Genomic DNA, 47,629 nt, shown 5'->3' on the forward strand with positions numbered 1-47,629 from the left:
GGGGCGGGGTGGAGCCGGCGGGGGTGAAGGTCCAGTGCTTGCTCTTCACGGAGTCGCAGGAGTTCTGCTGGACCAGGGCGCCGGACGCGGTCGAGCCGTCCTTGACGTTGAGGCACTTGCCCCCGTTGCCGTTGACGACCTGGAAGCCGCCGCCGGTCTCGGTGAGCTTCCACACCTGCGTCGCGGTGCCGGAGCAGGACTGCTGCTCGACCGGCTTGCCCGCGCTGGTGGACGCGTCGCGGACGCCGGCGCACTTGCCGCTGTGGCCCGCGGTCAGCGTGTAGCCGCCGCCGGACGCGCTGAGCGTCCAGGTCTGCTCGGCCGCCCCGTTGCACGACGACTGTGCCAGCTGGACCCCGTTCCCGGTGCCGGCGCCCGGCACCTGGAGACACAGTCCGCTGCCGACGTTCTTCAGGCTGTACGAGCCCGGTGCAGGAGCGGCCGAGGCCGAGGTGGCCGTGGCGAGGGCGGCGATGCCGACGGCGATGACCGAGCCGGCTGTGGCGAAAACGGCCGCTGTGCGGCCCCTCACCCTTCTGACATGCTTGTTCTTGGTGCGCACAAGGATTCCTTTCCTCGCCTGCGACCCAGTGGCAGACGTCGGCGGGGGTGCTGGTGCGGTGCGGTGGCGGTCCCGCAGCCCAACGCGCGAGGAACCATGGTTCTGGACTGCGTTCTCATATATGAACATCGCAGAACGTAGAGCCACCACGCCCCCGGGTCAAGGCCCGCGGCAGCGAAACGAAAAAATCCCCACAGCCGAAGCTGTGGGGATCTCTCTGGTGTCCGAGGGGGGACTTGAACCCCCACGCCCGATAAAGGGCACTAGCACCTCAAGCTAGCGCGTCTGCCATTCCGCCACCCGGACAAGGTGTCTGTCTCGCGGCCCCGGGCCGTTCCGACGTGGAAAACCATAGCAAACATTCGGCCCTGCCCGATCACACCCCCGGCCGCCGTGAACACCGTGCGACGGCCTGGAGCCGCCCTTGGGCAACGGGGTGCGATGGCGAGAGGATGAAGGGAGGACCACCAGCAGCGACATCGGGAGGAATCAGCGTGAGCGAGTCCCATGCGGCCAGGACCGTCTCCGGGGAGGACGAGGTCGTCGACCTCTGCAGCGAGCTGATCCGGATCGACACCAGCAACTACGGCGACCACTCGGGCCCCGGCGAGCGCGCCGCCGCCGAATACGTCGCCGCGAAGCTCGCCGAGGTGGGCCTCGAACCGCGGATCATCGAGTCCCACAAGGGCCGCGCCTCCACCGTGGCCCGGATCGAGGGCGAGGACCCGTCCCGGCCCGCGCTGCTCATCCACGGGCACACCGACGTCGTCCCGGCCAACGCGGAGGACTGGACCCACCACCCGTTCTCCGGCGAGATCGCCGACGGCTGCGTGTGGGGCCGCGGCGCCGTGGACATGAAGGACATGGACGCGATGACCCTCGCCGTCGTCCGTGACCGGCTGCGCAGCGGGCGCAAGCCCCCGCGCGACATCGTGCTCGCCTTCCTCGCGGACGAGGAGGCGGGCGGCACCTACGGCGCCCGGTACCTCGTCGACAAGCACCCCGACCTCTTCGAAGGCGTGACCGAGGCCATCGGCGAGGTCGGGGGGTTCTCGTTCACCGTCAACGAGAACCTGCGCCTGTACCTCGTCGAGACCGCCCAGAAGGGCATGCACTGGATGCGGCTCACGGTCGACGGCACCGCCGGCCACGGCTCGATGACCAACAACGACAACGCGATCACCGAACTGTGCGAGGCGGTGGGCCGTCTCGGCCGCCACACCTGGCCGGTCAGGGTCACCAAGACCGTGCGCTCGTTCCTGGACGAGCTCTCCGACGCCCTCGGCACCCCCCTCGACCCCGAGGACATGGACGCCACCCTCGCCAAGCTCGGCGGCATCGCCAAGATGGTCGGCGCGACGCTCCGGAACTCCGCCGCCCCCACCATGCTCGGCGCGGGCTACAAGGTGAACGTCATCCCCGGCCAGGCGACCGCCCACGTCGACGGGCGCTTCCTGCCCGGTTACGAGCAGGAGTTCCTGGCCGACCTCGACCGGCTGCTCGGACCCCGGGTCCGGCGTGAGGACGTGCACGGCGACAAGGCCCTGGAGACCAGCTTCGACGGCGCGCTCGTCGACGCCATGCAGAGCGCGCTCAAGGCCGAGGACCCCATCGCCCGGGCGGTGCCGTACATGCTCTCCGGCGGCACCGACGCCAAGTCCTTCGACGACCTCGGCATCCGCTGCTTCGGCTTCGCGCCACTCAAGCTGCCCCCGGAGCTGGACTTCGCCGGCATGTTCCACGGCGTGGACGAGCGGGTCCCGGTCGACGGCCTGACCTTCGGCGTGCGCGTCCTCGACCGGTTCATCGACCAGTGCTGAACCGCCGCGCGCCGCGGGCGGACGGATCGGCCGCCAATCGACCGTCTGTCCCCGGCCCACCGGAAAGAGTGAATGGGGGTTTCGGCTCGTAGCCCCCGTGCGCCCTCCTCGTTACAGGTGGTGCGGTCCGCGGCTGGGACCGCTTGTGCCAACTAGGAGGAATAATGATCAAGAAGGTCGTCGCTGCTGCGGCTGCCACCGGTGGTCTGGTGCTCGCCGGCGCGGGTGTGGCCATGGCCGACGCCGGCGCCCAGGGTGCCGCTGTCGGTTCCCCCGGCGTGCTCTCGGGCAACGTCGTCCAGGCGCCGATCCACATCCCGGTGAACGTGTGCGGCAACACGGTCAACGTGATCGGCCTGCTGAACCCCGCCTTCGGCAACACCTGCGTCAACGCCTGACGTTCATGTGACGTGGTGACCCGGCCCCCAGGGACCGGGTCCGAATCCGGGCGGTTCCGGAGTGCGTGCCATGCACTCCGGGGCCGCCCGGTTCTTCCTTTCCCCGGGCAGTGGGCCGGGGCAACCTGACAGCTGGAAGGCAGGGCATCACACATGCGACAGGTCACGCGGAAGGGCCTCATCTCCGTCGCGGCAGCGGGCGGAGTCATCGCGCTCGGCGGGGGGTACGCGCAGGCGGACTCGCTGGCGGCCGGCGGAGCGTCGAACTCCCCGGGCGTACTGTCCGGGAACTCGGTGCAGGCGCCCGTCCACATCCCCGTGAACGCCTGCGGCAACACCGTGGACGTCGTGGGGCTCCTCAACCCCGCCATGGGCAACACGTGCGCCAACGTGTCCGGGTCGGGCGGCGGCTCGCAGCACGGCGGTGGCTCGCACGGCGGCGGTTCGCAGCACGGCGGTGGCCAGGGCGGCGGCTCGCAGCACGGCGGCGGTTCGCACGCCGGGGGCGGCTCGCACGCGGGAGGTGGCACCAGCAATTCGCCCGGTGTCGGCTCGGGCAACAACGTGCAGGCCCCGGTCGACGTACCGGTCAACGCCTGTGGGAACAGCATCACCATCGGCGGCCTGCTGAACCCCTCGTTCGGCAACGACTGTGCGAACGCTCCCGAGGTCCCGCACACCCCCGAGGTCCCGCAGACCCCCGAGCAGCCGAAGCCCGAGCAGCCGAAGCCCGAGCAGCCGCGGACGCCCCACACCCCGGGCGCCTGGCAGGAGCCGAACACCCCCGGTGCGCAGACGGTCACGCCGCCCCAGGGCGACGACCGGCTCGCGGCGACCGGCATGGACGCGCTCGACGTCCTCGCCCCCGCGGGCGTGGGACTGCTGCTGGCCGGTGCGGTGCTCTACCGCCGCGCACGCGCGGCCGCGTAGCGGGCCCGGCGCACGTCACCCGCACGGCGTGCGTACGCCGGGGAGCGGGCCCCCTCGACGAGGGTCCGCTCCCCGGCGTCGGCGATCACCAGGTGGCGCGTACCTGGCGGATGATCCGCCGGCGCAGACGCACCCGGCGGCTTCCGTCCCGGTGCAGCGTCAGTCGGTCCAACTCCCAGTGTCCGTACTCGGCGTGGTCGGTCAGCAGTCGTGTCGCCTCCTTGCGGGAGACCCCGCGCGGCACGTACACGTCGACAAATTCGTATTCCGGCATCGCATCTATTGTGCGGGCACCGGCCCGGTACGGATAGCGTCTGCACTATGTCTGATGCTGCGCAGCCCACCGCTGCCGAGGTACGTGCCGCCGCCGAGGCGGTCAAAGCCGCACTGGACCGTCACCTGGAGGCGGTCGAGAACCGCTCGGGCGAGGACGACCCGGCCGTCTACGAGGCCTTCAACGCCCTCGCCGCGGCGGCGGAGGCCTACGACGAGAGGCTCTACGACCGCTACGACGAGGTGACCCCCTTCGAGATCCCCGGCGCGGACGACTCCCTGCCGCCGTACGCGGGACCGGAGGAACCGAACGCGCTCAGCGTGCTGATCCGGCGCGACTACGCCGTGGTCGAGCCGCAGCGGCTGCTCGCCCAGACGCAGCGCATCGCCGACCTCGACCGGGGCGCGCAGGAGCGCCCGGGGAGTGCGCCGGTGGTGGGCGCCAGCGTCCACGCGGCGCTCGGTGTCCTCTTCGGTGAGTACGAACCGGACGAGATCGCCTCCCGGCACAAGGAGTTCGGCCTGGAGGAGGGCGACTCGACGCTGTGGGTGTCCGCCGCGGACGAGCTGCCCGAGCCGGGGGAGTGGCTGAGCATGCCCTTCGACCAGGCGGACCCCCAGCGCGTGGTCTGCCGCTTCGACGTCAGCTCCGTCTTCGACGAGGACGACCTCGGGGACTTCGAGGAGACCGGCGACCTGGAGGAATGACCTGAGGTGACACCTCGTCGCCGGGAGTGACGCCGGACACGGCGGCCCGGTACGAGGGGGACCGTCCCGGCACGGCCCCGGTCCCGGGAGCGGCGTCACGCCGCCCCCGGGCCGGGGCCGTCCCGTGTGCCCGGGATCACCCCGCGTCGGCCAGCAGACCTTCCAGCAGTCCGCGCAGCCGGGTGGTGCGCGGCTCTCCCGGCATCTCGGCCACGGCACGGGCGAGAGCCTGGTCGACGCCGTGGACCACCGAGACGTGCCGCTCGCCCCGGCCGAACGCCGTGTACACCCAGGGCCTGCTCAGCCCCTGCGCGGCGTCGCCCGGCAGCACGACGACGACCGCGGGCCAGCGCGTCCCGGCCGCCTGATGGGCCGTCACCGCCCAGCCGTGCCGCACCGCCTGCTCCACCCGCGCCCGGGGGACCAGCGTGCGGGTCCCGTCGCAGTCCAGGTGCAGGCCGTCGGCGTCGGCGGACACCACCGTGCCCGTCACCGTCCGGCCCAGTCCCTGCGCGTAGGCCACGCGGTCGCCCGGGTCGAAGCCGCCGAAGCGGCCGGGGCCCGGATTGAGCCGCTGCTTCAGCGCGGTGTTGAGCGCCCGGGTGCCGGCGGAGCCGCCGTGCCCCACGGTGATCACCTGCGTCTGCCCGGACGGTACGCCGATGGCCCGGGGCACCGAGTCGGCCACGAGCTGCACCGCCCGGTGCACCGCCTCCCCGGCGTCCCGCACCGGCACGATGACGATCTCCTTGCCGGGCGCCTCGACCTGGTTCAGCTCCCCGATGCCGATCCCGGAGACCAGCTCGCCGAGGGGGCCCGGGTCCGGCGTCCGGGAGGCCACCTGCGGGCACACCCGGGCGGCGAGCAGGTCCCCGAGGACCTGCCCGGCGCCCGCGGACGGGAGCACCCCCGGGTCGCCGCCGAGCACCAGGCGGCTGCCGTCCGGCATCGACTCCACCAGCACGGCCGCCGTCTCCACGTCCAGCTGCGGTGCGTCCAGCACCACCAGCAGGTCCAGGGCGAGCGCCCCGTCCTCGTCGCGCCCCGGACCGGCCGAGCCGTCCAGCAGCGCCGCGACGGTGACGGCCTCGGCCTGCGGGCCGAGCCTGCGGATCCCGTCGGCGCCGTGCACGGCCACCAGGGCGCGCATGCCGCGCGCGCGGGCTCCGGCCGCCAGGGCGGCCGGCTCGGCGCGCGCCGCCTCGCCGCCGGTGTGCACCACGACGCCGTGGGCGCCGGCGGCCCGCACCAGCTCGGTGCCCTCCCACTCCTCGGCCGTACAGGTCCGGATCAGCCGGGCCAGACCGTCCGCGAGACTCTCCTCCGCCATCGCGTACCGGTCGAGGCCCAGCAGCACCGTCACCGGGGCGGCGTCCTCCCCCTCCGTGCCCTCCCCGGCCTCCCCGGTCGGCCCCAGTCCCTCCTGGAAGACGAGCGCGACGCCCGACTCGACCGCCTGCTGCACGGCCTTGTCCGGGTCGGGCACCTGCCGCGCGGCCAGCGCCGCACGCACGTCGGAGGCGTCCTGTGCGGTGTCTCCCCGGAGGGCGGCCCGCTCCAGCACCCAGCCCACCAGCGCCGCCGCCCGCCGCTCGTCGTCCGGCCCGCACTCCTGACCCAGCAGGGCCCGCGCGAATCCGTCCGCCTGCTCGGGCCGCACGCCGGGCACGGCGAGCAGCTGCCACGGGTCCTCGGCGAGCCGGTCCCCGGCCGTCTCGCCGAGCGCGTCGACGACCTGTCCGGCGAGGGCCTCCGGGGCCCCGCCCCGGCCGAGCACCGACCGCACCGCCTCCAGCGTCTCCGGCGCCGCCTCGCGGGCCGGCGTGGGAGCCGCCGCCCTCACGGGGGCGGGGCTCAGCGGCACGGCCGCCGATCTGCTCGCCGCCGTGCGCGCCGTCGAGGGCGGTGCTCGGCCGGGGCGGGGGCCCGGGGTGTGCTCGGCCGGGGCGGGGGCCCGGGGTGCGCGCGGTCACAGCGTGCTCCAGTCCTGGTCGGGATAGCGGTGCACGGGCGCCGAGACATCGTCCAGCGCCCGGCGGATCTCGTCAGGAAGACTAAGCGCCTCCACCGACAACGCCGCCATGAGCTGCTGCGCGTTGCGCGCGCCGACGATCGGGGCCACCACCCCCGGCCGGTCGCGCACCCAGGCGAGCGCCACCTCCTGCGGGGTGGCCGCCAGACCGTCCGCCGCCGTCGCCACGGCGTCCACGATCCTGCTCGCGTCCTCGTCCAGGTACGGCTCGACGAACGGCGCCATGTGGTCGGACGCCCCCCGCGACCCGGTCGGCACGCCCGAGCGGTACTTGCCGGTCAGCACGCCTCTCCCCAGCGGGGAGGACGGGAGCAGGCCCACCCCCAGGTCCAGCGCCGCGGGCAGCACCTCGCGCTCGACGCCCCGCTGGAGCAGCGAGTACTCCATCTGCGTGCTCGCCAGCCGGGTCCGCGTGCCCGGCGCCGCGAGCTGCCAGGTCGCCGCCTTGGCAAGCTGCCAGCCGCAGAAGTTCGACACGCCGGCGTACCGCGCCCGCCCGCTGGCGACCGCGATGTCGAGCGCCTGGAGCGTCTCGTCCAGCGGGGTGTCCGGATCGAAGGCGTGGACCTGCCACAGGTCCACGTGGTCCGTCCCGAGGCGCGCCAGCGACGCGTCCAGCGCGGCGAGCAGATGCCCGCGCGACCCGTCGAACCGCCGGTCGGGGTCGCGCACGCTGCCGGCCTTGGTCGCGATGACGAGATCCTGGCGGGGCACCAGCCGCTCCACCAGCTGGCCGAGCACGTATTCGGCCTCCCCGCCGCTGTAGACGTCGGCGGTGTCGACGAGCGTCCCGCCCGCCTCCCAGAACGCCTTCAACTGCTCGGCCGCGTCGTGCTCGTCGGTGTCCCGGCCCCAGGTCAGGGTGCCGAGCCCGATCCGGGACACGCGCAGGCCGGTACGGCCGAGATGCCTCTGCTCCATGGGCGCTGAGATTACTGGCCGGGGGCACACGCGGAGAGAGGCTGTGGACAACCTTCCCCTGCCGCTCGCGCCCGCCCCGCGCTAGAGTCGCCGGAAAGGGACGTTACTGATCAGTAAGAGGGAGCGCTCATGCGGCTCGGCATCAACCTCGGTTACTGGGGTGCGGGGATGGACGGCGACAACCTCGCCGTCGCGCAGGAGGCCGACAGGCTCGGCTACGACGTCTGCTGGGCCGCGGAGGCGTACGGCTCCGACGCGCCCACCGTGCTCAGCTGGGTCGCCGCCCAGACCGAGCGGATCGACGTCGGTTCCGCGATCCTCCAGATCCCGGCGCGCCAGCCCGCCATGACGGCCATGACGGCGGCCACGCTCGACTCGCTGTCCGGCGGCCGTTTCCGCCTCGGCCTCGGCGTCTCCGGCCCCCAGGTCTCGGAGGGCTGGTACGGCGTCAAGTTCGACAAGCCCCTCGCCCGCACCCGCGAGTACGTCGAGATCGTCCGCAAGGCGATGACCCGCGAGCGGCTGTCCTACGAGGGCGAGCACTGGACGCTGCCGCTGCCGGACGGCCCCGGCAAGCCGATCAAGCTCACCGTGCACCCGCAGCGCGAGCACATCCCGCTCTACATCGCGGCCATCGGACCGAAGAACCTGGAGCAGACCGGCGAGATCGCCGACGGCGCCCTGCTGATCTTCCCCTCCGCCGAGCACTTGGAGGACACCGCGATCCGCCACATCCGCGCGGGCCGGGAGAAGGCCGGCCTGACGACGGAGGGCTTCGACGTCTGCCCGACCCTGCCGCTCGCCGTCGGCGACGACGTCCCCGGTCTCGCGGACATGTTCCGCCCGTACACCGCGCTGTACGTGGGCGGCATGGGCAGCCGCAAGCAGAACTTCTACAACCAGCTCGCCCAGCGCATGGGATACGAGAAGGAGGCCGCCGAGATCCAGGACAAGTACCTGGACGGCGACAAGGCGGGAGCCGCCGCGGCCGTCCCGCACCAGCTGATCGACCAGACCGCGCTGCTCGGGCCGGTGGCCCGGATCGCCGACCGGATGGCGGCCTACGCGGCGGCCGGGGTCACCACCCTCACCCTCGCCCCGGCGGGCTTCACCCTCGACGAGCGCCTGGCGGCCCTGCGCGCCGGCACCGAGGCCATGGAGCTCGCGGGCCTGGCCTGACAGGGCTCGAAGGACCAGCGCCCTCCGGGAAGGTCTGCGGCCGTGGTGGGGGCTCGGGGGTCTTCCCCGCCACGGCCGTCACGGGGTACAACGCGCGACGCCTCCGTCGGTTACTGCCCGGGCGCCACCTGGCACATCCCCCGTTCGGGTGAGCCGTTCCCCCTCCCGTGTTGCCCCGACCGGCGTCCCGCATTTGACTCGATGGCGGCGGACGCCTTGTAGGAGGTGGCAGACATGCTCTCGGCACGCAGCCTTTTCCAGGAGATCATCGACAGCGACGACAGCTACCGGCTGTTCTGTTCCATCGCGGCCAGCGGAGAGACGCAGGGGGGCTGGGAGAACGCCCGCATCGCCGCTCTCGTACCCGACGGCATGCGGGATCTCGCCCCCAAGATCACGCGGCACGGGGCCGACGAGGACAAGCACGGACGGATCTTCAACGGGCTGCTGCGCAAGCGGCACCTCGATCCCGTCCCGGTCCCGCCGGAGACCGACTACACGGCGCTGCTGGAACGGGAGGGCATCGGACTCGCGCACGACAAGCTGCGCGGGGACGAGCCGCTCACCGAGGAGGACATCGTCGTCTACCTGTCGCACAGCCGGGTCACCGAGCAGCGGGCCGCGGACCAGATGGAGATGCTGGTCACGAACTTCGGCGACCACCCCGAGGTCGGCAACGCGATCCGCCAGATCTCCGCCGACGAGGACAACCACCTGGCCTACTGCCACGAGGAGTTGCTCCGGCTCGCCGCCGAGGGGCACGGCCGCACCATCCAGCGCGTGCTGCGCGAGAGCGCCCTCACGGAGATCAGGGTCTACCGCGACGTCAGCCTTGCCGTCATGGGCCACATGGGCCGGCTGCTGCACTGGCCGAAGGCCAAGTCCGCCACGCTCGCCGCCGGCATCCACGCGATGTACGCGTACGAACGGCTCGGCGGCTGGCACCGCATGGTCTCCCTCACCATGCCCGAGCGCCGCGGCGCTCTCGACGGGCCGCCCACCCCGGCGCCCGCGTTCTGACGGCGGTACCCGCACGCCCCGGCACCGCGGCGGTCAGAGCCAGCCGCGGTGCTTGAACATCCGGTACAGGCCGAACACGGCGCCGGCCATCAGCAGCACCACCGCCGGGTAGGCCCACGGCCACCGCAGTTCGGGCATGTGGTCGAAGTTCATCCCGTAGACGCCGGCGACCATGGTGGGCACGGCGGCCATCGCCGCCCACGCCGAGATCTTGCGCATGTCGTCGTTCTGCCGCACCCCGGTCTGGGCGAGATGGGCGGACAGGATGTCGGAGACCAGCCGGTCGAGCCCCTCCACCTGCTCGTTGGCCCGGGTCAGGTGGTCGCTCACGTCCCGGAAGAACGGCTGCGAGTGCTCGTGCACGAACGGCACCCCGGTCCCCGTGAGCCGGGCCATCGGTGCCGCCAGCGGACCGGCCGCCCGGCGGAACTCCAGCACCTGCCGCTTGAAGGTGTAGATCCGGGCGGCCATGTTCCTGGTGTCCCGCGCCCCCGGCGCGAACACCTCCGTCTCCATCTCCTCCAGGTCCAGCTGGAGTTCGGCGGCGATCTCGATGTAGTGGTCGACCACCGCGTCGCTGATCGCGTACAGCACGGACGTCGGTCCGTGGCGCAGCACCGCGGGCTCGGCCTCCAGGCGCTGCCGCACGTCGTGCAGCGGGGCCCCCACGCCGTGGCGCACGGTCACCACGAACGAGTCCCCTATGAAGACCATCAGTTCACCGGCACTGACCGTGTCGCTGCGCGGCTCGTAGACCACGGGCTTGAGCACCACGAAGAGCGAGTCGTCGTAGACCTCCAGCTTGGGCCGCTGGTGGGCCTTCAGAGCGTCCTCGACCGCGAGGGGATGCAGTCCGAACTCCTCCGAGACATGCTCGAACTCCTCCTCCGTCGGCTCGTGCAGCCCGATCCAGAGGAACGCGTCCCCCGAGGCCCGGGCCTGCCCCAGGGCATCGGAGAAGTCCGACGGGCCCTCGGTGCGGCGTCCGTCGCGGTAGATGGCACAGTCCACGATCACGGCCAGCATCTTCCCTGAGGCCACGGTGCCCACACCACCCGTCGCGGGCCGTGAGACCGGGCTCACGGCCCGCGACGCGGACCCGGCCCACCATCGGGCGGCGGGGTCGTAGGCTTGCCGCCATGGCCACGCTGATCCTCGTACGGCACGGACGTTCCACCGCCAACACCGAGGGGGTGCTCGCCGGGTGGACGCCCGGTGTCCACCTCGACGAGCGGGGGAGCGCGCAGGCCGCGTCGCTGCCCGGCCGGCTCGCGCGGGTGCCCCTCGCGGCGGTCGTCAGCAGCCCGCTGGAGCGCTGCCGGGAGACCGTGGCGCCGCTGCTGGCCGCCCGTCCCGGGCTCACGCTGGAGACCGACGACCGCATCGGCGAATGCCACTACGGCGACTGGTCCGGGCGCAAGCTCGCCGAACTCGCCCAGGAACCGCTGATGGAAGTCGTCCAGCAGCATCCGTCGGCGGCCGTCTTCCCCGGCGGCGAGTCGATGCGCGCCATGCAGGCCAGGGCCGTCGACGCCGTCCGGGAGTGGAACGAGCGCGTCGACCGCGAGCACGGCGAGCACGCGGTCTTCCTGATGTGCTCGCACGGCGACATCATCAAGTCCCTGGTGGCGGACGCCCTCGGCATGCATCTCGACCTGTTCCAGCGCGTGCACGTCGAGCCGTGCTCGGTCACCGCGATCCGCTGGACCCGCACCCGCCCCTTCCTGCTGAGGCTGGGCGACACCGGCGACCTCGGATCCCTCGTGCCGCCCGAGCCGGACGAGGAGAGCCGGACCGAGGACCGGGGGCAGGGAGTCGTCGGAGGTGGCGCGGGCGCACCGTGATCGCTCGGCGCAGTAGGGTGGACGGGCCGCGGGCCGAAGGCCCGTGACGACGACCGGACGCCCACGGCCGACGCCCGCAGAGCACCACCGCCGGTTGTGCGGGCGAACGGTCCCGACGATCCGTCGAAGACCGATCCCAAGACCGATCCCAAGGGAGACAGGACGTGTCCCGTCAGGTGTTCCTCTACGACCCGCCGGAACGTTTCGTGGCCGGCACGGTCGGGTTGCCTGGACGCCGTACGTTCTTCCTGCAGGCTTCCGCCGCAGGCCGCGTCACCAGCGTCGCTCTGGAGAAGACCCAGGTCGCGGCACTCGCCGAGCGGATCGACGAGCTGCTCGACGAAGTCGTGCGCCGCACCGGCGGCAACGCGCCCGTCCCGGCCGTCGCCCCGACCGAGGTCGGGGACACCGCCCCGCTCGACAACCCGGTCGAGGAGGAGTTCCGGGTCGGCACCATGGCGCTGGCCTGGGACGGCGAGGAACAGCGCATGATCGTCGAGGCGCAGGCGCTCGTCGAACTCGACGCGGACTCCGAGGAGGACCTCGCCGAGGCCGAGGAGCGGCTGCTCCAGGACGAGGAGAACGGCCCGCCGATGCTCCGCGTGCGGCTCACCGGCGCCCAGGCGAGGGCATTCGCCAAGCGGGCCCTCGACGTGGTGAACGCCGGCCGTCCGCCCTGCCCGCTGTGCAGCCTGCCGCTCGACCCGGAAGGACACGTATGCCCGCGCCAGAACGGATACCGACGGGGAGCGTGAGCACGGCCGATGCGCTCACCCTGCTCACCGAGGGCGAGCTGACCGTCCTGGGCCAGGTCCGTGAGGCGTCCAACGCGGTGCTGTACTGCACCGTCTCCCTCGACGGGGCCGAGGGGCACTGCGTCTGGAAACCCGTCGCCGGCGAACGCCCGCTGTGGGACTTCCCCGACGGCACCCTCGCCCAGCGCGAGGTCGCCGCGTACGAGCTGTCCGAGGCGACGGGATGGGGCCTGGTGCCGCCCACGGTGCTGCGCGAGGGGCCGTACGGGCAGGGCATGGCGCAGCTGTGGGTCGAGGCGGACCCCGCCGCCGAGCTGCTCGCCCTCGTCGACGGGCCCGAGCCGGGCGACGGCTGGAAGGCGGTCGGCCTCGCCGAGGTGGGGGAGGGCCGCACCGCGCTGCTCGTCCACGCCGACGACCCGCGCCTGCGGCGGCTCGCCGTGCTCGACGCGGTGATCAACAACGGGGACCGCAAGGGGGGCCACCTGCTGCCCACGGCCGACGGCACGCTCTACGCGATCGACCACGGCGTCACCTTCAACACCGACGACAAGCTGCGCACGCTGCTGTGGGGGTGGGCGGGGGAGCCGCTGACCGGTGAGGCGACCGAGGCGCTGACGGCGATGACCGGTGTCCTCGCCGAGGGCGCGCCGCTCACCACCCGTCTGGCCCAACTGCTCACGGCCGCCGAGATCACCGCCCTGCGCGCCAGGGTCGCGGCGCTGCTGCGGTCCGGCACCCACCCCGAACCGTCGGGGGAGTGGCCCGCGATCCCCTGGCCGCCGGTCTAGAGGCTCTCCTGCGGGGACGGGAGCGTTCCAGCACAGACGGTCCGTCCGCGCAAGAACGCCCAACCGGCCAAGAGCAGTGATCCGGTTCGTATCCGGAACATGCGTCCGGTTAGGCTCCTTGCATGCATGCCTGGCCCGCTTCCGAGGTCCCCGCCCTGCCCGGCAAGGGCCGCGACCTCAGGATCCACGACACCGCGACCGGCGGTCCCCTGACCCTCGACCCCGGTCCCGTCGCCCGTATCTACGTCTGCGGCATCACGCCGTACGACGCGACCCACATGGGTCACGCGGCGACCTACAACGCGTTCGACCTCGTGCAGCGCGTGTGGCTCGACACCAAGCGGCAGGTCCACTACGTCCAGAACGTGACGGACGTCGACGATCCGCTGCTGGAGCGCGCGATCCGCGACGGCCACGACTGGACCGCGCTCGCCGAGCGGGAGACCGCCCTCTTCCGCGAGGACATGACCGCCCTGCGGATGCTCCCGCCGCAGCACTACATCGGGGCCGTGGAGGCGATACCCGGCATCGTGCCGCTCGTCGAGCGGCTGCGGGACGCCGGCGCCGCCTACGAGCTCGAGGGCGACGTCTACTTCTCGGTGGAGTCCGACCCGCACTTCGGGCAGGTCTCCCACCTGGACGCCGAGGCCATGCGGCTGCTCTCCGCCGAACGCGGCGGCGACCCCGAGCGGCCCGGCAAGAAGAACCCGCTGGACCCGATGCTGTGGATGGCCGCCCGCGAGGGCGAGCCCAGCTGGGACGGCGCGAGTCTCGGACGGGGCCGCCCCGGCTGGCACATCGAGTGCGTCGCCATCGCGCTGGACCACCTCGGCATGGGCTTCGACGTCCAGGGCGGCGGCTCGGACCTGGTCTTCCCCCACCACGAGATGGGTGCCTCCCACGCCCAGGCGCTGACCGGCGAGCACCCCTTCGCCAAGGCGTACGTGCACGCGGGCATGGTCGCCCTCGACGGCGAGAAGATGTCCAAGTCCAAGGGCAACCTGGTCTTCGTCTCCGCACTGCGCAGGGAGGGCGTCGACCCTGCCGCGATCCGGCTCGCCCTGCTCGCGCACCACTACCGGGCCGACTGGGAGTGGACCGACGACGTGCTGCGCGAGGCCGTGGAGCGTCTCGGACGCTGGCGGGCCGCCGTGTCCCGGCCCGACGGGCCGTCCGCGGACGCCCTCGTCGACGAGATCCGCGAGGCCCTCGCCGACGACCTCGACGCCCCCGCGGCGCTCGCCGCCGTCGACCGCTGGGCCGCGCTGCAGAGCGCGCAGGGCGGGAGCGACGAAGGCGCGCCCGGGCTGGCCTCCCGGGCCGTGGACGCGCTCCTCGGCGTGGCACTCTGACCCGGCGTCCCCGGGCGGGACGCACCGCGGGGGCGACGCCGGACCGGCGTCGCCCCCGCGGTGCGTCCACGTCCTGATCCAGGGGTCAGTCCTCGGACGACCCGTCCGTCTCCCCCGGGCCGCCGCCGTCGCCGCCCCCCGCCGGTCCGGTGTCCCGGCCCGGGGCCGTGCCGCCGTCCGGGTCCGCGCCGCCGTCCGCGGCTCTGTCCGTGTCCCCGTCCGGGCCTCTGTCCGTGCCGGGGGACCGGTCGCCGCCGTGCTCGGTGTCCGCGTCGCGTTCGGTCCGGGGCGGCAGCGGCGGGCGCGTGCGGCCGCCGGCCGTGTCCCGCAGGTACGAGCTGCCCTCGCCGCCGTCGGTCGCGTGGCCGCCGGGGCCCGAGCCGTCGCGCCGGCGCAGGTACCGCTCGAACTCGCGGGCGATCGCCTCGCCCGAGGCCTCGGGCAGCTCCGCGGTGTCCCGCGCCTCCTCCAGGGTCTGCACGTACTCCGCCACCTCGCTGTCCTCGGCGGCCAGTTGGTCCACGCCCAGCTGCCAGGCACGGGCGTCCTCGGGCAGCTCGCCGAGCGGGATGCGCAGGTCGATCAGGTCCTCGAGCCGGTTGAGCAGGGCCAGCGTCGCCTTCGGGTTGGGCGGCTGGGAGACGTAGTGCGGCACCGCGGCCCACAGGCTCACCGCCGGGACGCCGGCGTGGGTGCACGCCTCCTGGAGAATGCCCACGATGCCGGTCGGGCCCTCGTAGCGGGTCTCCTCCAGGTCCATGGTGCGGGCCAGCTCCGGATCCGAGGTGATCCCGCTGACCGGGACCGGCCTGGTGTGCGGGGTGTCGCCGAGCAGGGCGCCCAGGATCACCACCATCTCCACACCCAGCTCATGGGCGAAGCCCAGGATCTCGTTGCAGAACGAACGCCAGCGCATGGAGGGCTCGATGCCCCGCACCAGGACCAGGTCGCGCGGCTTGTCACCGCCGATGCGCACGACGGACAGCCGGGTCGTGGGCCAGGTGATCTTCCGTACGCCGCCGTCCAGCCACACCGTCGGCCGGTTGACCTGGAAGTCGTAGTAGTCCTCGGCGTCGAGTGCCGCGAACACCTCCCCCTTCCATTCCCGGTCGAGGTGTGCGACCGCGGTGGAGGCGGCGTCGCCGGCGTCGTTCCAGCCCTCGAACGCGGCCACCATGACCGGGTCGATCAGCTCGGGTACCCCCTCGAGCTCGATCACCCAGGCCTCCTTCCGAAGTTCTGTCCGTTACGGCCACAACCTTACGGCGTCACGGGTGCCCCGCCGCAGCCCCCTTGCACAGCCGGGTGAACTTCGCGGGATGTGTCAACCCCCGGGGCCCGGAAGCCCTCCGCCTCCCGTGGCGGGCGGGCCGCGGCCGCCCCTACAGCGTGGACCGCAGCCACTGCTCCACGCTCGCCACGTGCACCGTCGCCCAGGCCCGGGCCGCTTCGGCGTCCCGGTCGCGCAGGGCGGCGAGGATCGCCCGGTGCTCCCGGAGGGTGCGGCCCACCGCGTCCTCCTGGGTCAGACCGCGCCAGACACGCGCCCGGGTCGTCGGCCCCGACAGGCCGTCGAGGAGGGAGCACAGCACCGAGTTGCCGGCCGCCGACACGATGCCCCGGTGGAACTCCAGATCCGCCGCGACGAGCTCCTCGAGGGAGGGCTCGGGGCCGAGCGCGTCCAACTGGGCCGACAGCGCGTCCAGTTCCTCCTCGCCTATCCGCGTCGCGGCCATCGCCGTGGCCGAGGGCTCCAGGATGCGGCGCACGACGAGGAACTCCAGCACCGTGTCGTCGCGGTGGAAGTCCACCACGAAGCTCAGCGCCTCCAGCAGCAGCTGCGGATCGAGGCTCGTCACATAGGTGCCGTCGCCCTGGCGGACGTCGAGGATGCGGATGAGGGCCAGCGCGCGCACGGCCTCGCGCAGCGAGTTCCGGGAGAGACCGAGCTCCGCCGCGAGTTCGCTCTCCTTGGGCAGCCGGTCGCCGGGGCGCAGCGTGCCCGAGACGATCATTGACTTGATCTTCTCGATGGCCTCGTCGGTGACAGCCACGGGGCGACCTCCAGACATCCGATGTATCGCCCCATTATGAGGTCCACAGCGCGGTCGGGGCCTCCTTCCGCACGACCGGGACGACCTCCTCGGCGAAGCGCCGCAGCATGTCGATCTGCTCGGCCCGCTCCAGGCCGAAGCCGTCCACGGTGACCGACTGCAGATCGTGTCCGTACACCTCGTGCCAGCCGAGGATCTTGTCGATGATCTCCTGGGGGCCGCCGATGAGCTGCGGGCCCCCGGCGACGGCGTCCTCGATGGTGCGGAACGGGGTGTTGTACCCGGCCCGTCCCTCCAGCTCGGGCCGGAAGGTCTGCGCCACCTTCGCCTCGTACAGCTCCTTGTGACGGGAGATCGCCTCCCGCGCCGACCCCGCGATCAGCAGCCCGCCCGAGCCCGCGGCGACATGGGCGCGGGCCGGGTCGTGCCCGTACGCGGCGAAGCGTTCCCGGTAGTGGCCGATCAGCCGGGCGTACGCCTCGCGGGGCTGGATCGCGTTCGCGGTGAAGAGCGGATCGCCGTGCTTCGCCGCGAGCTCGGTGGAGTTGAGGCTCGTGGCGGAGCCGTGCCAGACCCGCGGCGGGCCGGCGTAGGGGCGTGGCACCGTGGTCACCTTCCGCAACGGTGGCCGGAACTCGCCCTCCCAGTCCACCTCCTCCTCGCTCCACAGGCGCCGCAGCAGCTCGTACTTCTCCCGCTGGAGATCCCACTGGCGTGACTCGTCGAGCCCGAAGAGATCGAAGTGCCCGGCCTCCGCGCCCTTGCCGACGACGAGTTCGACGCGGCCGCGGGAGATCTGGTCGAGGGTGGCGTAGTCCTCCGCGACCCGCACCGGATCGAGGATCGCCACGACCGTGACGCCGGTCAGCAGCCGGATGCGGCGGGTACGGGCGGCCAGCGCGCCGAGGACGGCGGTCGGACTGGACGACAGGAACGCCCCGGCGTGCCGCTCGCCGACGGCGAGGGCGTCGTAGCCGAGGCGCTCCGCCTCCTCGCCGACGGCGAGGACGTCCTCGAACCGGTCGGCGGCGGAGGGGAGTTCCCCGGTGAGGGGGTGCGGGGCATGACCGATGAGGGAGAGCACCTGGAACTTCATGCCTCAACTGTCGCCACCGTGTGTTGCGGCACTGTGGCGTCCGTGTGGCAGCACCCCGGGAGCGGCGACGGCCCGCGGATCCGCCGGGGGCGGCGGATCCGCGGGCACGGCTCAGCGGTCGCCCAGCATGTCCTCGACCCGGCCGCGCACGGTGTCCGTGGCGAGGCCCCGGATCGTCAGCGTCGTCCGGCGGCGCAGCACGTCGTCCGCCGTCTGCGCCCACTCGTGGTCCCGCGCGTACGCCACCTGCGCCCAGATCTCGGGCGCGTCCGGGTGCACGCGCTCGGCGAGCGCCGGGTCCTCGGCCGCCAGCCTGGCTATGTCGAACGCCAGCGAGCCGTAGTGGGTCGCGAGGTGGCGGGCGGTGTCCGCCGCCATCCGGGGGCCGGGGGTGCCGCCGTCGACGAGGAGCCGGTGCGCGACCGCGTTCGGGTTCGCGATCCCGGGCAGCGGGAGCTTCCTCGGCAGCCGCGCGATGGGCTCCATGTCCTCCGCGAGCGGCCGGCCCGGCAGCGCCGCCAGCTTGTTCATCACCGTGCGGCCGATGTGGCGGAAGGTCGTCCACTTTCCGCCGGCGACCGACAGCATGCCGCCCCTGCCCTCGGTGACGACCGTCTCCCGCTTGGCCTTGGAGGTGTCGCCGGGCCCGCCCGGCAGCACCCGCAGACCCGCGAAGGAGTACGTGATCAGATCCCGCGACAGCTGCTGGTCCCGGATGGAGAACGCCGCCTCGTCCAGGATCTGCGCGGTGTCCTTCTCGGTCACCGCCACCTCCGCCGGGTCGCCCTCGAACTCCTCGTCCGTGGTGCCCAGGAGCAGCATGTCCTCCCAGGGGAGGGCGAAGGTGATCCGGTACTTGTCGATCGGGGTCGCCAGCGCCGCCTTCCACGGCGAGGTGCGCTTGAGGACCAGGTGCGCGCCCTTGGAGAGCCGGATCGAGGGAGCGGCGCCCGCGTCCTCCATCCGGCGCAGGTGGTCGACCCAGGGACCGGTCGCGTTGAGCACCAGCCGCGCGTCGACACCGAACTCGGTGCCGTCCGTGCGGTCCTTCAGCTCCGCGCCGGTGACCCGGCCCCGGGTGAAGCGCAGCCCCGTGACCTCGGCGTGGTTGAGCACGGTGGCGCCCGACTCGACGGCCGCGCGGACGGTCATGAGCGCCATCCGGGCGTCGTTCATCTGGTCGTCGCCGTACACCGCGACGGCCTTGAGATTGTCCGTGCGCAGCTCCGGCACGTCGGCCGCCGCCTTCGCCGGGCTCAGCAGATGGCCGACGCCGTCGCCGAACGCGGAGAGCGCGGAGTAGGCGAAGACGCCCGCGCCGAGCTTCGCGGCGCCGTGCGGCCCGCCCTTGTAGACGGGCAGGTAGAAGGTGAGCGGGTTCGCCAGGTGGGGGGCCACCTGGCGGGAGACCGCCCGCCGCTCGAAGTGGTTCTCCGCGACCAGCTTCACCGCGCCGGTCTGCAGGTAGCGCAGACCGCCGTGGAGGAGCTTGGAGGAGGCGGAGGACGTGGCGCCGGCGAAGTCGCCGGCGTCCACCAGGGCCACCCGCAGCCCGGACTGCGCCGCATGCCAGGCGGTGGAGATGCCCAGGATGCCGCCGCCGATCACCAGGAGGTCGTACGTCGCCGTGGAGAGCTGCTCCCGGGTCTCGGCGCGGCTCGCGGCCTTGAAGGAGGACACCGCGCCGGAGGCCGGGTGCGTCCCGGAGGGGACGCTCTGCAGGGTGGTCATTGTTGCTGCTCCTCGTCAGTTTTCCTCGTCGAGCCAGCCCATGGTCCGCTCCACGGCCTTGAGCCAGCTCTTGTACTCGCGCTCGCGCCGGTCGGCCTCCATGCGGGGAGTCCACTCGGCGGCCCTGCGCCAGTTGGCGCGCAGCGCGTCGGTGTCGGGCCAGAAGCCGACGGCCAGGCCGGCGGCGTAGGCGGCGCCGAGGCAGGTGGTCTCGGCGACCATGGGGCGCACCACGGGGGCGTCCAGGAAGTCCGAGAGCGTCTGCATCAGCAGGTTGTTGGAGGTCATTCCGCCGTCGACCTTGAGCGCGGTCAGCTCGACGCCGGAGTCCTTGGTCATGGCGTCGGTGATCTCGCGGGTCTGCCAGGCGGTGGCCTCCAGCACGGCGCGCGCGATGTGCGCCTTGGTCACGTACCGGGTCAGTCCGGCGATCACACCGCGGGCGTCGGAACGCCAGTACGGGGCGAACAGGCCGGAGAAGGCCGGCACGAAGTACGCGCCGCCGTTGTCCTCCACGGACAGCGCCAGGGTCTCGATCTCCGCGGCGGAGTTGATCAGCCCCATCTGGTCGCGCATCCACTGCACCAGCGATCCGGTGACCGCGATGGAGCCCTCCAGGGCGTAGACCGCCTTCTGGTCGCCGATGCGGTATCCGACGGTGGTCAGCAGCCCGTTGTACGAATTGACCGGCGTGTCACCGGTGTTCATCAGCATGAAGGTGCCGGTGCCGTAGGTGGACTTGGCCTCGCCCTTGGCGAAACAGGTCTGCCCGAAGAGGGCCGCCTGCTGGTCGCCGAGCGCGGAGGCGACCGGGACGCCGTCGAGCGCACCGCCCTTGGCGAGGCCGTACACCTCGGCGGACGACCGGATCTCGGGCAGGATCTGGGCCGGCACCTGCATGGACTGGAGGATCTTGTCGTCCCACTCCATGGTGTGCAGGTTCATCAGCATGGTGCGCGAGGCGTTGGTGACGTCGGTGACGTGCACCCCGCCGTCGGTGCCGCCGGTCAGGTTCCAGATGACCCAGGAGTCCATGGTGCCGAAGAGGATGTCGCCGCGCTCCGCCCGCTCGCGCAGGCCCTCGACGTTGTCCAGCAGCCAGCGGGCCTTCGGGCCGGCGAAGTAGGAGGCCAGGGGCAGCCCGGTCTCGCGGCGGAAGCGGTCCTGGCCGACGTTGCGCCCGAGCTCCTTGCAGAGGGCGTCGGTGCGGGTGTCCTGCCAGACGATGGCGTTGTGGACGGGCTCGCCGGTGTTCCTGTCCCACAGCAGCGTGGTCTCGCGCTGGTTGGTGATGCCGATCGCCTTGACGTCGGCGGCGGTGATCCCGGCCTTGCGGATGGCGCCGGCGACGACCTCCTGGACGTTGGTCCAGATCTCGGCGGCGTCGTGCTCGACCCAGCCCGGCTTGGGGAAGATCTGCTCGTGCTCCTTCTGGTCGACCGAGACGATCCGGCCGTCCTTGTCGAAGACGATGCAGCGGCTGGACGTGGTGCCCTGGTCGATGGCCGCGATGAACGGCCCGGCGCCGTGGGAGGACGTGGTGGTGTGTGCGTCGGTCACGGGGTGCTCCTGCTCAGGTCTGAGGATGTACGGCTCGTGCGGCGGTCGTGTCTCAGGCGAACGCGATGGTGTAGATACCCGCGGCGGCGGCCGCACCGATCAGGGGGCCGGCGACGGGGATCCAGGCGTAGCTCCAGTCGGAGCCGCCCTTGTTCGGCAGCGGAAGCAGCGCGTGCACGATGCGGGGGCCGAGGTCGCGGGCCGGGTTGATGGCGTAGCCGGTCGGGCCGCCGAGCGACAGACCGATGGCGACCACCACCAGGGCGGTGATCAGGCCGCCGATCGGGCCGAGGCCCTTGCCGCTGTCGTTGAGCCCCTGGGTGAGCACGGCGAGCACCAGCACCAGGGTGCCGATGATCTCGGTGGCGAGGTTCTGCCAGACGTTGCGGATCTCGGGTCCGGTGGAGAAGACGCCGAGCACGGGGCCGGCGTGGCCGTCGCCCTCCGCGTGGGGGCCCTCGACCGGCTTCTCGGCGGGGTCCCCGACGATCTCGCGATCGGTGAGATGCGCGTGGAACTGTCCGTAGTAGGCGATCCACACGAGGGTGGCGCCGATCATCGCGCCGAGCATCTGTCCGGCGAGGTAGACGGGGACGTCGCCCCAGGTGTTGTCCTTTATCGCGATGCCGAGGGTGACCGCCGGGTTGAGGTGGGCACCGGAGAGCGCGCCGGTCATGTAGACCGCGGTGAGCACCGCGAAGCCCCACCCGAAGGTGATGGCGAGCCAGCCCGCGTTGCGCGCCTTGGAGCTCTTGAGGGTGACGGCGGCACACACGCCGCCACCGAGCAGGATGAGTACGGCGGTGCCGATGGTCTCACCGATGAAGATCTTGTCGCTGTCCACCCGCGACTCCTTTGTCCTACGTCCAGGGGAAGGCGAACCCCGGGTCCCTCCGGAGGTTCGCGCCCATAGATGGGGGCGAATGCCGGCCCTTGGCGTTGTCACACTCTAGCGCGTATTGCCGTTAGCTGTTCGACAATGCCGACCGATGCACGGCAGTTTTGTCCCGGGTGAAGACGGCGTCAAGGGTTGAGCGGTCGAAAGCCGGATCGTTATCCGATGGTGCGTCCGCCTGCACACCTCTGCCCGCGGGGCGGCCCGCGCAACCGTGCGCGGCCGCCCGCGGGCAGGGGTGTGCGGCCGTGTGCCGCCGTCCGGCGGCCGGGGAGGTGCGGCCGCGCGCCGTACTGCGGCAGGGGGGTGTACGGGACGCGCAGGCCCTCGGGCGGGGCGGCGCGCCCGGGTCAGAAGCGGCTGGCGCCCAGGTCCCGGGAGACCGCGCGGGCGCAGTCGCGGACCGCCGCGATCAGCTCGGAGCGCAGCTCGCCGCCGTCGCAGACGCGTTCCACCGCGCCCGTGATGGCCACCGCGCCCACGGGCATGCGGCGGCGGTCGTGGATGGGGGCGGCCACCGAGGCCACGCCCTCCCAGGTCTCCTCGACGTCGGCCGCCCACCCCTTGGCCCGGGTGAGGTCGAGCAGCGACTCGAACGCGTCGAGATCCGTCACCGTGGCCGGGGTGAACGCCTTGCGCTCCACCTCGACGGCCTCCGTGTGCGCCACCGGGTCGTAGGCGGCCAGCACCTTGCCGAGGGCCGTGGAGTGCAGCGGCTGCATCGCGCCCACCTCCAGCACCTGGCGGCTGTCGTCCGGGCGGAAGACGTGGTGCACCACGAGCACCCCGTGCTGGTGCAGCACGCCCAGGTGCACGCTCTCGCCGCTGGAGCGGGCCAGGTCGTCCGTCCACACCAGTGCGCGGGCCCGCAGTTCGTGCACGTCCAGATAGCTGTTGCCGAGCCGGAGGAGCTCGGCCCCCAGCTGGTAGCGACCCGACGCCGGATCCTGCTCGACGAACCCCTCGGCCTGGAGCGTGCGCAGGATGCCGTGGGCGGTCCCCTTGGCGAGGTCCAGCGAGGAGGCGATGTCCGACAGTCCCAGCCGGCGCTCGCCGCCCGCGAGCAGGCGCAGCATGGCGGCGGCCCGCTCCAGTGACTGGATGTTCTTCGCCATCGGATCTGGCCCTTCTCCACTGCGGTTCGACGAGCGGGTGCGACGAGCGGTGCGCGATCGGCGGCACCCTTGGATGGGTGTTCGACAATGCTGAACACTATCGGTCCATGCCGACCTGGTCATCGCAGAGTGAGTATCCCCCGGCCGAGCTACCCACGGAAACCCGGATGGAGTGGTTCCGTCCGCCCCGTGGGACACATCGACGGCGTGGGGCGGTGCACGGCTACTCTGACTGCGTGCGCCTTCCCCCAGCCGGAGGCGCAAAGCCGACAGCCGTCGCACCCCAGGGAGCACATCCATGGCCTCGTTGCCGACCCCTTCCGCTGACAGCCGGACCCGAATCGACGCATTGCGCGAGGCGCTCGCCACCCGGGTGGTGGTGGCCGACGGCGCCATGGGCACGATGCTGCAGGCCCAGGACCCCACCCTCGAGGACTTCGAGAACCTCGAAGGCTGCAACGAGATCCTCAACATCACCCGCCCCGACATCGTCCGCTCCGTCCACGCGGCGTACTTCGACGTCGGCGTCGACATGGTCGAGACCAACACCTTCGGCGCGAACTTCGCGGCCCTGGGGGAGTACGACATCCCCGAGCGGGTCCACGAGCTGTCCGAGGCCGGTGCCCGGATCGCCCGCGAGGTCGCCGACGAGTTCACCGCCTCGACCGGCCGGCAGCGCTGGGTCCTCGGCTCGATGGGTCCCGGCACCAAGCTGCCGACCCTCGGCCACGCCGACTACACGACCCTGCGCGACGCCTACCAGCGGAACGCCGAGGGCATGATCGCCGGCGGCGCCGACGCGCTGATCGTCGAGACCACCCAGGACCTGCTCCAGACCAAGGCCGCCATCCTCGGCGCCCGCCGCGCGCTGGACGCGACCGGCACCACCCTCCCGCTCATCTGTTCGGTCACCGTCGAGACCACCGGCACGATGCTGCTCGGCTCGGAGATCGGCGCGGCCCTGACCGCGCTGGAGCCGCTCGGCATCGACATGATCGGCCTGAACTGCGCCACCGGCCCGGCCGAGATGAGCGAGCACCTGCGCTACCTGGCCCGCCACTCCCGCGTCCCGCTGTCCTGCATGCCGAACGCGGGCCTGCCGGTGCTCGGCAAGAACGGTGCCCACTACCCGCTGACCGCCCCGGAGCTGGCGGACGCCCAGGAGACCTTCGTCCGCGAGTACGGCCTGTCGCTCGTCGGCGGCTGCTGCGGCACCACCCCCGAGCACCTGCGCCAGGTCGTCGAACGCGTCCGGGACCTCACGCCCGCGGCCCGTGAGCCGCGCCCCGAGCCGGGCGCCGCCTCGCTGTACCAGACGGTGCCGTTCCGCCAGGACACCGCGTACATGGCGATCGGCGAGCGGACCAACGCCAACGGTTCCAAGAAGTTCCGCGAAGCCATGCTGGAGGGCCGCTGGGACGACTGCGTCGAGATGGCCCGTGACCAGATCCGCGAGGGCGCGCACATGCTCGACCTCTGCGTGGACTACGTCGGCCGCGACGGCGTCGCCGACATGGCGGAGCTGGCGGGCCGCTTCGCGACCGCCTCCACCCTGCCGATCGTGCTCGACTCGACCGAGGTCGACGTCATCGAGGCCGGCCTGGAGAAGCTCGGCGGCCGCGCGGTCATCAACTCCGTCAACTACGAGGACGGCGACGGCCCCGAGTCCCGGTTCGCCAAGGTCACCCGCCTCGCGCGGGAGCACGGTGCCGCGCTGATCGCCCTGACCATCGACGAGGAGGGCCAGGCCCGCACCGTCGAGAACAAGGTCGCCGTCGCCGAGCGGATCATCGCCGACCTGACCGGCAACTGGGGCATCCACGAGTCGGACATCCTCGTCGACACCCTCACCTTCACCATCTGCACCGGGCAGGAGGAGTCCCGCCGGGACGGCGTCCACACCATCGAGGCGATCCGCGAGCTGAAGCGCCGCCACCCCGACGTGCAGACCACGCTCGGCCTGTCGAACATCTCCTTCGGCCTCAACCCCGCCGCCCGCATCCTGCTGAACTCCGTCTTCCTCGACGAGTGCGTCAAGGCCGGGCTGGACTCGGCCATCGTGCACGCCTCGAAGATCCTGCCGATCGCCCGCTTCGACGAGGAGCAGGTCACCACCGCGCTGGACCTGATCTACGACCGGCGCGCCGAGGGCTACGACCCGCTGCAGAAGCTGATGGCCCTCTTCGAGGGCGCCACGGCCAAGTCGATGAAGGCGGGCAAGGCGGAGGAGCTGCTGGCGCTGCCGCTGGAGGAGCGCCTCAAGCGCCGCATCATCGACGGCGAGAAGAACGGCCTGGAGGCCGACCTCGACGAGGCGCTGCGCGACCGGCCCGCCCTGGACATCGTCAACGACACGCTGCTCGACGGCATGAAGGTGGTCGGCGAGCTCTTCGGCTCCGGCCAGATGCAGCTGCCGTTCGTGCTCCAGTCGGCCGAGGTGATGAAGAACGCGGTCGCCTACCTCGAACCGCACATGGAGAAGTCCGACGCCGAGGGCAAGGGCACCATCGTGCTGGCCACCGTCCGCGGCGACGTCCACGACATCGGCAAGAACCTCGTCGACATCATCCTGTCCAACAACGGCTACAACGTGGTCAACCTGGGCATCAAGCAGCCCGTCTCCGCGATCCTGGAGGCGGCCGACGAGCACCGGGCCGACGTGATCGGCATGTCGGGCCTCCTGGTCAAGTCGACCGTGATCATGAAGGAGAACCTGGAGGAGCTGAACCAGCGCAAGCTGGCCGCCGACTACCCGGTCATCCTCGGCGGTGCCGCCCTCACCCGCGCCTACGTCGAGCAGGACCTCCACGAGATCTACGAGGGCGAGGTCCGCTACGCCCGGGACGCCTTCGAGGGCCTGCGGCTGATGGACGCCCTGATCGCCGTCAAGCGCGGCGTCCCCGGCGCGACCCTGCCCGAGCTCAAGCAGCGCCGGGTGCGCCCCGCCGCCACCGCCGTCGTCGAGGAGCGCCCCGAGGAGGGCGCCGCCCGCTCCGACGTGGCCACCGACAACCCGGTGCCCGCCCCGCCCTTCTGGGGCACCCGCGTCGTCAAGGGCATCCAGCTCAAGGAGTACGCCTCCTGGCTCGACGAGGGCGCCCTCTTCAAGGGCCAGTGGGGCCTCAAGCAGGCCCGGACGGGCGACGGCCCGAGCTACGAGGAGCTCGTGGAGAGCGAGGGGCGCCCGCGCCTGCGCGGCTGGCTCGACCAGCTGCACACGCAGAACATGCTGGAGGCGGCAGTCGTCTACGGCTACTTCCCCTGCGTGTCCAAGGGCGACGACCTCATCCTGCTGGGCGAGGACGGCGCCGAGCGCACCCGCTTCTCCTTCCCGCGCCAGCGCCGCGGCCGCCGGCTGTGCCTCGCGGACTTCTTCCGGCCGGAGGAGTCGGGCGAGACCGACGTGGTCGGGCTGCAGGTCGTCACCGTCGGCTCCCGGATCGGCGAGGCGACCGCCAAGCTCTTCGAGGCCGACTCCTACCGCGACTACCTGGAGCTGCACGGCCTGTCCGTCCAGCTCGCCGAGGCCCTCGCCGAGTACTGGCACGCCCGGGTGCGCTCCGAGCTCGGATTCGGTGGCGAGGACCCGGCGGACGTCGAGGACATGTTCGCGCTGAAGTACCGCGGCGCACGGTTCTCGCTCGGCTACGGGGCGTGCCCGGACCTGGAGGACCGGGCGAAGATCGCCGCCCTGCTGGAGCCCGAGCGGATCGGCGTGCAGCTCTCCGAGGAGTTCCAGCTGCACCCCGAGCAGTCCACCGACGCGATCGTGATCCACCACCCCGAGGCGAAGTATTTCAACGCACGGTGATCCGTGCGGCGTAGACTGGTCGGTCCAGTGCAGGCCGGTCACCTGTCACCGCGGAGAGCCGCGGGAAGGGTGGCCGGCCTTCTCGTCCCTTCCGGAGGTGTGCCTATGACCAGCACGGTCACCGCGTCCCTTGCCCGTTCGGCCGACGGGGCGGCCCTCCAGGCCGTCTTCCTCGACATGGACGGGACTCTCGTCGACACCGAGGGCTTCTGGTGGGACGCCGAGGTGGAGGTCTTCGCCGACCTCGGGCACCGGCTGGACGAGTCCTGGCGTGACGTCGTCGTCGGGGGACCGATGACCCGCAGCGCCGGCTACCTGATCGAGGCCACCGGCGCCGACATCACCCTCGCCGAGCTCAGCGTGCTGCTGAACGACAAGTTCGAGGAGCGCATCGGCCGCGGCGTCCCGCTGATGCCCGGCGCCCAGCGGCTGCTCGCCGAGCTGGCCCGGCACAACGTGCCCACGGCACTCGTCTCCGCCTCCCACCGGCGCATCATCGAGCGGATCCTGGACTCCCTCGGGCGCCACCACTTCCACCTCTCGGTGGCCGGCGACGAGGTGCCGCGCACCAAACCGCACCCCGACCCCTACCTGCTGGCCGCCCGGGGCCTCGGCGCCGACCCGGCGCGCTGCGCGGTCGTCGAGGACACCGCGACCGGGGTGGCGGCCGCCGAGGCGGCGGGCTGCCGGGTCGTGGCGGTGCCGTCCGTGGCGCCGATCCAGCCGGCGGCCGGGCGCATGGTCGTGTCCTCGCTCGAAGAAGTCGACCTGCTTTTCCTGCGCACCCTGATCACCGCCCCGCACTGATACATGTACGGTCCGTGCATCGCGAATACGCCGGGAAACTCAGGGCAGCGGACCATGTAGTTTCCGTCACCATCCGGATTACCGATCGGTAATCGACAAGGTGTTCCGGCGCGTGACCTTCGTCACTGCGTGTGCATCCCGAGAGGCCGCTCGAAGGCCCCCTACCTGCCCTCGACGGCGGACAGGGGGTCGTCGCATGCCCGTTTTGCGGCGGACGCGGATGAATCATCCACCCTCTGAAGGGCCGCGCGCAGGCATTCGTGATCACTCAGCGAATACCCCCCAACTCGGGCCCGTTCACGCTTTCCTGGCCCCTGGGACTAATGTCGTCGCCGGGAACTCCGCCGCCTCACCGAGATGAACCGACGGTCATCACACCCTCGGAAACACAGGACCGATCGCTCTGTACAACCAGCCGATCGCGCCACCCCGACCGGGTGGAAGCGGCGTAGTGACGTGTACACACACCGCTGAATCCCAGAGCCGGTTGGATGAGGGAGAACGTCCAGGATGAACCGTAAGACCTTGGTGCCGCTGGCCATGATCGGCCTGCTCGCGCCCGTGCTCGTCGCCTGCGGCAGCACGGACGGCGGGTCGGGCGGTGGGGACGCCATCGTCGTGGGCACCACGGACCAGTTCGCCGCGAGCGCCGAATCCCCCGCCCCGCTGGACCCGGCCTACGCCTACGACACCGGTGCGTGGAACGTCCTGCGCCAGACCGTCCAGACGCTGATGCACGCCCCCCGCGGCGGCGGCGAGCCCGTCCCGGACGCGGCCGAGTCGTGCTCGTTCACGGACAACGCCAGCGAGAGCTACCGCTGCAAGCTGCGCAGCGGCCTCTCCTTCGCCGACGGCACCCCCGTGACGGCGAACGACGTCAAGTTCTCCCTCCAGCGCGTCCTCGACATCGATGCCGACAACGGCACCGCCGCCCTGCTGGCGAACATCGACACCATCGAGACCAAGGGCGACGACGAGGTGGTCTTCCACCTCTCCACGCCCGACGCCACGTTCCCCTACAAGCTCTCGACGCCCGTCGCCGGCATCGTCAGCCCCAAGAACTACGACGCCAAGAAGCTCCGCGAGGGCTTCGCCGTCGACGGCAGCGGCCCGTACACCATGGAGACCGAGACCGACGGGGACCAGATCACCAAGGTCGTCTTCAGCAGGAACGAGTCCTACAAGGGCGACATCAAGCTCCACAACGACAAGGTCGAGCTGCGCTCCTTCGAGGACGCCGCCGCCATGGGCAAGGCCCTGGAGGCCGGCGACATCGACGTGATGACCCGCGCGATGTCCCCCGAGCAGATCAAGGACCTCTCCGAGAACCCGAAGGAGGGCATCACCCTCACCGAGGTTCCCGGCCTGGAGATCCGCTACCTCGCCTTCGACACCACCGACCCGTCGGTGAAGAACAAGGCCGTCCGCCAGGCCATGGCCGCCGTCGTCGACCGCGGACAGATCGCCGGCCAGGTCTACGGCTCCACGGCCGAACCGCTCTACTCGCTCATCCCGACGAGCATCGCCGCCCACACCAACTCGTTCTACAACAAGTACGGCGAGCCCAGCACCCGGAAGGCGGCGGCCATCCTGGAGGACGCGGGCATCGACACCCCCGTCCGGCTGGAACTGAACTACACCACCGACCACTACGGCGAGGGCACCGCCAAGGAGTTCGAGACCCTCCGCGACCAGCTCAACGCCACCAAGCTCTTCGAGGTGAGCGTCAAGGGCACCGAGTGGTCCGAGTTCCGCCCCGCCCAGAAGCGCGGCGACTACGCCGTCTACGGCCTCGGCTGGTTCCCCGACTTCCCGGACCCGGACAACTACACCGCGCCGTTCCTCGACGAGGGCAACTTCCTCAACTCGCCCTACGTCAGCACCGAGGCGCGCAACCTCATCCCGCAGTCCCGCCGCGAGGCCGACCGCACCGCCGCGTCCCCGGCCTTCAAGAAGATCCAGGACATCGTCGCCGAGGACGTGCCGTTCCTGCCCCTGTGGCAGGGCAAGCAGTACGTCGCCTCCCGCGACGACATCACCGGCATCGAGTGGACCCTCAACGCCAGCTCCGACCTCCAGCTGTGGGAGCTCTCCCGCGGCGGCGGCTCCTGACCCGTGACACCGGCCGCCCCTGACCGGGGCGGCCGAAGGGAAGCACAAGGGCCGGGGGCCCGGCGGCGGCTCACGCCCCGCCGGGCCCCCGGCCCTTCGCCGTGGCCCGGGTCACTGGGCCCCGGGGCGCACCAGACCGCTCTCGTACGCGTACACCGCGGCCTGCACCCGGTCCCGCAGGCCGAGCTTGGTCAGCACATGGCCCACGTGGGTCTTCACCGTGGTCTCGCTCACGAACAGGTCGGCAGCGATCTCCGCGTTGGACAGGCCGCGCGCCACGAGCTTCAGCACCTCGACCTCGCGGTCGGTCAGCGTGTTCAGCGCGTCCGGGACGGGCTCGTCGCCCGACGGGAGATGATCCGCGTACTTGTCGAGCAGCCGCCGCGTCACGCTGGGCGCGAGCATCGCCTCGCCCGCGGCGACCACGCGGATCGCCTGCACCAGCTCGTTGGCGGGCGCGTCCTTCAGCAGGAAGCCGCTCGCACCCGCGCGCAGCGCCTCCACCACGTACTCGTCGAGATCGAACGTCGTCAGCACCAGCACCTTCGCCGGACCGTCGCGGCCGGGACCGGTGATCTGCCGCGTCGCCTCGACGCCGTCCATCCGCGGCATCCGGATGTCCATCAGCACCACATCGGGCTGCAGGGCACGCACCTGATCGAGGGCCTGGAGGCCGTCCCCGGCCTCGCCGACCACCGCGATGTCCTGCTCCGCCTCGAGGATCATGCGGAAACCGGTACGCAGCAGTGGCTGGTCGTCGACCAGTAGGACGCGGATCGCCACGGGCACTCCTTCGCTAGACCGGGCCCATTCTGCCCTGCCCATCCTCCCCGGACGCCGCCGGGGAAACGATCAGCGGATAAACCGGGGGAGTGCCGCCGAATTCGGGACAGACCGCCTGGTGGTCGCACCAGCCGCACAGCTTCGTCGGCCGCGGCCGCCAGTCGCCCGTCCTCGTCGCCTCCCGGATCGCCTCCCACAGCGCCAGCAGCTTGCGCTCCGTGCGCTCCAGATCCGCCTGCTGCGGGTCGTACGTCAGCACGTCACCGCTGCCCAGGTACACCAGCTGGAGGCGGCGCGGCAGGACCTTCTTCAGCCGCCAGATCACCAGCGCGTAGAACTTCATCTGGAAGAGCGCGCCCTCGCTGTACTCGGGGCGCGGCGCCTTGCCCGTCTTGTAGTCCACGATGCGGACCTCGCCCGTGGGCGCGATGTCCACCCGGTCGATCACCCCGCGCAGCCGCAGCCCGGACGGCAGCTCCGTCTCGACGAACATCTCGCGCTCCGCCGGCTCCAGCCGGGTCGGGTCCTCCAGCGAGAACCACCGCTCCACCAGCTGCTCGGCCTCGCCCATCCAGCGCGCCAGCCGCTCCTCGCCGCCGTCCTCGCCGAACAGCCCGCCGAGCTCCGGGCGCGCCTCCAGGAGCCTGTCCCACTGGCCAGGGATCATCGCCTTCGCCCGCGGCACCGTCCGCTCGGCGGCCGGATCGTCGAAGAGCCGCTCGAGGACGGCGTGCACCAGCGTGCCCCGCGTCGCCGCCTCGCTCGGCTTCTCGGGCAGTCTGTCGATCACACGGAAGCGGTACAGCAGGGGACACTGCATGAAGTCGCCGGCCCGGGAGGGCGACAGCGACGTGGGCTCCGCGGCCACGGCGGAGGACCCGTCCGCGGGCGGCTGACTCGTACTCATGACTCAGACCCTACGGCCCGGCACCGACAGCGATCGGCATACCATCGACGGCAGACCCCGCACACGGGCGGGCCGGCGAGCGGCACCGGCCAACGGCCCGGCGACGAAAGGACCCCGTGAAAGAGGACGACACCAGCGGTGAGCGCGACCGGTCGGGCTCCGGCGCGGGAGCGACCGGCTCCGGCACCCCCGCCGCAAAGCGCCGTTCCGGGCCGGGCGGCGGCCTCCTCATGGGCCGTCCCTTCGGCGTGCCCGTCTACGTCGCCCCCAGCTGGTTCGTCGTCGCGGCCCTGATCACCTGGGTCTTCGGCGGCCAGCTCGACCGGGTCCTGCCCGAGCTGGGCGGCGCCCGCTACCTGGTCTCCCTCTTCTTCGCCGTGGCCTTCTACGCCTCCGTCCTCGTCCACGAGCTGGCCCACACCGTCGCCGCCCTGCGCTTCAAGCTGCCGGTCCGGCGCATCCAGCTCCAGTTCTTCGGCGGGGTCTCCGAGATCGAGAAGGAGACCGAGACGCCCGGCCGCGAGTTCGTCCTCGCCTTCGTCGGGCCGCTGCTCTCGCTCGTCCTCGCCGGCGTCTTCTACCTCGCGCTGACGGCCGTCGACCCCGGCACGGTCCCCGGCGTGCTGCTCGCCGGACTGATGATCTCCAACCTCATCGTCGCGGCCTTCAACCTCCTGCCCGGCCTGCCGCTCGACGGCGGCCGGATGCTCCGCGCCGTCGTCTGGAAGATCAGCGGCAAGCCCATGACGGGCACCATCGCCGCCGCCTGGGTCGGCCGCGCGCTCGCCGTCGCCGTCCTCATCGGCCTGCCGCTGCTCACCCACACCGGCGCCCTCGGCAACGCCACCGAGGACATCGGCGGCATGGAGACCGTCACCGACGCCCTGCTCGCCGCGATCCTCGCCGCCATCATCTGGACCGGCGCGGGCAACAGCCTGCGCATGGCCCGGCTGCGTGAGCACCTGCCGGAACTCGCCGCCCGCGCCCTCACCCGCCGCGCGGTGCCCGTGGAATCCACCACCCCCCTCTCCGAGGCGCTGCGGCGCGCCAACGAGGCCGGGGCCCGCGCCCTCGTCGTCGTCGACGGCCAGGGCGAACCGACCGGCATCGTCCGGGAGGCCGCCATCGTCGGCGTCCCCGAGCACCGCCGCCCCTGGGTCGCCGTCAGCGGCCTCGCCCAGGACCTCACCGACGGCATGAAGGTCCCCGCCGAACTGGCCGGCGAAGCCCTGCTCGACCGGCTGCGGGCGGCCCCCGCCACGGAGTACCTGGTCGTCGAGGAGACCGGCGAGATCTACGGCGTCCTGTCGACCGCCGACGTCGAACGCGCCTTCGTCGCCGCCATGGCCCGCCCCGGCAGCACACCCCCCGCCTGACGGCCGCCCCGCGCCCGGCGGCGCACCCGCCCCGCACGGGCGGCCCGTACGCGGCCGCCGGTGCCCCGCCCGTGGTCGGGGGGCCACCGTCAGGCCGGTAGGCTGGTCACATGTCCGAACCGACCGGTGCCGCCCGCCGTCGCGGGCCCTTCAAGGTCGGGGACCAGGTCCAGCTCACCGACCCCAAGGGACGCCACTACACGTTCACGCTCGAAGCCGGGAAGAACTTCCACACCCACAAGGGTTCCTTCCCGCACGACGAGCTGATCGGCGCTCCCGAGGGCAGTGTTGTCCGTACCACGGGAAACGTCGCCTACCTCGCGCTGCGCCCCCTGCTCCCCGACTACGTCCTGTCCATGCCCCGCGGTGCCGCCGTGGTCTACCCCAAGGACGCGGGGCAGATCCTCGCCTTCGCCGACATCTTCCCCGGCGCGCGCGTCGTGGAGGCCGGTGTCGGCTCCGGCTCCCTGAGCAGCTTCCTGCTGCGCGCCATCGGCGACCACGGCATGCTGCACTCCTACGAGCGCCGCGAGGACTTCGCCGAGATCGCGCAGGCCAACGTGGAACGCTACTTCGGCGGCCCCCACCCGGCCTGGCAGCTCACCGTCGGCGACCTTCAGGACAACCTGAGCGACACCGACGTCGACCGCGTGATCCTCGACATGCTCGCGCCCTGGGAGTGCCTTGAGGCCGTCTCCAAGGCCCTGGTCCCCGGCGGCATCCTGTGCTGCTACGTGGCCACCACCACCCAGCTCGCCCGGACCGTGGAGTCCATCCGCGAGATCGGCTGCTTCGCCGAGCCGCAGCCCTGGGAGTCGATGATCCGCAACTGGCACGTCGAAGGACTGGCCGTGCGCCCGGACCACCGGATGATCGGGCACACCGGATTCCTGGTGACCGCCCGCCGTCTCGCCGACGGCGTGGAGCCCCCCATGCGCCGCCGCCGCCCCGCCAAGGGCGCCTACGGCGAGGACTACGAGGGCCCCAACAAGGGCTGAGCGCCCCCGCAACACGACCGCGCCGCCGCCCAGTTCCCCCGCGACCGGGGGAACTGGGCGGCGGCGCCCTTCTCTTGCTCCGGGGCGGGGCGCATCGTCACCGGGATGTCACCCACCCCCCTGTTCCCTGAGCGTGTGACGTGTGGCACGATGCTGGCCACCCCCGCCCCGGAGCAAGAGAAGGGCGCCGCCGCCCGGCGGCGCGGTCGTGTTGCGGGGGCGCTCAGCCCTTGGTCGTGTTGCGGGGGCGCTCAGCCCTTGTTGGGGCCCTCGTAGTCCTCGCCGTAGGCGCCCTTGGCGCGTAGACGCCGTGTGGCGGGGTGCCCGAGCCGGCGTCGCAGCGGGCCGCCGCGACGGTTTCCGCGCCGCCGTCTCCGTCGAGGTCGCCGGTGGCCTCGGCGGTGACCACGTACTCCAGGCCGCCGCACTCCAGGGGCAGGTCCACGGCCGCCGGATTCCTCCAGCCCGACGCCGCCACCGCGACCCAGAGCGGCACCGCCTCACGGGCCACGCCCGCCGCACCCGCACCCGCTCCCGCGGCGGCCGCCCCCGACCCCGCGGCCGTGGACCTGCCCCTGGAGTGCGGCGGCCTGGAGTACGTGGTCACCGCCGAGGCCACCGGCGACCTCGACGGAGACGGCGGCGCGGAAACCGTCGCGGCGGCCCGCTGCGACGCCGGCTCGGGCACCCCGCCACACGGCGTCTACGTCCTCGCCAACGGGCGCGACGGCACGCCCCGGCTGGTCGCGACCCTCGTGGAACCCTCGGAGAAGTTCAGCGCCGGCGCGCTCGCCGTGCGTGACCGCACGGTCACCGCCACGCTGCTCGGCTACTCGTCCCCGGACGTGCCCGGCTGCTGCCCGGACATCCGGGAGCAGGTCAAGTGGCAGTGGCGCGGGGGCGCGTTCGTCCGCTCCGACGACACCGCCGCGCTGGGTGTCTGAGGCGTCACCCGGCGTCGGGGCCGTAGACCTCGACCCTGTCCGAGACGCGGCGTACGTGGATGCAGTCGCCGGGGCACTCCTTGGCGGAGTCCACCACGTCCGTGAGCAGCGGCAGCGGCACCGGCGCGGTGGCGCCCGGCTCCTGGAGCAGCTCGTCGTCCGCGGACTTCACGTAGGCGAGACCGTCGATGTCGAGCTCGAAGACCTCGGGCGCGTACTGCGCGCAGATACCGTCGCCGGTGCACAGGTCCTGGTCGATCCAGACCTCGAGCGCCTCGCCGGCACCCTCGGTGGGAACCTCGTGCTGCACGGTCATATCTCCTGCCGTTTCCTTCGTCGGCGCAGCTGAACGAAGCAAGTCGTGCCAGCCCTGACGGGTGTTGAACGCTTCGACGATACAACCGACCGCTTTCCGATGTTGCCGGGTGGGTATCCAGTGGGTATTCCCTGGGCACGAGGGAGAGCGCAAGGGTGAAGATCGGACACACCCCTTCCGTCTTTGTGATCTAGGGGTTTCAATCACCACCCACACAGGTAGGGTCAGGAAGCGTCCAGCTCCCCTTGGAGGAGGTGAGGACCGTGGCAGCCCACGACGACGACATCAACCGCGGCATCCGGCCGGGGCGAGGGTCTGAAGACCCCGCCGGCCAGGTTGCCTATCTCGAGCAGGAAATCGCCGTCCTGCGCCGCAAGCTCGCCGACTCTCCGCGTCATACGAGGATTCTCGAGGAGCGGATCGTCGAGCTTCAGACGAACCTGGCCGGCGTGTCCGCGCAGAACGAGCGGCTCGCGAACACACTCCGTGAGGCCCGCGACCAGATCGTGGCACTCAAGGAAGAGGTCGACCGCCTCGCACAGCCCCCCGCGGGCTTCGGCGTCTTCCTCCAGGCCAACGAGGACGGCACCTGCGACATCTTCACCGGGGGCCGCAAGCTCCGGGTGAACGTCAGCCCCAGCGTCGAGCCCGAAGAGCTCCGGCGCGGCCAGGAAGTCATGCTCAACGAAGCGCTCAACGTGGTCGAGGCCATGGAGTACGAGCGCGCCGGGGACATCGTCACCCTCAAGGAGATCCTGGAGGACGGCGAGCGCGCCCTGGTCATCGGGCACACCGACGAGGAGCGGGTGGTGCGGCTCGCCGAGCCGCTGCTGGACATCACCATCCGTCCCGGCGACGCCCTGCTGCTCGAACCGCGCTCGGGATACGTCTACGAGGTCATCCCGAAGAGCGAGGTCGAGGAACTGGTCCTCGAAGAGGTCCCGGACGTCGACTACGACAAGATCGGCGGCCTCGGCGGCCAGATCGAGATGATCCGCGACGCGGTCGAGCTCCCGTACCTCCACCCCGACCTCTTCAAGGAGCACGAACTGCGGCCGCCGAAGGGCATCCTGCTCTACGGCCCGCCCGGCTGCGGCAAGACGCTCATCGCCAAGGCCGTCGCCAACTCCCTTGCCAAGAAGGTCGCCGAGGTCACCGGGCGCCCCCAGGGGAAGAGCTACTTCCTCAACATCAAGGGACCCGAGCTCCTCAACAAGTACGTCGGCGAGACGGAGCGGCACATCCGCCTCGTCTTCCAGCGGGCCCGTGAGAAGGCCAGCGAGGGCACACCCGTCATCGTCTTCTTCGACGAGATGGAGTCCCTCTTCCGCACCCGCGGCTCCGGTGTCAGCTCCGACGTGGAGAACACCATCGTTCCCCAGCTCCTCGCCGAGATCGACGGCGTCGAGGGCCTGGAGAACGTGATCGTGATCGGCGCCTCCAACCGCGAGGACATGATCGACCCGGCGATCCTGCGGCCCGGCCGGCTCGACGTCAAGATCAAGATCGAGCGTCCGGACGCGGAGGCCGCGAAGGACATCTTCGCCAAGTACCTGACCCCGTCCCTGCCGCTGCACGCCGACGACCTCGGCGAGCACAGCGGCTCCAAGGACGCGGCGGCCCACGCCATGATCCAGTCGGTCGTGGAACAGATGTACGCCGAATCCGAGGAGAACCGCTTCCTCGAGGTCACGTACGCCAACGGCGACAAGGAAGTCCTCTACTTCAAGGACTTCAACTCCGGCGCGATGATCCAGAACATCGTCGACCGGGCCAAGAAGATGGCCATCAAGGCATTCCTCGACCACAACCAGAAGGGCCTCAGGGTCTCCCACCTCCTCCAGGCTTGCGTGGACGAGTTCAAGGAGAACGAGGACCTGCCCAACACCACCAACCCGGACGACTGGGCCCGCATCTCCGGAAAGAAGGGCGAGCGGATCGTGTTCATCCGCACGCTCGTCACCGGAAAGCAAGGCGCGGACACCGGCCGGTCCATCGACACGGTGGCCAACACCGGTCAGTACCTGTAAAGAGGCACACCGGCTGCGGATGCCCGTCCACTGCCACGGCAGAAGGACATGCTGCATCCGCAGCCGGTTGCTTTCCGGACAGGTACGGCCACAGCACAGCAATGACGCAATCGATCTCCCCACCCGAGCAGCGGCGCAATAGGCTCTCCGGTATCGCCGAGTCGCGCATTACGGGGAAGGACACCGCACGCGCACCGGAAAGCAGCGGTATTCAGCGCCACCCCACAGGGAGCGCCGCCGGGCAAGGAGGGCCGCATGACCGTACGGCGAGTAATGGGCATCGAGACGGAGTACGGGATCTCCGTCCCCGGCCACCCGAACGCCAATGCCATGCTCACCTCGTCCCAGATCGTCAACGCCTACGCGGCGGCGATGCACCGGGCGCGCCGCGCCCGCTGGGACTTCGAGGAGGAGAACCCGCTGCGGGACGCCCGCGGCTTCGACCTCGCCCGTGAGGCCGCCGACTCCAGCCAGCTCACCGACGAGGACATCGGCCTCGCCAATGTCATCCTCACCAACGGTGCGCGGCTCTACGTCGACCACGCCCACCCCGAGTACAGCTCGCCGGAGGTCACCAACCCCCTGGACGCCGTCCTGTGGGACAAGGCCGGCGAACGCATCATGGCCGAGGCCGCCGAGCGGGCGGCGCAGCTGCCCGGTGCGCAGCCCATCCATCTGTACAAGAACAACACCGACAACAAGGGCGCGTCCTACGGGACCCACGAGAACTACCTGATGAAGCGGGAGACCCCCTTCTCGGACATCGTGCGGCACCTGACGCCCTTCTTCGTCTCCCGCCAGGTCGTCACCGGCGCGGGCCGTGTGGGCATCGGCCAGGACGGCCACGACCACGGCTTCCAGATCAGCCAGCGCGCCGACTACTTCGAGGTCGAGGTCGGCCTGGAGACCACGCTCAAGCGGCCCATCATCAACACCCGCGACGAGCCCCACTCCGACGCCGAGAAGTACCGGCGCCTCCATGTGATCATCGGCGACGCCAACCTCTCGGAGATCTCCACCTACCTCAAGCTGGGCACCACGGCGCTGGTCCTGTCGATGATCGAGGACGGCTTCATCACCGTCGACCTCGCCGTCGAGCAGCCCGTGCGCACCCTGCACCAGGTCTCGCACGACCCGGACCTCCAGCACCTCGTCAGCCTCCGCAGCGGCCGCACGCTCACCGCCGTGCAGCTCCAGATGGAGTACTTCGAGCTCGCCCGCAAGTACGTCGAGGAGCGCTACGGGGCGGACGCGGACGAGCAGACCAAGGACGTCCTCGCGCGCTGGGAGGACACCCTGAACCGCCTGGAGACCGATCCGATGAGCCTGGCGGGCGAGCTCGACTGGGTCGCCAAGAAGGAGCTCATGGAGGGCTACCGGCGCCGTGACGGCCTCGGCTGGGACGCCGCCCGGCTCCACCTGGTGGACCTCCAGTACGCAGACGTACGCCCCGAGAAGGGCCTCTACAACCGGCTGGCGGCCCGCGGCAGGATCAAGCGCCTGCTGGACGAGCGGGACGTCGAGCGGGCCGAGGCCAAGCCTCCGGAGGACACCCGCGCCTACTTCCGGGGCCGCTGCCTGGAGCAGTTCGCCGACGACGTGGCCGCCGCCTCCTGGGACTCGGTGATCTTCGATCTCCCGGGCCGTGACTCCCTGCAACGCGTTCCCACGCTGGAGCCGCTGCGGGGCACCCGTAACCACGTCAAGGAGCTCCTGGACCGCTGCCGCACCGCGGAGGACCTGCTGAAGGTCCTGTCAGGGGGCTGAAACGGCTCCCGTCCGGGAATCATGAAGGCAGGTCCCGGACGCCGAGCAGGAGCCGGGGCCGATGTCGGACCCGGCTTGTAGGGTCTGATCAGATACGTCGAACCGAAGCGGGGTGAGGTGGATGGCGACCAAGGACACCGGCGGCGGACAGCAGAAGGCCACGCGTTCCACGGAGGACGTCGAGGAGCAGGCGCAGGACGCGCAGGCTGCCGAGGACCTCAAGGAGCGCCAGGAGAAGCTGTCGGACGACGTCGACTCCGTCCTGGACGAGATCGACGACGTCCTGGAGGAGAACGCCGAGGACTTCGTGCGCTCCTTCGTCCAGAAGGGCGGAGAGTGAGCATCCCTTCGGAGTGAAGGCGGGGCGTCCGGCTGAGGCGCTGTGCACGCCACGGCGCTTCGCCGTGGCGTGCACAGCACCCACGGGCGGCGGACTGGCCGTGGCGCGGGTGCCCGGGCGTACCGGTCCGCCGCGGGCCGCCCCCGCGCGGGTGGCGAGGGGCCGCCGCCGGCACTTCCGGGATCCGCCGGGACCGCTTGTCCCGTTCATGTGGATCACCGTCACGAGACGGGTAGGGTCCGTGACGTCATGTGCTTCAACTGCAATTCGGCCATCGGCACGTTGGGGGACGATCCCGACACCCTGCGTCGGGCCGTCGCATACCTGGAGGGAAACGCGTGGAAGCCAACACTCGTAGCACCGGGCGTCTACCAGCTGCCTTCCTGACGCCGGGATCGTCGTCGTTCATGGACTTCCTGGGCGCGCACTCGCCCGATCTGCTTCCCGGCAACCGTGCCCTGCCGCCCGTGCAGGGCGCGATCGAGGCGCCGCACGGCACGACGATCGTGGCGACCACCTTCCCCGGGGGCGTGGTGCTCGCGGGTGACCGGCGCGCCACGATGGGCAACATGATCGCCCAGCGGGACATCGAGAAGGTCTTCCCGGCCGACGAGTACTCGGCGGTGGGCATCGCCGGCACCGCGGGCCTCGCCGTGGAGATGGTGAAGCTCTTCCAGCTGGAGCTGGAGCACTTCGAGAAGGTCGAGGGCGTCCAGCTGTCGCTGGAGGGCAAGGCGAACCGCCTGTCGACGATGATCCGGAGCAATCTCGGCATGGCCATGCAGGGCCTGGCCGTGGTCCCGCTCTTCGCCGGTTACGACGTGGACCGCGAGAAGGGCCGGATCTTCTCCTACGACGTCACGGGCGGCCGCTCCGAGGAGCAGGGGTACGCCGCGACCGGGTCGGGGTCGATCTTCGCGCGGGGAGCGATGAAGAAGCTCTACCGCGACGACCTCACCGAGGAGGAGGCGACGACGCTGGTCGTCCAGGCGCTGTACGACGCCGCCGACGACGACTCCGCGACGGGCGGACCGGATGTCGCGCGGCGTATCTATCCGATCGTCACGGTCATCACGGACGAGGGGTACCGCAGGCTGACGGACGAGGAGTCGTCCGGGATCGCGCGCGCGATCCTGGAGCGCCGGCTCGCCCAGCCCGACGGACCGCGTGCCGCGTTGCTCTGATGATGTTTTCGCCTTCGACAGAAAGGGACGGATAGCCGGTGTCGACGCCGTTCTATGTCTCACCTCAGCAGGCGATGGCCGACCGGGCGGAATACGCCCGCAAGGGTATCGCCCGTGGTCGCAGCCTTGTTGTCCTCCAGTACGCCGACGGCATCGTCTTCGTCGGCGAGAACCCGTCCCGCGCCCTGCACAAGTTCAGTGAGATCTACGACCGGATCGGGTTCGCCGCGGCCGGCAAGTACAACGAGTACGAGAACCTGCGCATCGGCGGTGTGCGGTACGCGGACCTCCGCGGATACACCTACGACCGCGACGACGTGACCGCCCGTGGTCTCGCCAACGTCTACGCGCAGACGCTGGGCACGATCTTCTCCAGTGCCGGTGAGAAGCCGTACGAGGTGGAGCTGGTGGTCGCCGAGGTCGGCGACGCGCCCGAGGGCGACCAGATCTACCGCCTGCCGCACGACGGTTCCATCGTGGACGAGCACGGCTCGGTCGCGGTGGGCGGCAACGCGGAGCAGATCAGCGGCTACCTCGACCAGCGCCACCGCGACGGGATGTCGCTGGCCGAGGCCCTGAAGCTGGCCGTGCAGGCGCTGTCCAGCCAGGCCAACGGCAACGACCGGGAGATCCCGGCCGACCGGCTGGAGGTGGCGGTCCTGGACCGGACGCGACCGCAGCAGCGGAAGTTCAAGCGGATCGTGGGCCGGCAGCTCGCGCGTCTGCTGGGCGCCGAGGAGGCTGCCACGGCGCCGACGGACGCTCCGTCGGACGAGGCGGACGACGCCTCCGACGGCGAGGAGTAGCCCTCGCACGACGCAGACGAGTGCCCCCCGGCCGCCACGGCGGCCGGGGGGCACTCGTCCGTTCGCTCAGTCGCGCGGCGGCGGGGCGCTGGAGCCGCGGACGACGAGCTCGGCGGGGAGGCTGTCCTGCGGGTGCGGGCGGTCGTCGAGGACGGCGAGCAGAGCGGTCATGCCGCGTTCCCCGGTGCGCTCGGCCGGGAGCCGGACGGTGGTGAGTTCCGGTTCGAGGGCGGTGGCGAGGGCCAGGTCGTCGAATCCCGTCACGGACACGTCGGCGGGCACGCGCAGACCGAGCCGGCGGGCCGCCTTGCACGCCCCGGCGGCCAGGACGTCGTCGTCGCAGAGCAGCGCGGTGGGCCGGGGCCCCGGGGCGGTGAGGGCGGCCTCGGCGGCCGCCAGGCCCGCGCGGACGTCCAGGGCCGCGGTGACGGTGCGCAGCTCCACCCCGGGGGCCGCGGTGACGGCGGTGCGGAGCGCCTCGGCGCGGGCGTCGAAGGTCCACGAGGCGACGGCGGACGCGAGATGGACGATGCGCCGGTGGCCGAGGGCGATCAGATGGCCGGCGACCTGGCGCATCCCGTCGGCGACGTCGATGTGGACATGGGCGGCGACGCCCGGTTCCGCGGGGTCGCTGTCGAGCATGACCAGGGGGAGGTCGGCCCCGCGGATGGCGCTGAGGGCTCCGGCGGCCATCGAGGAGGCGATCACGCCGTCGAGTGCGGCGCTGGCGGAGGCGAAGGGGTCCCGGGCGGGCCCGGTCCCGTCGGGGGACGGGTAGAGGACGACGCCGAAGCCGTGCCGCTCGGCGACGGCGGAGGCGCCGGTGTAGACGCGGGCGAAGAACTCGTTGGTGAGGGCGGGGACGACCAGCAGGGCCGTCCTGGTGCGGCCGAGGCGCAGGTTGCGGGCGGCCAGGTTCGGCCGGTAACCGAGGTCGCGGGCGGTCTCGCGGACCAGGGCAGCCGTCCGCTCGCCGACCCGGCCGCGCCATTTCCCGCCCAGCACGAGGGAGACGGTGGCCTGCGAGACCCCCGCGGCGCGGGCGACGTCCTTGCTGGTGGGCCGGGCGGCCGCGGGAACGGGGCGGGGGGTGGGGGGTGCCATGGATGCCCGTTCTCGGCCGCGCGGGATGTGACCCGTCCGGGGCGGCGGCTCGGTGGACCCCCGGACTGTGGTCATGGTACGTATGGAGCATCAGGTTATACGTAAAACCTCGGCGGGGCCGGGGGAGAGGGGGAGCGGTATGGCCGCCGGGTACGCGGACATCCTCAAGGCACCGCATGCCGCGCGCCTGCTGGCGGGCACGCTCGTCGGCAGGCTGCCCAACGCCACCGCGCACATCGCGATCGTGCTCTTCGTCCGCGCCGAGGGCGGCAGCTACACGCTGGCCGGCCTCCTGGCCGCCGTCTACGGGCTCGCCACCGCCGTGGGTCAGCCGCTCCTCGGGCGCGCCGTCGACCTCTACGGCCAGCCCCGGGTCCAGCTGCCCGCGGCGGTCGTGTCGGGCCTCGGCATGCTGCTGCTCGCGGTCGCGGGGACCGGCTCGCTGCCCGTCGCCTACGCCGCGGTGACCGTGGCCGGGCTCTTCACCCCGCCCCTGGAGGGCGGGCTGCGGGCACTGTGGCCGAATGTGCTCGGTCATCAGGACCGGGTCCACCGGGCCTACGCCATGGACGCGGTGGCCCAGGAGATCCTGTTCACGCTCGGCCCGCTGCTGGTGACGCTGATCGTGGCCGTCGCCTCGCCCGGGGCGGCGCTGCTGGTGATCAACGCCATCGGTGTGCTCGGCGCGCTGTCCGTGGTGGTCTCCGAACCCTCCCGCGCCTGGCGTTCGGCGCCGCGCGAGGCGCACTGGCTGGGCGCGCTGCGCTCCGGGGGCCTGCTGGCCCTGCTCGGCGCGTTCTTCTTCGTCGGCCTCGCCCTCGGATCGATCACGGTGGCCGGGGTGGCGTACGCGGACGACCTGGGCCGCGAGTCGGTGTACGGCTGGCTGATGGCCGCGCTGGGGCTGGGCGCGCTGCTGGGGGGCCTGGCGTACGGGGCGCGGAGTTGGGCCGGTGAACCGGAGCGCCGGCTGCGGGTGATCGTCGCCCTGCTCGCCCTCGGCTACCTGCCGCTGGCGTTCACCCCCGGGGTGGCCGCGATGACGGCCCTGTCCGTCCTCGCCGGTGTGTTCCTGGCGCCGGCGCTCGCCTGCGCGTTCATCGTGGTCGACCGGCACGCGCCGCGGGGCACCGTCACCGAGGCCTTCTCGTGGCTGGTGACCACCTTCGGGGTCGGCGCAGCGGTCGGCACCGGGGTCGCCGGGCCCGCCGTCGAGGGCGGCGGCACCGCGTGGGGCTTCGCCGTCGCCGGCGCGGGGGGATTCGCCGCACTGCTGGTCCTGACGGCCACTCAGCGGGTGCTGTCCCGTCCGCCCGCCGCGGAGGGTGCCGGGCCCGCGGGGGACGGCCCGGGGGAAAATGATCGAAACGGTGCCGCCCAACCCGGTTTCAGCTCAGGCCGTGAGGCGTAATGTTCAGACATGGACCGCCGCATTTTCGGGCTGGAGAACGAGTACGGCGTCACGTGCACGTTCAGGGGACAGCGCCGACTGTCACCTGACGAAGTGGCGCGCTACCTCTTCCGCCGTGTCGTGTCATGGGGCCGCAGCAGCAATGTCTTTCTGCGGAACGGCGCCCGTCTGTACCTCGACGTGGGTTCGCATCCGGAATACGCAACGCCGGAATGCGACAACGTGACCGAGCTGGTCACGCACGACAAGGCGGGCGAGCGCATTCTCGAGGGCCTGCTCGTCGACGCCGAACGCCGCCTGCACGAGGAGGGAATCGCGGGCGACGTCTATCTCTTCAAGAACAACACCGACTCGGCGGGAAACTCCTACGGCTGCCACGAGAACTATCTCGTGGCCCGGCACGGCGAGTTCTCCCGGCTGGCCGACATCCTCATTCCGTTCCTGGTGACGCGGCAGCTGATCTGCGGCGCCGGCAAGGTGCTCCAGACCCCGCGCGGCGCGGTGTACTGCGTCAGCCAGCGCGCCGAGCACATCTGGGAGGGCGTCAGCTCGGCGACCACCCGTTCGCGCCCGATCATCAACACCCGTGACGAGCCGCACGCCGACGCGGAGCGCTACCGCCGTCTCCATGTCATCGTCGGCGACTCGAACATGTCCGAGACGACCATGCTGCTCAAGGTCGGGGCCACCGACCTGGTGCTGCGCATGATCGAGGCGGGCACGGTCATGCGCGACCTCACCCTGGAGAACCCGATCCGGGCCATCCGCGAGGTCAGCCACGACATAACGGGCCAGCGCAAGGTCCGCCTGGCCAGTGGCCGGGAGGCCTCGGCGCTCGAGGTCCAGCGCGAGTACTACGAGAAGGCCGTCGACTTCGTCGACCGCCGCGGCATCCGCACGGGCACGGTCGCCCAGGTGCTGGAGCTCTGGGGCCGCACGCTCGACGCGATCGAGGCGGAGGACCTCGACCGCATCGGGACCGAGATCGACTGGGTCATGAAGTACAAGCTCATCGAGCGGTACCGCGCCAAGAACAACATGACCATGTCCCACCCGAGGGTCGCGCAGATAGACCTCGCCTACCACGACATCCACCGCCGGCGCGGGCTGTACTACCTCCTGGAGCGCAAGGGCCAGGCCGCCCGCATCTGCAACGACCTCAAGATCTTCGAGGGCAAGTCGGTGCCCCCGCAGACCACCCGGGCCCGGCTGCGCGGCGACTTCATCCGGCGGGCGCAGGAGCAGCGCCGGGACTTCACCGTCGACTGGGTGCACCTCAAGCTCAACGACCAGGCGCAGCGCACCGTGCTCTGCAAGGACCCCTTCCGGTCGGTCGACGACCGGGTGGAAAAGCTGATCGCCGGTATGTAACACGCATCCCGGAACGTCACTCGGGCCCCGTACGTTTCTCGTGCGGGGCCCGGGGCACGCCCTAGAGTGTCCCGGACCCGAATGTGCCGTTAGAGATCTGAGGAACACGTGCGCCGACTTGCCGGCCTTATCGTCGCCCCGCTGCTGCTGTTGTCGGCAGTCGCGTGCGGCAGCGAGCAAAAGGCCTCCGACTCCGCCTCCTCCCAGGGTGGTCTGCCCGCCATCACCGCCGGAGCCGCGTTCGGCGAGAAGCCGACGCTCGCCAAGGGCGAGGGCGACCCGCCGAAGGAGCTGAAGACCGAGGTCATCAGCGAGGGCGACGGCGCCACGCTCAAGAAGGGCGACCAGATCCAGGTCAATTACCTGGGCCAGACCTGGGACTCCGACCAGCCGTTCGACAACAGCTTCGACAAGAAGCAGCCCTTCGATCTCACGCTCGGGGCCGGACAGGTCATCAAGGGCTGGGACCAGGGGCTCGAAGGCAAGAAGGTCGGCAGCCGCGTCGAGATGTCGATCCCGCCGGAGCTGGGCTACGGCGACCAGGGCCAGGGCGAGATCAAGCCGAACTCCACGCTGGTGTTCGTGGTCGACATCCTGAAGTCGACCACGCTGCCGACGTCCGCCAAGGGCACCGAGGTCGCCCAGGACAACATCGACCTGCCCAAGGTCGGCACCAACACCGACGGCAAGGCCCCGTCGCTGACCGTGCCCGACAAGGCCGCGCCCACCAAGCTCGTCTCGAACTACGTCATCGAGGGCGACGGCCCGGCGGTCAAGAAGACGGACACCCTCGCGGTCGCCTACAAGGGTGTGCTGTGGAAGGGCGGCAAGGAGTTCGACAGCAGCTACGCCCGCGGCGGCGCTCCGGTCAGCTTCCCGCTCGCGCAGGTCATCCCGGGCTGGCAGCAGGGCCTGGAGGGCAAGAAGGTCGGCAGCCGTGTGCTGCTGGTGATCCCGCCGGACCTGGCCTACGGCGACCAGGAGCAGCAGGGCATCCCGGCCAAGTCGACGCTGGTCTTCACCGTCGACATCCTGTCCGCCTCCTCCTGAGGCGCCGCCCCGGCGGCACGGCCCGGCCGGGACGTTCTGAGAGACTGTCCCGGCCCACTCGACAAGTAGAACCGCAAGGAGCACCTTCCGTGAGCATCGAGAAGCCCGAGATCGACTTCCCGGGCGGCGAGCCGCCGGCCGACCTGGAGATCAAGGAGATCTGGGAGGGCGACGGCCCGCAGGCCAAGGCCGGCGACACGGTCCAGGTCCACTACGTGGGCGTGGCCTTCTCCACCGGCGAGGAGTTCGACGCCTCCTGGAACCGCGGCACCCCGCTCGGCTTCAAGCTCGGCGCCGGCCAGGTCATCGCGGGCTGGGACCGCGGCATCCAGGGGATGAAGGTCGGCGGCCGCCGCCAGCTGACCATCCCGGCGCACCTCGCGTACGGCGACCGCGGCGCCGGCCGGGCCATCGCCCCGGGTGAGACGCTGATCTTCGTCTGCGACCTGGTCGCGGTCTGACGGAGTGCGCGCGGCGCCGCGCGCCGTGCGACGAGGGCCCACGCCTGCAGGCGTGGGCCCTCGCTTTTGTCCGGACACCCCGGGGCGGTACGGTCGACGGGCACAGGGCACTCCATAAGAAGAAGGTGAAGGGCGTCGATGGCCATTGCCAAGGCCGAGCGGCTGATGAACCTGGCGCTGTGTCTGCTCGGGACGGGGCGGCCGCTGAGCAAGCGCGAGCTGCGCGGTTCCATCGAGGCGTACATGGAGGCCTCGACCGACGACTCCTTCAACCGCATGTTCGAGCGCGACAAGGACGACTTGCGCGAACTCGGCCTGGTCATCGAGACGGTGGAGTCCCTCGACGGCGACATCGGCTATCTCGCCCGCCGGGACAGCAACAGCCTGCCGCCCATCACCCTCGACGCCGAGGAGGCCGCCGCACTCGGCCTCGCCGCCAAGGTGTGGCAGCAGGCCCGTCTCGCCGGTGCCGCCAGCGGCGCCCTGCAGAAGCTGCGCGCGGCCGGCATGCCCGAGACACAGGACGTCTACGAGGACCGGCACAGCGCGCTCGAACCGCGCATCCCCGTCCACGAGGCCGCCTTCGAACCGCTGATGCTCGCCTGCCGCGACCGCCGGCCCGTCGTCTTCGACTACCGCAAGGCCAACGCCGCCCGGCCCGAGCAGCGTCACGTCGAACCGTGGGCGCTGGAGTGCTGGCGCGGCCACTGGTACCTGGCCGGGCACGACCGGGAGCGCGGTGCCGAGCGGGTCTTCCGGCTGTCGCGCATCACCGGCCGGGTCCGGGCCCGGACCGGCGCCTTCACCGCGCCGGTGCCCGATGTCGTCACCGTCCGCGAGACGGTCGAGAGCTGGGCGGGGGAGACCGCGACCAGGACCGCGCTGATCCGGCTCCGCTCCGGCTGCGGCTACCCGCTGCGTGCCCGTGCCGTGGGCGTGCGGGAACTCGGCGACGGGTGGGACGAGTTGGAGATTCCGTACGGGCACGGACTGGACGCCTGGCTGGTGGAGTTCG

At 71.6% G+C, this 47,629-nt stretch carries 42 protein-coding genes, 1 tRNA gene and 1 pseudogene; 27 read left to right on the forward strand and 17 right to left on the reverse strand.

All coding sequences use genetic code 11. The features are described from left to right. Together EAO77_RS25540 and EAO77_RS25545 are read right to left on the reverse strand one after the other, a co-directional pair. Window positions 1-562 (reverse strand): RICIN domain-containing protein (locus tag EAO77_RS25540; protein WP_261994139.1); only part of this gene is annotated, 562 nt, incomplete at its 3' end. A 218-nt stretch (window positions 563-780) separates the two neighbouring features. Further along, window positions 781-868, reverse strand: a tRNA-Leu gene (locus EAO77_RS25545). Between the two features lie 188 nt (window positions 869-1,056). Between EAO77_RS25545 and EAO77_RS25550 the strand changes: the two genes are divergently transcribed. The 3 genes from EAO77_RS25550 to EAO77_RS41075 all read left to right on the forward strand — a co-directional run bounded on the left by EAO77_RS25550 (window position 1,057) and on the right by EAO77_RS41075 (window position 3,710). After that, window positions 1,057-2,382: a M20/M25/M40 family metallo-hydrolase gene (locus EAO77_RS25550; protein ID WP_147990617.1), complete on the forward strand. Its 1,326-nt coding sequence runs from the start codon at window positions 1,057-1,059 to the stop codon at window positions 2,380-2,382. Between the two features lie 164 nt (window positions 2,383-2,546). After that, complete coding sequence (locus tag EAO77_RS25555) at window positions 2,547-2,780, forward strand: chaplin (protein WP_147990618.1); 234 nt, start codon at window positions 2,547-2,549, stop codon at window positions 2,778-2,780. Between the two features lie 153 nt (window positions 2,781-2,933). Beyond that, window positions 2,934-3,710, forward strand: a complete 777-nt coding sequence (locus EAO77_RS41075) for a chaplin (RefSeq protein ID WP_147990619.1) — start codon at window positions 2,934-2,936, stop codon at window positions 3,708-3,710. 85 nt (window positions 3,711-3,795) lie between these two features. Here EAO77_RS41075 and EAO77_RS25565 read toward each other — a convergent pair whose 3' ends face one another. Beyond that, the gene (locus tag EAO77_RS25565) at window positions 3,796-3,984 is read right to left on the reverse strand and encodes a DUF5703 family protein (protein ID WP_100106356.1); all 189 of its coding nucleotides are present in this window, start codon (window positions 3,982-3,984) and stop codon (window positions 3,796-3,798) included. A gap of 47 nt (window positions 3,985-4,031) precedes the next feature. Here EAO77_RS25565 and EAO77_RS25570 point away from each other — a divergent pair, with 47 nt between their 5' ends. Further along, window positions 4,032-4,691, forward strand: coding sequence for a hypothetical protein (locus tag EAO77_RS25570; protein ID WP_147990620.1), 660 nt, complete (start codon window positions 4,032-4,034; stop codon window positions 4,689-4,691). A gap of 136 nt (window positions 4,692-4,827) precedes the next feature. Here EAO77_RS25570 and EAO77_RS25575 read toward each other — a convergent pair whose 3' ends face one another. Both EAO77_RS25575 and EAO77_RS25580 read right to left on the reverse strand, forming a co-directional pair. Next, complete coding sequence (locus tag EAO77_RS25575; RefSeq protein ID WP_410088717.1) at window positions 4,828-6,555, reverse strand: helix-hairpin-helix domain-containing protein; 1,728 nt, start codon at window positions 6,553-6,555, stop codon at window positions 4,828-4,830. Between the two features lie 105 nt (window positions 6,556-6,660). After that, window positions 6,661-7,644 (reverse strand): aldo/keto reductase, encoded by a 984-nt coding sequence (locus tag EAO77_RS25580; protein ID WP_147990621.1) that lies wholly within the window; start codon window positions 7,642-7,644, stop codon window positions 6,661-6,663. Between the two features lie 129 nt (window positions 7,645-7,773). Here EAO77_RS25580 and EAO77_RS25585 point away from each other — a divergent pair, with 129 nt between their 5' ends. Both EAO77_RS25585 and EAO77_RS25590 read left to right on the forward strand, forming a co-directional pair. After that, window positions 7,774-8,823 carry an LLM class F420-dependent oxidoreductase gene (locus tag EAO77_RS25585; RefSeq protein WP_147990622.1) on the forward strand — a complete coding sequence of 350 codons (1,050 nt, stop codon included), beginning with the start codon at window positions 7,774-7,776 and terminating at the stop codon, window positions 8,821-8,823. A 234-nt stretch (window positions 8,824-9,057) separates the two neighbouring features. Then, window positions 9,058-9,843 carry a ferritin-like domain-containing protein gene (locus EAO77_RS25590; RefSeq protein WP_147990623.1) on the forward strand — a complete coding sequence of 262 codons (786 nt, stop codon included), beginning with the start codon at window positions 9,058-9,060 and terminating at the stop codon, window positions 9,841-9,843. Between the two features lie 33 nt (window positions 9,844-9,876). Here EAO77_RS25590 and corA read toward each other — a convergent pair whose 3' ends face one another. Continuing rightward, window positions 9,877-10,869 (reverse strand): magnesium/cobalt transporter CorA, encoded by a 993-nt coding sequence (gene corA / locus EAO77_RS25595; protein ID WP_147991029.1) that lies wholly within the window; start codon window positions 10,867-10,869, stop codon window positions 9,877-9,879. A 113-nt stretch (window positions 10,870-10,982) separates the two neighbouring features. Between corA and EAO77_RS25600 the strand changes: the two genes are divergently transcribed. The 4 genes from EAO77_RS25600 to mshC all read left to right on the forward strand — a co-directional run bounded on the left by EAO77_RS25600 (window position 10,983) and on the right by mshC (window position 14,585). Then, the gene (locus EAO77_RS25600) at window positions 10,983-11,687 is read left to right on the forward strand and encodes a histidine phosphatase family protein (protein ID WP_147990624.1); all 705 of its coding nucleotides are present in this window, start codon (window positions 10,983-10,985) and stop codon (window positions 11,685-11,687) included. Between the two features lie 164 nt (window positions 11,688-11,851). Then, window positions 11,852-12,442 (forward strand): DUF3090 domain-containing protein, encoded by a 591-nt coding sequence (locus EAO77_RS25605; protein WP_147990625.1) that lies wholly within the window; start codon window positions 11,852-11,854, stop codon window positions 12,440-12,442. After that, a complete protein-coding gene (locus tag EAO77_RS25610) occupies window positions 12,406-13,233 on the forward strand; it encodes an SCO1664 family protein (RefSeq protein ID WP_147990626.1) in 828 nt (275 codons plus the stop codon). Before EAO77_RS25605 ends, EAO77_RS25610 begins: the two co-directional genes overlap by 37 nt. 122 nt (window positions 13,234-13,355) lie before the next feature. After that, window positions 13,356-14,585 (forward strand): cysteine--1-D-myo-inosityl 2-amino-2-deoxy-alpha-D-glucopyranoside ligase, encoded by a 1,230-nt coding sequence (gene mshC / locus EAO77_RS25615; RefSeq protein ID WP_147990627.1) that lies wholly within the window; start codon window positions 13,356-13,358, stop codon window positions 14,583-14,585. A gap of 85 nt (window positions 14,586-14,670) precedes the next feature. Here mshC and EAO77_RS25620 read toward each other — a convergent pair whose 3' ends face one another. The 7 genes from EAO77_RS25620 to EAO77_RS25650 all read right to left on the reverse strand — a co-directional run bounded on the left by EAO77_RS25620 (window position 14,671) and on the right by EAO77_RS25650 (window position 23,036). Further along, window positions 14,671-15,804 (reverse strand): PAC2 family protein, encoded by a 1,134-nt coding sequence (locus EAO77_RS25620; RefSeq protein ID WP_147990628.1) that lies wholly within the window; start codon window positions 15,802-15,804, stop codon window positions 14,671-14,673. 163 nt (window positions 15,805-15,967) lie between these two features. Next, complete coding sequence (locus tag EAO77_RS25625) at window positions 15,968-16,639, reverse strand: FadR/GntR family transcriptional regulator (protein WP_147990629.1); 672 nt, start codon at window positions 16,637-16,639, stop codon at window positions 15,968-15,970. 34 nt (window positions 16,640-16,673) lie between these two features. After that, on the reverse strand, window positions 16,674-17,735 hold the full coding sequence (locus EAO77_RS25630; protein ID WP_147990630.1) for an LLM class flavin-dependent oxidoreductase: 1,062 nt from the start codon (window positions 17,733-17,735) through the stop codon (window positions 16,674-16,676). A gap of 111 nt (window positions 17,736-17,846) precedes the next feature. Next, on the reverse strand, window positions 17,847-19,466 hold the full coding sequence (locus EAO77_RS25635) for a glycerol-3-phosphate dehydrogenase/oxidase (RefSeq protein WP_147990631.1): 1,620 nt from the start codon (window positions 19,464-19,466) through the stop codon (window positions 17,847-17,849). 15 nt (window positions 19,467-19,481) lie between these two features. Next, window positions 19,482-21,026 carry a glycerol kinase GlpK gene (gene glpK, locus EAO77_RS25640; protein WP_147990632.1) on the reverse strand — a complete coding sequence of 515 codons (1,545 nt, stop codon included), beginning with the start codon at window positions 21,024-21,026 and terminating at the stop codon, window positions 19,482-19,484. Window positions 21,027-21,078: 52 nt separating this feature from the next. Next, window positions 21,079-21,870 carry an MIP/aquaporin family protein gene (locus EAO77_RS25645; RefSeq protein ID WP_147990633.1) on the reverse strand — a complete coding sequence of 264 codons (792 nt, stop codon included), beginning with the start codon at window positions 21,868-21,870 and terminating at the stop codon, window positions 21,079-21,081. Between the two features lie 401 nt (window positions 21,871-22,271). Further along, the gene (locus tag EAO77_RS25650) at window positions 22,272-23,036 is read right to left on the reverse strand and encodes an IclR family transcriptional regulator (RefSeq protein WP_147990634.1); all 765 of its coding nucleotides are present in this window, start codon (window positions 23,034-23,036) and stop codon (window positions 22,272-22,274) included. Between the two features lie 298 nt (window positions 23,037-23,334). Here EAO77_RS25650 and metH point away from each other — a divergent pair, with 298 nt between their 5' ends. The 3 genes from metH to EAO77_RS25665 all read left to right on the forward strand — a co-directional run bounded on the left by metH (window position 23,335) and on the right by EAO77_RS25665 (window position 29,766). Beyond that, window positions 23,335-26,847: a methionine synthase gene (gene metH, locus EAO77_RS25655; protein ID WP_147990635.1), complete on the forward strand. Its 3,513-nt coding sequence runs from the start codon at window positions 23,335-23,337 to the stop codon at window positions 26,845-26,847. Window positions 26,848-26,952: 105 nt separating this feature from the next. Next, window positions 26,953-27,654 carry an HAD family hydrolase gene (locus EAO77_RS25660; RefSeq protein WP_147990636.1) on the forward strand — a complete coding sequence of 234 codons (702 nt, stop codon included), beginning with the start codon at window positions 26,953-26,955 and terminating at the stop codon, window positions 27,652-27,654. Between the two features lie 510 nt (window positions 27,655-28,164). Beyond that, window positions 28,165-29,766, forward strand: a complete 1,602-nt coding sequence (locus tag EAO77_RS25665) for an ABC transporter substrate-binding protein (protein ID WP_147990637.1) — start codon at window positions 28,165-28,167, stop codon at window positions 29,764-29,766. Window positions 29,767-29,877: 111 nt separating this feature from the next. Here EAO77_RS25665 and EAO77_RS25670 read toward each other — a convergent pair whose 3' ends face one another. Both EAO77_RS25670 and EAO77_RS25675 read right to left on the reverse strand, forming a co-directional pair. Then, a complete protein-coding gene (locus EAO77_RS25670; RefSeq protein ID WP_147990638.1) occupies window positions 29,878-30,549 on the reverse strand; it encodes a response regulator in 672 nt (223 codons plus the stop codon). A gap of 13 nt (window positions 30,550-30,562) precedes the next feature. After that, window positions 30,563-31,456, reverse strand: coding sequence for a RecB family exonuclease (locus tag EAO77_RS25675; RefSeq protein ID WP_147990639.1), 894 nt, complete (start codon window positions 31,454-31,456; stop codon window positions 30,563-30,565). 116 nt (window positions 31,457-31,572) lie between these two features. On the opposite strand from EAO77_RS25675, the gene EAO77_RS25680 reads away from it, so the two are divergent. The 3 genes from EAO77_RS25680 to EAO77_RS25695 all read left to right on the forward strand — a co-directional run bounded on the left by EAO77_RS25680 (window position 31,573) and on the right by EAO77_RS25695 (window position 34,774). After that, entirely contained in the window at window positions 31,573-32,832 is a 1,260-nt protein-coding gene (locus EAO77_RS25680) for a site-2 protease family protein (RefSeq protein ID WP_147990640.1), read from the forward strand. Between the two features lie 110 nt (window positions 32,833-32,942). Next, the gene (locus tag EAO77_RS25685) at window positions 32,943-33,830 is read left to right on the forward strand and encodes a tRNA (adenine-N1)-methyltransferase (protein ID WP_147990641.1); all 888 of its coding nucleotides are present in this window, start codon (window positions 32,943-32,945) and stop codon (window positions 33,828-33,830) included. A 401-nt stretch (window positions 33,831-34,231) separates the two neighbouring features. Further along, window positions 34,232-34,774, forward strand: coding sequence for a hypothetical protein (locus EAO77_RS25695; RefSeq protein ID WP_261994140.1), 543 nt, complete (start codon window positions 34,232-34,234; stop codon window positions 34,772-34,774). 4 nt (window positions 34,775-34,778) lie between these two features. Here EAO77_RS25695 and EAO77_RS25700 read toward each other — a convergent pair whose 3' ends face one another. Continuing rightward, on the reverse strand, window positions 34,779-35,090 hold the full coding sequence (locus EAO77_RS25700; protein ID WP_147990644.1) for a ferredoxin: 312 nt from the start codon (window positions 35,088-35,090) through the stop codon (window positions 34,779-34,781). A gap of 263 nt (window positions 35,091-35,353) precedes the next feature. Between EAO77_RS25700 and arc the strand changes: the two genes are divergently transcribed. The 6 genes and pseudogenes from arc (at window position 35,354) to prcA (ending at window position 41,217) form a co-directional block, all read left to right on the forward strand. After that, window positions 35,354-37,120: a proteasome ATPase gene (arc, locus tag EAO77_RS25705; protein ID WP_147990645.1), complete on the forward strand. Its 1,767-nt coding sequence runs from the start codon at window positions 35,354-35,356 to the stop codon at window positions 37,118-37,120. A 255-nt stretch (window positions 37,121-37,375) separates the two neighbouring features. Further along, a complete protein-coding gene (gene dop, locus EAO77_RS25710; RefSeq protein ID WP_187283401.1) occupies window positions 37,376-38,887 on the forward strand; it encodes a depupylase/deamidase Dop in 1,512 nt (503 codons plus the stop codon). Window positions 38,888-39,008: 121 nt separating this feature from the next. Beyond that, window positions 39,009-39,227, forward strand: a complete 219-nt coding sequence (locus tag EAO77_RS25715) for a ubiquitin-like protein Pup (protein ID WP_147990646.1) — start codon at window positions 39,009-39,011, stop codon at window positions 39,225-39,227. A gap of 204 nt (window positions 39,228-39,431) precedes the next feature. After that, a pseudogene (locus EAO77_RS25720) lies at window positions 39,432-39,614 on the forward strand (endonuclease domain-containing protein); the annotation flags it as partial. Next, on the forward strand, window positions 39,566-40,411 hold the full coding sequence (gene prcB / locus EAO77_RS25725) for a proteasome subunit beta (protein ID WP_147990647.1): 846 nt from the start codon (window positions 39,566-39,568) through the stop codon (window positions 40,409-40,411). The pseudogene EAO77_RS25720 and the gene prcB, both read left to right, overlap by 49 nt. Before the next feature lie 38 nt (window positions 40,412-40,449). Next, complete coding sequence (prcA, locus tag EAO77_RS25730; protein WP_147990648.1) at window positions 40,450-41,217, forward strand: proteasome subunit alpha; 768 nt, start codon at window positions 40,450-40,452, stop codon at window positions 41,215-41,217. Window positions 41,218-41,283: 66 nt separating this feature from the next. Here prcA and EAO77_RS25735 read toward each other — a convergent pair whose 3' ends face one another. Continuing rightward, on the reverse strand, window positions 41,284-42,321 hold the full coding sequence (locus tag EAO77_RS25735) for a LacI family DNA-binding transcriptional regulator (protein WP_147990649.1): 1,038 nt from the start codon (window positions 42,319-42,321) through the stop codon (window positions 41,284-41,286). A gap of 139 nt (window positions 42,322-42,460) precedes the next feature. On the opposite strand from EAO77_RS25735, the gene EAO77_RS25740 reads away from it, so the two are divergent. The 5 genes from EAO77_RS25740 to EAO77_RS25760 all read left to right on the forward strand — a co-directional run. Then, on the forward strand, window positions 42,461-43,732 hold the full coding sequence (locus EAO77_RS25740; RefSeq protein WP_147990650.1) for an MFS transporter: 1,272 nt from the start codon (window positions 42,461-42,463) through the stop codon (window positions 43,730-43,732). Between the two features lie 9 nt (window positions 43,733-43,741). Continuing rightward, window positions 43,742-45,103 (forward strand): Pup--protein ligase, encoded by a 1,362-nt coding sequence (gene pafA / locus EAO77_RS25745; protein WP_147990651.1) that lies wholly within the window; start codon window positions 43,742-43,744, stop codon window positions 45,101-45,103. Between the two features lie 108 nt (window positions 45,104-45,211). Next, window positions 45,212-46,153 carry an FKBP-type peptidyl-prolyl cis-trans isomerase gene (locus tag EAO77_RS25750; protein WP_147990652.1) on the forward strand — a complete coding sequence of 314 codons (942 nt, stop codon included), beginning with the start codon at window positions 45,212-45,214 and terminating at the stop codon, window positions 46,151-46,153. A gap of 89 nt (window positions 46,154-46,242) precedes the next feature. Then, window positions 46,243-46,614, forward strand: a complete 372-nt coding sequence (locus EAO77_RS25755; protein ID WP_147990653.1) for an FKBP-type peptidyl-prolyl cis-trans isomerase — start codon at window positions 46,243-46,245, stop codon at window positions 46,612-46,614. Window positions 46,615-46,752: 138 nt separating this feature from the next. Then, window positions 46,753-47,629 (forward strand): helix-turn-helix transcriptional regulator (locus EAO77_RS25760; RefSeq protein WP_147991031.1); only part of this gene is annotated, 877 nt, incomplete at its 3' end.

The sequence above is a fragment of the Streptomyces sp. T39 genome (assembly GCF_008042045.1).
Lineage (GTDB): Bacteria > Actinomycetota > Actinomycetes > Streptomycetales > Streptomycetaceae > Streptomyces.

Coding starts and splice junctions, on each gene's coding strand:
- EAO77_RS25555 (WP_147990618.1), top strand. CDS start 2,547: ATGATCAAGAAGGTCGTCGCTGCTGCGGCTGCCACCGGTGGTCTGGTG.
- EAO77_RS41075 (WP_147990619.1), top strand. CDS start 2,934: ATGCGACAGGTCACGCGGAAGGGCCTCATCTCCGTCGCGGCAGCGGGC.
- EAO77_RS25565 (WP_100106356.1), bottom strand. CDS start 3,984: ATGCCGGAATACGAATTTGTCGACGTGTACGTGCCGCGCGGGGTCTCC.
- EAO77_RS25570 (WP_147990620.1), top strand. CDS start 4,032: ATGTCTGATGCTGCGCAGCCCACCGCTGCCGAGGTACGTGCCGCCGCC.
- EAO77_RS25580 (WP_147990621.1), bottom strand. CDS start 7,644: ATGGAGCAGAGGCATCTCGGCCGTACCGGCCTGCGCGTGTCCCGGATC.
- EAO77_RS25585 (WP_147990622.1), top strand. CDS start 7,774: ATGCGGCTCGGCATCAACCTCGGTTACTGGGGTGCGGGGATGGACGGC.
- EAO77_RS25590 (WP_147990623.1), top strand. CDS start 9,058: ATGCTCTCGGCACGCAGCCTTTTCCAGGAGATCATCGACAGCGACGAC.
- corA (WP_147991029.1), bottom strand. CDS start 10,869: ATGCTGGCCGTGATCGTGGACTGTGCCATCTACCGCGACGGACGCCGC.
- EAO77_RS25600 (WP_147990624.1), top strand. CDS start 10,983: ATGGCCACGCTGATCCTCGTACGGCACGGACGTTCCACCGCCAACACC.
- EAO77_RS25610 (WP_147990626.1), top strand. CDS start 12,406: ATGCCCGCGCCAGAACGGATACCGACGGGGAGCGTGAGCACGGCCGAT.
- mshC (WP_147990627.1), top strand. CDS start 13,356: ATGCATGCCTGGCCCGCTTCCGAGGTCCCCGCCCTGCCCGGCAAGGGC.
- EAO77_RS25630 (WP_147990630.1), bottom strand. CDS start 17,735: ATGAAGTTCCAGGTGCTCTCCCTCATCGGTCATGCCCCGCACCCCCTC.
- EAO77_RS25635 (WP_147990631.1), bottom strand. CDS start 19,466: ATGACCACCCTGCAGAGCGTCCCCTCCGGGACGCACCCGGCCTCCGGC.
- EAO77_RS25650 (WP_147990634.1), bottom strand. CDS start 23,036: ATGGCGAAGAACATCCAGTCACTGGAGCGGGCCGCCGCCATGCTGCGC.
- metH (WP_147990635.1), top strand. CDS start 23,335: ATGGCCTCGTTGCCGACCCCTTCCGCTGACAGCCGGACCCGAATCGAC.
- EAO77_RS25660 (WP_147990636.1), top strand. CDS start 26,953: ATGACCAGCACGGTCACCGCGTCCCTTGCCCGTTCGGCCGACGGGGCG.
- EAO77_RS25665 (WP_147990637.1), top strand. CDS start 28,165: ATGAACCGTAAGACCTTGGTGCCGCTGGCCATGATCGGCCTGCTCGCG.
- EAO77_RS25675 (WP_147990639.1), bottom strand. CDS start 31,456: ATGAGTACGAGTCAGCCGCCCGCGGACGGGTCCTCCGCCGTGGCCGCG.
- EAO77_RS25685 (WP_147990641.1), top strand. CDS start 32,943: ATGTCCGAACCGACCGGTGCCGCCCGCCGTCGCGGGCCCTTCAAGGTC.
- EAO77_RS25700 (WP_147990644.1), bottom strand. CDS start 35,090: ATGACCGTGCAGCACGAGGTTCCCACCGAGGGTGCCGGCGAGGCGCTC.
- dop (WP_187283401.1), top strand. CDS start 37,376: ATGACCGTACGGCGAGTAATGGGCATCGAGACGGAGTACGGGATCTCC.
- EAO77_RS25715 (WP_147990646.1), top strand. CDS start 39,009: ATGGCGACCAAGGACACCGGCGGCGGACAGCAGAAGGCCACGCGTTCC.
- EAO77_RS25735 (WP_147990649.1), bottom strand. CDS start 42,321: ATGGCACCCCCCACCCCCCGCCCCGTTCCCGCGGCCGCCCGGCCCACC.
- EAO77_RS25740 (WP_147990650.1), top strand. CDS start 42,461: ATGGCCGCCGGGTACGCGGACATCCTCAAGGCACCGCATGCCGCGCGC.
- pafA (WP_147990651.1), top strand. CDS start 43,742: ATGGACCGCCGCATTTTCGGGCTGGAGAACGAGTACGGCGTCACGTGC.